55 protein-coding genes and 1 pseudogene (1 of these 56 only partly in view) are annotated in these 56,700 nt (G+C 62.5%); 33 read left to right on the top strand and 23 right to left on the bottom strand.

The features are described from left to right. The 5 genes and pseudogenes from H597_RS36170 to H597_RS35900 form a co-directional block, all read left to right on the top strand. A partial coding sequence (locus H597_RS36170) for a transposase (protein ID WP_035374017.1) occupies positions 1-181 on the top strand: 181 nt, incomplete at its 5' end. 360 nt (positions 182-541) lie between these two features. Then, on the top strand, positions 542-1,012 hold the full coding sequence (locus H597_RS34085) for an SUKH-3 domain-containing protein (protein WP_083941063.1): 471 nt from the start codon (positions 542-544) through the stop codon (positions 1,010-1,012). 370 nt (positions 1,013-1,382) lie between these two features. Further along, a complete protein-coding gene (locus H597_RS34810; protein WP_154668077.1) occupies positions 1,383-1,754 on the top strand; it encodes a hypothetical protein in 372 nt (123 codons plus the stop codon). Between the two features lie 189 nt (positions 1,755-1,943). Next, positions 1,944-2,075: pseudogene (locus H597_RS35895) on the top strand (hypothetical protein); the annotation flags it as partial. An 86-nt stretch (positions 2,076-2,161) separates the two neighbouring features. After that, positions 2,162-2,380 carry an IS66 family transposase zinc-finger binding domain-containing protein gene (locus H597_RS35900; protein WP_229632157.1) on the top strand — a complete coding sequence of 73 codons (219 nt, stop codon included), beginning with the start codon at positions 2,162-2,164 and terminating at the stop codon, positions 2,378-2,380. A 44-nt stretch (positions 2,381-2,424) separates the two neighbouring features. Here H597_RS35900 and H597_RS0112190 read toward each other — a convergent pair whose 3' ends face one another. After that, positions 2,425-3,012, bottom strand: a complete 588-nt coding sequence (locus H597_RS0112190; RefSeq protein ID WP_028102398.1) for a hypothetical protein — start codon at positions 3,010-3,012, stop codon at positions 2,425-2,427. A 970-nt stretch (positions 3,013-3,982) separates the two neighbouring features. Then, positions 3,983-4,834, bottom strand: coding sequence for an archaetidylserine decarboxylase (gene asd, locus H597_RS0112195; protein WP_028102399.1), 852 nt, complete (start codon positions 4,832-4,834; stop codon positions 3,983-3,985). Between the two features lie 93 nt (positions 4,835-4,927). Between asd and H597_RS0112200 the strand changes: the two genes are divergently transcribed. The 4 genes from H597_RS0112200 (at position 4,928) to H597_RS0112215 (ending at position 9,077) form a co-directional block, all read left to right on the top strand. After that, positions 4,928-7,066 (top strand): TonB-dependent receptor plug domain-containing protein, encoded by a 2,139-nt coding sequence (locus H597_RS0112200; protein ID WP_028102400.1) that lies wholly within the window; start codon positions 4,928-4,930, stop codon positions 7,064-7,066. 268 nt (positions 7,067-7,334) lie between these two features. Next, positions 7,335-7,553 carry an H-NS histone family protein gene (locus tag H597_RS0112205; RefSeq protein ID WP_229632158.1) on the top strand — a complete coding sequence of 73 codons (219 nt, stop codon included), beginning with the start codon at positions 7,335-7,337 and terminating at the stop codon, positions 7,551-7,553. A gap of 208 nt (positions 7,554-7,761) precedes the next feature. Continuing rightward, a complete protein-coding gene (locus H597_RS0112210; protein ID WP_028102402.1) occupies positions 7,762-8,376 on the top strand; it encodes an LON peptidase substrate-binding domain-containing protein in 615 nt (204 codons plus the stop codon). Between the two features lie 50 nt (positions 8,377-8,426). Continuing rightward, positions 8,427-9,077, top strand: coding sequence for an FMN-binding negative transcriptional regulator (locus H597_RS0112215; RefSeq protein ID WP_028102403.1), 651 nt, complete (start codon positions 8,427-8,429; stop codon positions 9,075-9,077). Here the strand turns inward: H597_RS0112215 and H597_RS0112220 are convergent. Continuing rightward, the gene (locus H597_RS0112220) at positions 9,064-10,017 is read right to left on the bottom strand and encodes a DMT family transporter (RefSeq protein WP_028102404.1); all 954 of its coding nucleotides are present in this window, start codon (positions 10,015-10,017) and stop codon (positions 9,064-9,066) included. The genes H597_RS0112215 and H597_RS0112220 overlap by 14 nt on opposite strands. 61 nt (positions 10,018-10,078) lie before the next feature. Between H597_RS0112220 and H597_RS0112225 the strand changes: the two genes are divergently transcribed. After that, a complete protein-coding gene (locus H597_RS0112225; RefSeq protein WP_035374022.1) occupies positions 10,079-11,410 on the top strand; it encodes an erythromycin esterase family protein in 1,332 nt (443 codons plus the stop codon). Here the strand turns inward: H597_RS0112225 and H597_RS30645 are convergent. The 3 genes from H597_RS30645 to H597_RS0112240 all read right to left on the bottom strand — a co-directional run bounded on the left by H597_RS30645 (position 11,357) and on the right by H597_RS0112240 (position 13,340). Further along, positions 11,357-11,665, bottom strand: a complete 309-nt coding sequence (locus H597_RS30645) for a DUF1294 domain-containing protein (protein ID WP_051293729.1) — start codon at positions 11,663-11,665, stop codon at positions 11,357-11,359. The genes H597_RS0112225 and H597_RS30645 overlap by 54 nt on opposite strands. After that, positions 11,665-12,684, bottom strand: a complete 1,020-nt coding sequence (gene trpS / locus H597_RS0112235) for a tryptophan--tRNA ligase (protein ID WP_028102406.1) — start codon at positions 12,682-12,684, stop codon at positions 11,665-11,667. Before trpS ends, H597_RS30645 begins: the two co-directional genes overlap by 1 nt. Positions 12,685-12,965: 281 nt before the next feature. Then, positions 12,966-13,340, bottom strand: coding sequence for a YXWGXW repeat-containing protein (locus H597_RS0112240; RefSeq protein ID WP_028102407.1), 375 nt, complete (start codon positions 13,338-13,340; stop codon positions 12,966-12,968). Between the two features lie 133 nt (positions 13,341-13,473). On the opposite strand from H597_RS0112240, the gene H597_RS0112245 reads away from it, so the two are divergent. From H597_RS0112245 to H597_RS0112275, 6 genes are all read left to right on the top strand, one after another. Then, the gene (locus tag H597_RS0112245; protein WP_028102408.1) at positions 13,474-15,360 is read left to right on the top strand and encodes a CocE/NonD family hydrolase; all 1,887 of its coding nucleotides are present in this window, start codon (positions 13,474-13,476) and stop codon (positions 15,358-15,360) included. 30 nt (positions 15,361-15,390) lie between these two features. After that, positions 15,391-15,951 carry a DUF4337 domain-containing protein gene (locus tag H597_RS0112250; protein ID WP_028102409.1) on the top strand — a complete coding sequence of 187 codons (561 nt, stop codon included), beginning with the start codon at positions 15,391-15,393 and terminating at the stop codon, positions 15,949-15,951. A gap of 216 nt (positions 15,952-16,167) precedes the next feature. Further along, a complete protein-coding gene (locus H597_RS0112255) occupies positions 16,168-16,752 on the top strand; it encodes a PH domain-containing protein (protein ID WP_161630603.1) in 585 nt (194 codons plus the stop codon). 460 nt (positions 16,753-17,212) lie between these two features. After that, positions 17,213-18,391 (top strand): hypothetical protein, encoded by a 1,179-nt coding sequence (locus H597_RS0112265; RefSeq protein WP_028102411.1) that lies wholly within the window; start codon positions 17,213-17,215, stop codon positions 18,389-18,391. Between the two features lie 212 nt (positions 18,392-18,603). After that, positions 18,604-20,130 carry an FAD-dependent monooxygenase gene (locus H597_RS0112270; RefSeq protein WP_028102412.1) on the top strand — a complete coding sequence of 509 codons (1,527 nt, stop codon included), beginning with the start codon at positions 18,604-18,606 and terminating at the stop codon, positions 20,128-20,130. Positions 20,131-20,217: 87 nt separating this feature from the next. After that, positions 20,218-20,574 (top strand): hypothetical protein, encoded by a 357-nt coding sequence (locus H597_RS0112275; protein WP_028102413.1) that lies wholly within the window; start codon positions 20,218-20,220, stop codon positions 20,572-20,574. Here H597_RS0112275 and H597_RS30650 read toward each other — a convergent pair. The 5 genes from H597_RS30650 to H597_RS0112300 are packed head-to-tail and all read right to left on the bottom strand — an operon-like array spanning position 20,569 to position 24,815. Further along, positions 20,569-21,222 (bottom strand): nucleotidyltransferase domain-containing protein, encoded by a 654-nt coding sequence (locus H597_RS30650; RefSeq protein WP_051293730.1) that lies wholly within the window; start codon positions 21,220-21,222, stop codon positions 20,569-20,571. The two genes, H597_RS0112275 and H597_RS30650, sit on opposite strands and share 6 nt — an antisense overlap. A 15-nt stretch (positions 21,223-21,237) precedes the next feature. Next, on the bottom strand, positions 21,238-22,092 hold the full coding sequence (locus H597_RS0112285) for an EamA family transporter (RefSeq protein WP_028102414.1): 855 nt from the start codon (positions 22,090-22,092) through the stop codon (positions 21,238-21,240). After that, entirely contained in the window at positions 22,092-22,916 is an 825-nt protein-coding gene (locus tag H597_RS0112290; RefSeq protein WP_028102415.1) for a substrate-binding periplasmic protein, read from the bottom strand. The genes H597_RS0112285 and H597_RS0112290 overlap by 1 nt, the downstream gene beginning before the upstream one ends. A 7-nt stretch (positions 22,917-22,923) precedes the next feature. Next, a complete protein-coding gene (locus H597_RS0112295; RefSeq protein ID WP_028102416.1) occupies positions 22,924-24,168 on the bottom strand; it encodes a TCR/Tet family MFS transporter in 1,245 nt (414 codons plus the stop codon). Then, positions 24,165-24,815: an HD domain-containing protein gene (locus H597_RS0112300; RefSeq protein ID WP_028102417.1), complete on the bottom strand. Its 651-nt coding sequence runs from the start codon at positions 24,813-24,815 to the stop codon at positions 24,165-24,167. Before H597_RS0112300 ends, H597_RS0112295 begins: the two co-directional genes overlap by 4 nt. A 148-nt stretch (positions 24,816-24,963) precedes the next feature. Here H597_RS0112300 and H597_RS0112305 point away from each other — a divergent pair, with 148 nt between their 5' ends. Further along, positions 24,964-25,434: a chemotaxis protein CheW gene (locus H597_RS0112305; RefSeq protein WP_051293732.1), complete on the top strand. Its 471-nt coding sequence runs from the start codon at positions 24,964-24,966 to the stop codon at positions 25,432-25,434. After that, positions 25,431-26,978, top strand: coding sequence for a methyl-accepting chemotaxis protein (locus tag H597_RS30655; protein ID WP_035374069.1), 1,548 nt, complete (start codon positions 25,431-25,433; stop codon positions 26,976-26,978). The genes H597_RS0112305 and H597_RS30655 overlap by 4 nt, the downstream gene beginning before the upstream one ends. Here H597_RS30655 and H597_RS30660 read toward each other — a convergent pair. The 3 genes from H597_RS30660 to H597_RS0112325 form a co-directional block, all read right to left on the bottom strand. Further along, a complete protein-coding gene (locus tag H597_RS30660) occupies positions 26,975-27,442 on the bottom strand; it encodes a ribonuclease HI family protein (protein ID WP_051293733.1) in 468 nt (155 codons plus the stop codon). The genes H597_RS30655 and H597_RS30660 overlap by 4 nt on opposite strands. A 145-nt stretch (positions 27,443-27,587) precedes the next feature. Next, entirely contained in the window at positions 27,588-28,136 is a 549-nt protein-coding gene (locus H597_RS0112320; protein WP_035374027.1) for a YXWGXW repeat-containing protein, read from the bottom strand. A gap of 107 nt (positions 28,137-28,243) precedes the next feature. Continuing rightward, on the bottom strand, positions 28,244-28,489 hold the full coding sequence (locus H597_RS0112325) for a hypothetical protein (RefSeq protein WP_028102420.1): 246 nt from the start codon (positions 28,487-28,489) through the stop codon (positions 28,244-28,246). A 256-nt stretch (positions 28,490-28,745) separates the two neighbouring features. Here H597_RS0112325 and H597_RS0112330 point away from each other — a divergent pair, with 256 nt between their 5' ends. From H597_RS0112330 to H597_RS0112345, 4 genes are read left to right on the top strand one after another with little or no spacing between them, the layout of a single operon-like run. Next, the gene (locus H597_RS0112330; protein ID WP_028102421.1) at positions 28,746-30,935 is read left to right on the top strand and encodes an SPFH domain-containing protein; all 2,190 of its coding nucleotides are present in this window, start codon (positions 28,746-28,748) and stop codon (positions 30,933-30,935) included. Between the two features lie 13 nt (positions 30,936-30,948). Further along, positions 30,949-33,264, top strand: coding sequence for an SUMF1/EgtB/PvdO family nonheme iron enzyme (locus H597_RS0112335; RefSeq protein WP_028102422.1), 2,316 nt, complete (start codon positions 30,949-30,951; stop codon positions 33,262-33,264). A 32-nt stretch (positions 33,265-33,296) separates the two neighbouring features. Then, positions 33,297-33,704: an OsmC family protein gene (locus H597_RS0112340; protein WP_028102423.1), complete on the top strand. Its 408-nt coding sequence runs from the start codon at positions 33,297-33,299 to the stop codon at positions 33,702-33,704. After that, positions 33,701-34,582: a pirin family protein gene (locus H597_RS0112345; RefSeq protein WP_028102424.1), complete on the top strand. Its 882-nt coding sequence runs from the start codon at positions 33,701-33,703 to the stop codon at positions 34,580-34,582. Before H597_RS0112340 ends, H597_RS0112345 begins: the two co-directional genes overlap by 4 nt. Here the strand turns inward: H597_RS0112345 and H597_RS0112350 are convergent. Together H597_RS0112350 and H597_RS0112355 are read right to left on the bottom strand one after the other, a co-directional pair. Then, positions 34,579-35,928 (bottom strand): FHA domain-containing protein, encoded by a 1,350-nt coding sequence (locus H597_RS0112350; protein WP_307579631.1) that lies wholly within the window; start codon positions 35,926-35,928, stop codon positions 34,579-34,581. The genes H597_RS0112345 and H597_RS0112350 overlap by 4 nt on opposite strands. 331 nt (positions 35,929-36,259) lie before the next feature. Further along, positions 36,260-36,676, bottom strand: a complete 417-nt coding sequence (locus H597_RS0112355) for a glycine zipper 2TM domain-containing protein (protein WP_028102426.1) — start codon at positions 36,674-36,676, stop codon at positions 36,260-36,262. A 194-nt stretch (positions 36,677-36,870) separates the two neighbouring features. Between H597_RS0112355 and H597_RS0112360 the strand changes: the two genes are divergently transcribed. After that, a complete protein-coding gene (locus H597_RS0112360; RefSeq protein ID WP_028102427.1) occupies positions 36,871-38,307 on the top strand; it encodes a M20/M25/M40 family metallo-hydrolase in 1,437 nt (478 codons plus the stop codon). 92 nt (positions 38,308-38,399) lie between these two features. Here H597_RS0112360 and H597_RS0112365 read toward each other — a convergent pair whose 3' ends face one another. Beyond that, positions 38,400-39,257 carry an MBL fold metallo-hydrolase gene (locus H597_RS0112365; RefSeq protein WP_028102428.1) on the bottom strand — a complete coding sequence of 286 codons (858 nt, stop codon included), beginning with the start codon at positions 39,255-39,257 and terminating at the stop codon, positions 38,400-38,402. Positions 39,258-39,413: 156 nt separating this feature from the next. Between H597_RS0112365 and H597_RS0112370 the strand changes: the two genes are divergently transcribed. The 5 genes from H597_RS0112370 to H597_RS0112390 all read left to right on the top strand — a co-directional run bounded on the left by H597_RS0112370 (position 39,414) and on the right by H597_RS0112390 (position 45,741). Beyond that, on the top strand, positions 39,414-41,339 hold the full coding sequence (locus tag H597_RS0112370) for a TOL_0244 family TonB-dependent receptor (RefSeq protein ID WP_051293734.1): 1,926 nt from the start codon (positions 39,414-39,416) through the stop codon (positions 41,337-41,339). Between the two features lie 25 nt (positions 41,340-41,364). After that, positions 41,365-41,727, top strand: a complete 363-nt coding sequence (locus tag H597_RS0112375; RefSeq protein WP_154668080.1) for a hypothetical protein — start codon at positions 41,365-41,367, stop codon at positions 41,725-41,727. 72 nt (positions 41,728-41,799) lie between these two features. Further along, entirely contained in the window at positions 41,800-43,155 is a 1,356-nt protein-coding gene (locus tag H597_RS30665) for a TolC family protein (RefSeq protein ID WP_051293735.1), read from the top strand. Continuing rightward, complete coding sequence (locus H597_RS0112385; RefSeq protein WP_028102431.1) at positions 43,152-44,528, top strand: multicopper oxidase family protein; 1,377 nt, start codon at positions 43,152-43,154, stop codon at positions 44,526-44,528. Before H597_RS30665 ends, H597_RS0112385 begins: the two co-directional genes overlap by 4 nt. A gap of 28 nt (positions 44,529-44,556) precedes the next feature. Beyond that, positions 44,557-45,741 carry a voltage-gated chloride channel family protein gene (locus tag H597_RS0112390; protein ID WP_229632159.1) on the top strand — a complete coding sequence of 395 codons (1,185 nt, stop codon included), beginning with the start codon at positions 44,557-44,559 and terminating at the stop codon, positions 45,739-45,741. On the opposite strand, the gene H597_RS30670 is transcribed toward H597_RS0112390, so the two are convergent. From H597_RS30670 to H597_RS0112420, 6 genes are all read right to left on the bottom strand, one after another. Then, positions 45,730-46,593, bottom strand: coding sequence for a DUF72 domain-containing protein (locus tag H597_RS30670; protein ID WP_035374031.1), 864 nt, complete (start codon positions 46,591-46,593; stop codon positions 45,730-45,732). The genes H597_RS0112390 and H597_RS30670 overlap by 12 nt on opposite strands. Further along, the gene (locus tag H597_RS0112400; protein ID WP_028102433.1) at positions 46,590-47,366 is read right to left on the bottom strand and encodes an NF038132 family protein; all 777 of its coding nucleotides are present in this window, start codon (positions 47,364-47,366) and stop codon (positions 46,590-46,592) included. The genes H597_RS30670 and H597_RS0112400 overlap by 4 nt, the downstream gene beginning before the upstream one ends. Before the next feature lie 161 nt (positions 47,367-47,527). Continuing rightward, positions 47,528-48,064: a hypothetical protein gene (locus H597_RS0112405; protein ID WP_028102434.1), complete on the bottom strand. Its 537-nt coding sequence runs from the start codon at positions 48,062-48,064 to the stop codon at positions 47,528-47,530. 4 nt (positions 48,065-48,068) lie between these two features. After that, on the bottom strand, positions 48,069-48,743 hold the full coding sequence (locus tag H597_RS30675) for a PA4824 family protein (protein ID WP_051293737.1): 675 nt from the start codon (positions 48,741-48,743) through the stop codon (positions 48,069-48,071). Next, positions 48,703-49,983: an ABC transporter ATP-binding protein gene (locus tag H597_RS0112415; RefSeq protein ID WP_028102435.1), complete on the bottom strand. Its 1,281-nt coding sequence runs from the start codon at positions 49,981-49,983 to the stop codon at positions 48,703-48,705. The genes H597_RS30675 and H597_RS0112415 overlap by 41 nt, the downstream gene beginning before the upstream one ends. Beyond that, complete coding sequence (locus H597_RS0112420; RefSeq protein WP_035374033.1) at positions 49,980-51,671, bottom strand: ABC transporter permease; 1,692 nt, start codon at positions 51,669-51,671, stop codon at positions 49,980-49,982. The genes H597_RS0112415 and H597_RS0112420 overlap by 4 nt, the downstream gene beginning before the upstream one ends. Before the next feature lie 369 nt (positions 51,672-52,040). Here H597_RS0112420 and H597_RS0112425 point away from each other — a divergent pair, with 369 nt between their 5' ends. The 5 genes in view from H597_RS0112425 to H597_RS0112445 are tightly spaced (at most 4 nt apart) and all read left to right on the top strand, a layout consistent with a single transcriptional unit that may run on beyond the window. Further along, entirely contained in the window at positions 52,041-52,964 is a 924-nt protein-coding gene (locus tag H597_RS0112425) for an STM4015 family protein (protein ID WP_229632160.1), read from the top strand. Positions 52,965-52,968: 4 nt separating this feature from the next. Continuing rightward, entirely contained in the window at positions 52,969-54,063 is a 1,095-nt protein-coding gene (locus H597_RS30680; protein WP_154668081.1) for an STM4014 family protein, read from the top strand. Further along, the gene (locus tag H597_RS0112435; RefSeq protein WP_035374036.1) at positions 54,060-54,896 is read left to right on the top strand and encodes an STM4013/SEN3800 family hydrolase; all 837 of its coding nucleotides are present in this window, start codon (positions 54,060-54,062) and stop codon (positions 54,894-54,896) included. Before H597_RS30680 ends, H597_RS0112435 begins: the two co-directional genes overlap by 4 nt. Then, entirely contained in the window at positions 54,893-56,272 is a 1,380-nt protein-coding gene (locus tag H597_RS0112440; protein WP_229632161.1) for an STM4012 family radical SAM protein, read from the top strand. Before H597_RS0112435 ends, H597_RS0112440 begins: the two co-directional genes overlap by 4 nt. Then, on the top strand, positions 56,266-56,700 hold the beginning of the coding sequence (locus H597_RS0112445; protein WP_028102440.1) for an STM4011 family radical SAM protein. 453 nt of this gene lie beyond the right edge of the window; 435 of the gene's 888 nt are visible here — the first part of the coding sequence; it begins with the start codon at positions 56,266-56,268; its stop codon lies beyond the right edge, outside the window. Before H597_RS0112440 ends, H597_RS0112445 begins: the two co-directional genes overlap by 7 nt.

A 56,700-nucleotide genomic window follows, 5' to 3' on the forward strand; every position in this document is an offset into this window, starting at 1 on the left:
CCGCATCGCCAAACCACGCGCCCGCGTCGAGCATGTTTTCGCTAGCCTGGCGCAACTCGGCGGAAAGACGCTACGCTCCATCGGCTTGGCGCGCGCTACGCTGAATTTGAACTGGAAAGTGGCTGCCTACAACTTGCGCCGCCTTTCCTATCTCCGGGAGGCAAACGCCGTGGCGTTCTAACGCCCGAAGTCCGCCCACATCACTGAAAACGGTGGTGACGGACGGGAAATAGCACCGAGCTGGGAGCGAGCACGGGGGATTTTCCCACTTACGCCACCTTTTGCACGGCACCCAAGTCCGAATTGTCGGTTAATCGAGGGTCCCCTGAGTTAGCGGCGCGGATGCCAGCGGCAAGTCTTGAGAGATGGCGGATAGAAAATTGCGCGGAATTCAATTCATTAAATAATGCGCTTCACGCGGGTGCCGAGTATGGGGCAATTGAATTGCATACGGTCATCACTAAAACGGGGCAGGCGTTCACCCGCTGTCAAAACTGCAAAATCACTACTCACGGCACGAACGTAACAAGCGACCATTGACATGAAATTTCAAAAGACAACGATTGATTTTTTAAAGAGTATGGGTTGGTCAGAGGACCGTCGCGTTGATGCATGCATTTTTATAACATCGCTCATTGATGACGGCTATGAACCTTTCCCTATGGCGGTATCATTCTTGGAAAATTTTGGCGGCTTGGATGGTTCCATGCCGGCATATCGAGTAAAGGGCGAGTTGGAGAGAATTCATTTCAATCCGAAAGAAGCAATTGATGAGATATACCGCGAAAAAGTTGTTACATACGAAGCTCGTATTGGTGAGCGCTTGGTCGTCGTCGGAAGCGCCAATAATGGTCATTTGACTTTGGTTCTTTCTCCCCAAGGTCGCATGTTTGGGGCGAATGATGACTACCTTTGCTTACTTGGTAACAGTGTGGAAGAAGGGATAACCGCTCTATTTGAAAATGTCGATGCTGAAGAAGTGCCGCAGGGGCAAATGGGGCAAATAGATTAGGACCGGATCGACTGTTGGCGTGCTGGAAGATGGAGCCTTTGCGCAAGTACCCGCAAAATCCCCCCGCCGCTCTCACCACGCGCCCGCCCGAAAGACGAGAGTAAACGCGATTTGGCGGAAGTTTACAAGGCCAGTGCGTAAGTCATTGAACGTAAACGACTTTCGGAGATGTGTATGAAGCTATGGGGTTAACCCGTCAAGTCAAAGATAGACAGGACCCATCGGTAAATCCGAGTGGTAAAGTATGCATAGGTCTTGCGTGCGGCAAGGACGGATTCTCGATTCACGCGAAGAGGTCTGTTGAGAAGGCTGGAGGCCTTGCACCGCATAAGATGCAGGATGTAATTGACGTGATCGCTGATTAAATTTTATGAATGATGTATTCTATTTTCCCGCTTCGGATATTTTTTTGCCTAAAGTAAGCAAAGTACTTGGTGAGGAATTTCCCTATAAGCTCTACTTGATACCTAAACAAGATGCTCTGCAAATAGACTTGAACGATTCAACGCGTTTTCAGGTACAGGAGATGGATATTGATAACGATTTCGGTGATCCAAAGGATTTGGCCGTGATTTCTAGAATTAATGCAAGACGCTGTTTGTGTTTTTCGTATCACAACGCAAACTTGCCCGAATTGAAGGACGTTTTGAACACTCTTCTGCAACGTTTTGGCGGCTGGGTGGGAAGTGATGCAGAGGCTTTTGCGCCGCTCTATTCTTTAGAAAATATTGATTCAATGTAGATTTAATGTTGATTGCCTGCCTGCCCCGTCCAAACGTCCAGAAAGGATAGGGTGGTTGTCGGGGGGGGGGCGCGGCTTGCCGAGAAGGATGTCCAGTTGCAGGCCTTGCAGGTTCAACAAAGCGAAATGCAGGCGGCGGGGAAGTGCAAGGATGTGAAGATCCAGGCGCAGACGCTGGAACTGGCGCACATGAAGTGGATCAAATTCGGCAAGGCCAGCGAAGCATACAGCGGCGAGCAGCTGGAGTTGTTTAGCGAGGCTCTGGCCAGCGACCTGGCCGTACTCGAGGCGGATCTGGAGGAACTGCAGGGCAAGCGCGAGTCCAAGCCGCGTAGCCGCGCCGGTCGACAGCCATTGCCGGCCGAATTGCCACGCATTGAGCATTGCCACGAACCAGCGTCCTGCCAATGCGAGGCCTGCGGCCGCGACCTGGTAAAGTCGGCGAGGACCTTCGCGAGCAGCTCGATGTGGAACCCGTTCGCTTCGTCGTGCACTGCCATATCCGCGCGCAATTGCGCTGCATTGGCTGGCCAGCGTATTGGAACGTCTCCCGACGTGCCCTAACAGCCAGATCGATTCGTTGCTGCCTTTTACGAACTCTACGCAGTCCTGAGCTGATTACATAGGTGGGAGGGCTGGCCGCTTATTTAGGACGAGGGAATGGCTGTAGTTAAGCGCGGCGTTTGCGTACCAGGGCCAGAGTGGCGAGGGCGGCGGCAAACAGAAGCGGCGTAGCCGGTTCCGTTACAGTGCCTGGCTCGCTGTCCTTTGGCGTAACGTTGATGTCATCGACCAAGAACAGGTCATGGCTGGAGAAACTCAGCATGTCAATACTGCCGAAATCAAGTGCGATGGCCTCCCATGTATCACCAAAGGTGAAATTGACCGTTTGAACTGCGATGCCATTCCGGTAGCCTTCGATCACAACCTCCCCCGCAGCGCCAAGCCAACCATGAATCCACAAGTTTTCGACCGACATCAAACCGCCGCCGATCCGGAACATCTCCATGCTGCTGCCGATATCGGTGTTGTTAAGGGCTGCGTACATACCACTGTGCCCACCGTTGGTCGCTTCGCTGAACGGGCTGCCAGGCGAAACGTCGACCACGTATGAATTGTCGTTGAACTGATAGCCTTCGGTGCTGAAGCCAGGTTGGCTGACATCTCCGGGCACACCAACGTTCTCAAGCGTGAGGACGGATGCATGCGCGCATGTGGTTGAAAGGAGAAAGGCGGCAGCCAGGGTCTTGAACTTCATGATATTTTGCTACGGAGGTTAAATGAACGGCAATCAACCTATCATTTTAACAGCAACTTAAGTGAACTTGTGGAAATAAATATTGCACTTGGGTAAATATTGTCTGGGCGACAGCACTGACCGTATAGCGTTTTCTGCTATCGGATTAACTCCTCGATGATGTAGAGTCGCCAGAGGATTTGGCTACTTCGCAATCACATATATTTAGGCTCGGACCCGCCATCTACGCGTGCCGTCACCTCCAGTGGATGGTTTATAGGGGCGGGGAGATGCGTCAATTCATCGAGGGTTAAGAGGAAAGAGGCGTCCCTCGCACCAGAAGTCCATTCGGCTTTTGGAGTTCAGGCAAATGAGCCCAGGATGAATTTCCTGCTGTGTAAATAGCCTGCTTGGATCATCGATCCCGTGCCCTCAAAAGTCCTTCGAGTTGCAAGGACCAATACATAACGGTCAAGCAACAGCTTGGGCAGCAAGCGCCAATCTGTCGTAGCTAAAAGCCGCGATCGCGCGAACATGTGGCATCGTGAGCTGCATCGACTGCTGTTTGCACCAAATGTGGCGAGAGGCATTCGTGGATGAAAAGGCGAAAGCTCATTTACTGTCGGCCGGGATGACCTCGCAGCTGATTCGTTGCCAGTGAAGGTTCAGTTCGCCGAGATTACGGTTTGGATGCCGTTCATGGAAGCGGACATAATTTGTTTCCGCAGCGATCAGATTTTCGGAGACAGGAGGGGAAAGGTCTTCGATTTGCTTAGTTGGCAGACCAGTGTCAGGGGAGCCATGGGTGGCATCAATTGGAAGCTCGTTCCACGAAATACGGATTGCTCACCAAGAACGTCGTCAGATTCCGTAATTGCCAGGAGGGCCACCGCCGCACTAGCTTTGCAACGGCGATCGATAAGGCCTCCTTTGGCCTGCTTGGACCATCGGGAGGCTTTTTGAGTTTGCGGCGCGTCAAGCGCCATAAGGCTTACTTCAGATTGGCCATCAGCTCGCCCAGGCGGACTGGGCCAGCAGGCTGCCACTGGTCGTTGAAGTGCAGGGTGTCTTTCGGGAACAGCATGACGACGGTGGAGCCGAGCAGGAAGCGGCCCATTTCCTCGCCCTTTTTGAACACGTACTCATTCTTTTTGTAGGTCCACTCGGTCACGGCTGGCAGGCGCGGTGGGTTGACCAGGCCATGCCATACGGTGGCCATGCTGCCGACAATCGTGGCGCCAACCAGCACCATCACGAACGGGCCGAAAGACGTGTCGAACTCGCAGACGACGCGCTCATTGCGTGCGAACAGGCCGGGTACGCCGCGTGCGGTGGTCGGATTGACGGAGAACAGTTCGCCCGGCACATAGATCATGCGCTTCAGCGTGGCCGCGCATGGCATGTGGATGCGGTGGTAGTCGCGCGGGCTCAGGTACAGGTTGGCGAAGCTGCCGTGTTCGAATTTCTTGGCGAGGGTGTCGTCGCCGCCAACCAGTGCCGTGGTGGAGAACTTGTGGCCCTTGGCCTGGAAGATCTGGTCGCCCTCAATCGCGCCGAACTGGGAAATGCGGCCGTCGACCGGGCAGACGAAATCGGCTTTGGCCAGCGGGCGGGCGCCTGGCTTCAGTGCGCGGGTGAAGAACTCGTTGAAGCTTTGGTAGCTGGCGATGTCGGAATTCGCCGCTTCGTCCATATTGACGTCGTATTTGCCGACAAACCAGCGGATCAGGCGGGTCGTCATTTCCCCGCCTTTGGCGCCTGCCACACGGCCGGCGAAGTTGGTCAGGGCTCCTTTAGGGAGCAGGTATTGCGGCAGTACGGCAAGTCGGGACACGGTGGGCATTCCAAAATTTTTAAGATCCCGAATTATATCCTTGCTACCGTTCGCGCCATAGAGTACAGTCGCGGCCAAGCATTATTTACTATTTTTGCAATAATGATCCGCCTGACTCTCGTCGCAGCTGCCATTCTCTCCGCCACGCAAGCCATGGCCGAGGAAAAGAAAGAAGAACCTGTCCAGAAAGTCGAAATCAAGGGGGCGGCGCAAGCTTATAACCCGCGCAAGGACGATACGGCCAGCAAGATCATCGTCAGCAGCGAGGAGCTGAAGCGCTACGGCGACGCCTCGATCGGCGATGCGCTGAAGCGTGTTCCTGGTGTGACGGTTGGCGCAGGCGGGCGCGATATCCGCATGCGGGGGCTCGGCAGCGGTTATACCCAGATCCTGCTGAATGGCGAGCGTGTGCCGGCGGGCTTTAATATCGAGACCCTGGCACCCGACAGCATCGAGCGCATCGAGGTAATCCGCGCCGCCAGCGCGGAATTCAGTACGCAATCGATCGCCGGCACCATCAATATCGTATTGAAAAAGGCAGTGCAGACGGCGCAGCGCGAAGTGAATTTCGGCGTCACCCATAGCCGCGAAGCGAATAACCCGAGGGGCAACCTGATCCTGTCCGATAAGGACGGCAATTTCTCCTACTCGGTCAACGTGGGTGGTGGCCGCTATTTTTTCGAGCGTGATTCATTCACCGACGACGAGCTGATCGACCTGACGGGGCAGCCTCGGATGGCGCGCCGTTACCTGGTGCATGACCATGGGTATGCGCGCGGCATCGAGCTGTCGCCGCGTCTGAACTGGACCCTGGAAAACGGCGATACAGTGACGTCCCAGTCGTTCATCAACAAGAACACCTTCGTCAGTAACAGCGATCGCGCATACCGGGTCGCGGTCGGGGACGCGCCATTCTATGACAGCGATCGTCTCGAGAGTGCGAACAGAAACCTGTTTGGGCGCTCGGACCTGAACTGGGTCCACAAGTTTGGCGAAGGCGCCAAGCTGGATGCCAAGATTGGCGGGAAGCGCATGCGCTCGAAATCCCAATGGTTCGAAACCGATGCCCATGCTGGCGAAGCCGCCTTGCAGCACAATGTGTTCAGCGGAATACGTGAATGGGGCGTGAGCAGTACGGGCAAATATTCCTCGCCGATCGGCTCCGACCATTCCCTGGCGGCGGGCTGGGAGGCGGGCTACACCAGCCGTGACGATTGGCGCAACCAACGCGACTTGTTCAGTGTCAGCGGTGTGCGGAGCGACAAGGACGAGGGATATCTTGCCTCCGTGAGGAATCTTGCCGCGTATGTGCAGGATGAATGGAGCATCAGCAAAGCATGGTCTGTCTACGGCGGCTTGCGTTGGGAAGGGCTGTTGACCCGGAGCTCCGGCGCCGGCTTCGATCCGGTCAACAATCGCAGTGCGGTGTGGAGCCCGCTGATGCAGACCCTGTACAAACTCCCTAACGGGAAGGACCAGCTGCGCGCGGCGCTGACCCGCACCTACAAGGCGCCGCAGGCCAGCGTCCTGTCCGGCCGCCGCTTCACGTCCACCAACAATAGCCAGACCGACACGGACTTTGTCGGCAACCCGGGACTGAAACCGGAGCTTGCCACTGGCATCGATACCTCGTACGAGCACTATTGGAATGAAGGCGCGATGTTCAGCGTGGCCGCCGCATCGCGGCGCATTAACAATTTCACGCGCCGCAATACCTTCCTCGACAGCGGTGGCCGCTGGGTGACGACCACGATGAACAATGGCCGTGCCGACGTGCGCAGCCTGGACGTGGAATTGAAGTTCCCGATGAAGGCAGTGATGGACAATGCGCCGGCACTTGACGTGCGCACCAGCGTAAGCCGCAACTGGTCGCGCGTCGAATCGGTGCCGGGCCCGGATAACACGCTGGACCAGCAAGTACCGCTGAGTGCCACTTTCGGCCTCGATTACAAAACGCCGGACGGCAAATGGAGTATGGGGGGCAGCTTTAATTACCGGGGTAATGGTTTAGTGCGTATGGATGTGAACCGATATAGCTGGGCGACCCCGGCGCGCCAGATGGACGCTTATATCGCATGGAAGGTGGATGGCAAAACCACGGTACGCTTCTCTGGCTGGAATTTACTGAAACAGGATTACCGCGCCAGGACCACGTTCATTAGGGATAACGGCCAACTGGCGTCCGAGTCGACCAGTACGGGCGTGTGCAATATTCGCTTGCAGGTGGAGAGCCGCTTCTGAGAGTAAATAGGCGGCGCCGCCTACTAATTAATTCACGATCAAATAAAACGCGCCACATGTCAAATGTGTGGCGCTTTTTTTTTAATATGGTTAAATTATGTAGATAAAATCGCCGCAACTATGATACATTGCGGCTTGGAAATATCACACATTGTCACTTCTTTGATTTTTCATACACTTAGGGTAAAGAAAGATGACCACTTATCAAGAGTACCAAGCAAAAATTGCAGAACTGCAGAACCTGGCCGCTGATGCGCGTAAGGCTGAAATGCAAAAAGCAAAAGAACAGATTTGGTCCATCATGCGCGAATTCGACTTGTCGCCGGCAGACCTGGGCCCAGCAGCCAAGAGCAATAAGCCAGTCAAGCCACGCGCCCGTGTGCCGATGAAATACCAGGATCCGGTGTCGGGTTCCCAATGGACTGGCCGCGGCCGTGCACCGAAATGGCTGGAAGGCAAGAAGAAGGAAGACTTCCTGATTAAATAAGCCGATCACGGCGCGAGAGGGGCGGATTAATATCCGCCCCTTTTCATTTATACGTAAAAAATATGTCGAGTGTTCCATTCCGCCTTAGCCGGCGGCTCTCTTCTTTAGCTATAACGTTTCCGCACTGGCGGTGCAGTCTTTTTGCCCGTCCAAGTGCGAAGTCGCCATGAAAGGCGTCGTTGTCGATCGAAACGTGCGATGATGAAGTATGTCCGCAATCCCCATCTTCCCCTTACATACGGTGCTGTATCCGGATGGGTACCTGCCGTTGCAGATCTTCGAGGTGCGCTACCTCGATATGGTGAAGCGCTGCATCGAGCATCAGGAGGATTTCGGCGTTGTCGCCCTGGTGCAGGGTGACGAAGTGCGCAAGCCGGAACAGCATGAAACCCTGTGCGCGGTGGGCACCATGGCGCATATCGGCGAGTGGAAGGCCGTGATTCCGGGCTTGATGCAGGTGCGCTGCACCGGGCGCCAGCGCTTTCGTATCGTCTCCGCCGAACAGCTGAAACACGGCTTGTGGGTGGCCGACGTTGCGCTGATCGAAGACGATTTGACGGTACCGATTCCCACCGACCAGCAGGACGTCGCCGACAGCCTGGGCGTCCTGATCCAGACCTTGCAGGAGCGCGGCATTCCGTCCGTGCAGATGCCGATGCAGGCGCCCTACAGGCTACAGGATGCAGGCTGGGTGGCCAACCGCTGGTGCGAGTTGCTGCGCCTGCCCCTGGCACAGAAGCAGCTGCTGCTGGCACAGGAAAATCCGGTGCTGCGCCTAGAGCTGGTGCAGGATGTCATGGTCGAACATGGCCTGCTGAATTAGGACATCGCTGGCTCTATGCCCTTGCCCGGGCTCCGGGCTAGACTGGGCGCATGTACCTTCCTACCGCATTTGCTGAAGACCGATTAGAGGTCAAACATGGGCTGATCCGGGCGTATCCGCTCGGGATGCTGATCATCCAGGGCGCCGAGCCTACTGCAGACCTGGTGCCATTCTCGCTTCACCCGGACGAGGGAGAAGCGGGGCTTGGCGTCCTGAGGGCCCATCTCGCGCGCGGCAATCCGGCCTGGCGGGCATTGGCCGCTGGCGATGCCGCATGCCTGGTGGTGTTCCAGGGGCCCGAGTCCTATGTCAGCCCATCCTGGTATCCCAGCAAGGAAATCTCGCACAAGGTTGTGCCGACCTGGAACTACGCCATGGTGCAGGTGCGCGGCAAGGCGCGCGTCATCGAGGACGCGGCATGGCTGCAGCGCCAATTGCGCGGCATGACTGCACATCATGAGGCGGGCCTGTCGCGGTCCTGGGAAGTGGACGATGCGCCGGTCGAGTTCATCGACGGGCTGCTGCGGGCCATCGTCGGAATCGAGATTCCGATCGACTCCATCGCCGGCAAATGGAAAGTGAGCCAGAACCGCAGCGATGCCGATATGGCGGGCGTTGCGGCGGGCTTGCGCAAGGAAGGCGGCGGCGCAGGCGCGGGCCCGATGGCGGGGCTGGTAGCCGAAAGGATTAAGCCGGGCTGAGTTCCTCGTCCTGGGCGTGCACGTGCATCGACCATGTCACGCCCGCGATCAGCAGCACGATGGCGGCGATTTCCAGCGGGCGCGGGAACTGCTGTTTGTAGATAAAGCCGTAGGCCAGCGCGAACAGGGTCTCGAACAGGATTAACTGGCCGGACAGGGTAATCGGCACGCGCCGGCTGGCGATATTCCATAGATGGTTGCCGATCACCGACGCGCCCAGGGCCAGCAGGCTGTTACAGATCCAGAACAGCGTCCAGTCGCGTCCGGACGCGGCTCCGGCGGCACCCGTCACATCGCCATGGAATATGGCAAACGCAATCCCACCCACCAGCAAGGCAATCAAGCCGGACGAAAGGCCATACAGCGCCGACCATTCGGCGCTGCTGTAGTGCGGGTTGCGCTTCAGATAGCGCGCGTTATCGAGGGTGTACCAGCTCCAGCAAAGCAGGGCGCCGGTGGCGCAAACCACGCCGATCACGGTGTTGGTCATCGAAGCGCCCGCCGCCGCGGCATGTTGGAATACGTCGACATTGATGCAGGCGATGCCGGCCGCCGTCACCAGCAAGGGCATGGCCAGCTGGCGCAGCGGCATGGCGCCGTGGTCGTTGCGGCCCATCAGCGTGACGGCAATCGGCAGCACGCCAATGATCAGGGAGGTAGGCGCCACGCCCGCCAGCTTCACGCCCAAAGCCAGGAACATGTAGTAGACGATATTGCCGGCCAGGGCGTGCCTAAGCAGCGCGAAGTAGTCGCTGCGTTCAAGGCGGTCCAGCAGGTTGCGCAGGCGCGGCAGCATCAGCACGAAGGCGATCGCGCCGTAGGCGACGTAGCGGCCGACCGCCATCTCCAGCGGCGAAAAGGCCGACAACAGCTCCGGCACGATGAATACCATGCCCCACATCGCGCCTGCCAGCAGGCCGCATACCACGCCAGTCCACATGCAATATTTCCCCATTTAAACCTGCGACAGTTTCGCACAGCTTGCGATATCTTGCTGAATCATGGACAAGACGCTGACCGCCGCGCTGCAGCGCGAAGCGCGGCCACTGGAAACTGCGGAGGACTTCGACTTCCTGCTGAACTGCATCGGCGATGCGTCGCTGGTCTTGCTGGGCGAAGCCACCCATGGCAGCCGCGAGTTCTACCGCCTGCGCGCCGACATCAGCAAGCGGCTGATCGTCGACAAGGGCTTCGACGCCATCGCGGTCGAAGCCGACTGGCCCGACGCGCTGCGCGTCAGCCGCTATGTGCAGCACAGCGGCGACGACATGACTGCCGAGCAGGCGCTGACCGGATTCAAGCGCTTCCCGCAATGGATGTGGCGCAACCATGAAATCGTCGACCTGGTGAACTGGCTGCGCGTGCACAACCACCGTGTCGCGAGCCCGGCGCGCCGCTGCGGCTTCTACGGCCTGGACTTGTACAGCCTGCAGCAGTCGATGCATGCGGTGATCGCATACCTTGACCGGGCCGATCCTGAAGCGGCTGCCCGCGCGCGTGAACGCTACGCCTGCATCGACCACTTTGCGGAGGACCCGCAACGCTACGGCTACGCCACCCGCTTCGGCATGAAGCCGGATTGCGAGGTGGAGGTGCTGCGCCAGCTGGTCGACATGAGCCGCCTGGCCAACGAGCACCTGCGCACCGGCATGGTGCCGGACGAGTTCTTCTACGCCCAGCAGAATGCGCGCGTCACCCGCAATGCGGAGGTGTATTACCGTGCCATGTTCCAGGGGCGCGACGAGTCATGGAATGTGCGCGATTCGCATATGGCGGAAACGCTGCAGTCCTTGCGCGAACATCTCGGCCAAAGCATCGGGCGGCCGGCACGCATTGTCGTGTGGGCGCACAATTCGCACCTGGGCGATGCCCGGGCGACGGAAATGGCTGCACTCGGCCAATTGAACCTGGGCCAACTGGTGCGTGAACGCTACCGGCCGCACGACAGCTTCCTGCTGGGTTTTACGACGCACACGGGAACCGTCACGGCGGCCAGCGCGTGGGATGGCCCGGCGGAGTTGAAGCATATCGTGCCATCGCGGACCGATAGCGTCGAGCATCTGCTGCACGGAGTGGGAATGCCGTCTTTCCTGCTGCGCCTGCGCGGGCAGGATACTGCGCTGGCGCGCGCCGACGGGCGTTTGCTGGAAAGGGCGATTGGGGTGATTTACCGGCCCGATTCCGAGCGTATGAGCCATTATTTCTATGCGGATGCCGAGCGCCAGTTCGATGCATTGGTCCATGTGGACCGCACGACGGCGCTCGCGCCGTTGGAACGCTCAGCCCTGTGGCACTTGAATGAACCCGCCGAGACTTATCCATCCGGCCTGTAGCGCCATGAGCGCCGCGATATTCAGCGCCACGGTGAGCCAGAACTTGACGAGGAAGGGCACTTTGGACGACTTGTGGCGCAACAGCTGTTGCGCCGCCAGGCCGCCGGGCCAGCCGCAGGCCAGGCCAAGCAGGAGCAGGGTACGCTCAGGAGTGCGGCGGCGGCCTCCGCGGGCTGCCGATTTGTCGATCGCGTAGGCGATGAAGCAGGCTACGCTGGCCACGGCATACAGCGCGGCCAGCGCGATTGCCATCATCAGAAGTAGCTCAGGCCCAGGGCGGCCTTGACTTCATCGGTGGTGCGGGCTGCCACTTCGCGCGCACGCATGGTGCCTTCCTTCAGCACCTGCATGACATAGCCCTTGTCCTTGGCCAGTTCTTCGCGGCGGGCGCGGATCGGGGCCAGCATGTCCTGCAGCACGGCTTCCAGGCGCTTCTTGACGACGGAGTCGCCCAGGCCGCCGCGCACGTAGTGGTCCTTCATTTCCTGCACGCCGGCTTTGTCGGTGTCGAAGGCGTCCAGGTAGATGAAGGCGACGTTGCCTTCCAAGTGGCCTGGATCGGAGACTTTCAGGTGCAGCGGGTCGGTGTAGACCATCTTCACGGCGGCCTTGATCTCGTCGGCGCTGGCACCCAGGTTGATCACATTGCCCAGCGACTTGGACATTTTCGCCTTGCCGTCGATGCCTGGCAGACGGCCCACTTCAGGCACCACAGCCTTGCACTCGACCAGGATTTCCTTGTTCACCAGGCGGTTGAACTTGCGCACGATCTCGTTGGTCTGCTCGATCATCGGGATCTGGTCTTCACCGACCGGCACGATGGACGCCTTGAAAGCCGAAATATCGGCTGCCTGCGAGGCAGGGTAGGTCAGGAAGCCGGCCGGAATGTCGCGCTCGAAGCCGCGCAGGACGATTTCCTGCTTCACGGTCGGGTTGCGCTCCAGGCGGGCCACGGTGACCATGTTCAGGTAATAGAAGGTCAGCTCGGCCAGCTCCGGGATCTGGGACTGGATCAGGATGGTCGATTTGGCCGGATCGATACCGCAAGCCATATAGTCCAGCGCCACTTCCACCACATTACGGTGCACCTTGTTGGTGTCGTCCATATTGTCGGTCAGCGCCTGCGAGTCGGCCAGCATGATGAACTGGTTATAGTCGTCCTGGTAGGAGACACGGTTGCGCAAGCTGCCGACGAAGTGGCCGAGATGCAGCGGGCCGGTCGGGCGGTCGCCGGTCAGGATAATCGGTTTGGCAGGGGATGCGGGCTGGCTCATAGGGTTCCTTCTGCTTGCCCCTATCGATTGCGCCATGAAAAACGCCACCTGATAGAGGCGGCGTTGATATTAAAATCACATCACTTTTCAGTGGCCGCGCATTGTCAGCGGCGCCACCATTTGCGGGAGAATGGATGTGATTGGATACATTTCATCCCGCCATGGTTACAGTTCAGCCGTCCGATGTCAAGATGTCCCTCCTGGGGGCAGGAAGAAAAGTGGACATTCCGCCAAGAATGTCCACTTTTCTTCCTGACCCCAGCTGGGACAGTTCCGCTAAATCAATAGCGATTAGGGTTGTTGGGGTGCTCGTCCAGGCGGTTGGGGACGCCGTCGTGGTCGCGGTCGCCGCGTTCCCAGCGGCCGCGTTCCATGCGCCAGCGGCCATTGTCCATCTGGGCCCAGGCCGGTTCGCGCCAGTGGTAGCCGTGGCGGGCGCGGATATATTGGCCGTTCACCCAGATGTGGCGATGGCCGTTCCAGCGCCAGTAGCCGGGCGCCCAGACGAAACCGTGCCGTGCTGGCGGAATGACTTCTTCACGGGCCGGAGGTGGGGCGGTTCGGATGACGACAACGTCCGCTAGGGCCGCTGGTGCAATGGCCAAGCCGCCACCCAGGGACCCTGCCAACAGGGTGGCAATGATCAGTTTTTTCATGATGGACTCCTTCGATATCATGGCAGGAGTTATTGTTGCTGAGGCCGCCGCGGCCGTATGTGCGGGGACTCGCTTACGTATATTCATTTGTTTTCTAGTAATATTGCGCAACTTTCTGCCCATCGGAGTAACCATGCGTCGTTATCTCACCCTGATTCCTTTCCTGCTGGCGACCCAGGCCGGCGCGCAAACCTCGCCGATGGCGCCCGATATCGTGTCCGGTTTCGAGGCCCCGCTGGACCAGGCGGATTATGTGAAGCGCGTGGTGATGATCCCCATGCGCGACGGCGTGCGCCTGCACACGGTGATTGTGGTGCCCAAGGGCGCGAGCAAGGCGCCGATCATCCTGACCCGCACGCCGTACAACGCGGATGGCCGCGCGCGGCGCAATGTGAGCCCGTCGATGCAGTCTTCGCTGCCGCAAGGCGATGAAGTGTTCGGCCGCGATTTCATCCGCGTGTTCCAGGACGTGCGCGGCAAGTACGGTTCGGAGGGGGAATACGTGATGACCCGCCCGGCGCGCGGCCCGCTGAATTCGGGCCAGACCGATAACGGTACCGACGCCTGGGATACCATCGATTGGCTGGTGAAGAATGTGCCCGAGACGAACGGCAAGGTGGGCATGATCGGCTCTTCGTATGAGGGCTTTACCGTGCTGATGGCGCTGACCGATCCGCATCCGGCGCTGAAAGCGGCCGTGCCCATGAGCGCGATGGTGGACGGCTGGCGCGGCGACGACTGGTTCCATAACGGCGCCTTCCGCGTGAACACGCTCGATTACATCGCCAGCCAGAATACCGCCAGGGGACGTGGCGAGCCGCTGGCGACCGGCGTCTATGACGATTATGAGTCGGTGCTGCGCGCCGGTTCCGTGGCTGAGCTGGCGCGCCGCCATGGCCTGGATAAGCTGAACTTCACCAAGAAATTGTTCGAGCATCCTGCATACGACAGCTTCTGGCAGGAGCAGGCGATGGACCGCATCCTGGCCAAGCGCCCATTGTCGGTCCCGACCATGCATGTGGTGGGACAGTGGGACCAGGAGGACATCTACGGCACCTACGCCACCTATGCGGCGTTGGAGAAGCTGGATAAGGACAATAAGCTGAACTACCTGGCCATCGGTCCATGGCGCCACAGCGGCGTGAATTACGACGGCTCGTCCCTGGGCCCGCTGTATTTCAGCGGCGACACCGCGCTGGAGTTCCGGCGCGACGTGATGGTGCCGTTCCTGAAACAGTACCTGGTGGATGGGGCAGCGGAGGCGAATACGCCACCGGTGCTGTCATACCAGTCAGGCAGCAATCGGTGGCAGCGCCTTGGCCAGTGGCCAGTATCCTGCGCAGCGGGCTGCCAATCGGCGGCGAAGCCGGTGTATCTGCAGGGTGGCTTCAAGCTGTCGTTCGCCAAGCCGGCGGGCGGCGCATCATATGACGAATATGTGGCCGATCCGGCCAAGCCGGTGCCGTTCGTGCCGCGTCCCGTGCGCATGGGCGACGAGAATGTCTGGAAGCCGTGGCTGGTGAGCGACCAGCGCTTTGTCAGCGACCGCACCGATGTGCTGAGCTATGTTTCTGAGCCACTGAAGGAGCCGTTGGTGCTGACAGGTGCCCCCGTGGTGCATTTGAACGCGTCGACATCAGGCAGCGATGCGGACTGGGTGGTGAAAGTGATCGACGTCTATCCGGATGAAGTGCCGTCGCAGCCGAAACTGGGCGGCTACCAGCTGCCGCTGTCGATGGACATCCTGCGTGGGCGTTATCGCGACAGCTTTGAGAAGCCGTCGGCAATTCCGTCGAATAAGCCGGTGCAGTACAACTTCTCGCTGCCGCCAGTGAACCATGTAGTGCTGCCGGGGCATCGCTTGATGATTCAAGTGCAGTCAAGCTGGTTCCCACTGTACGACCGCAATCCGCAGACCTACGTGCCGAATATCTTCCTGGCGGCGCCGGGCGATTACAAGAAAGCGACACAGCGCGTGTTCCATGGCAGTTCTATCGACTTGCCTGTCGTCGAGAAGTAAAGAATTTCCAATCAAAACAAACGAATTAGTATGGACGAGAAAGACGATAACAATCCCCTCAGTATGCGCGTGGCGGTGGTCGTGGCCATCCTCGCAACCTTCATGGGGATCTGCAAGGTCAAGGACGACAACATCAACCAGGCCATGCAGCAGGCGCAGGCCAACAAGGTCGATCACTGGTCCTTCTACCAGGCACGCAATATTCGCGAGGAAGTCGCCAATGCGACGATTGTGCAGCTCAAGCTGGCCAAGGCGGGGCGCCCTGCGAGCGAGCAGTCTTCATATGATGAGGCGATTGACAGCTACATCAAGCTGGCGGCCGACCAGAAGCGCAAGAAGGAAGAACTCAAGGCGCAGGCCGAACAGGACGACAAGACTTACGATGCGCTGAACTTCAAGGACGACCAGTTCGACCTGTCCGATGCGATGCTGGCGATCGCCATCGCCTTGTTCGCGATCACGGCGCTCACCAAGCAGCGCTGGCTGTTCATGCTGTCGATGGTACCTACTGGGTTCGGAGTCTTTATGGGCTTGTGCGGCTTGCTGGGGTTGTCATTCCATCCGACTGCGCTGGTCGCGATGCTGTCGTGAGCAATGCTATGCGGGTATTTTTCGACGATGAACGTGCGACACCCGAAGGTTGGGTGAGGGGCTATTGCAGCCAGGGATAAGATGGTCGCTGGAATGCAGTCTATCGAACGCATGGTAATGAAAAGATGATCTTCGCGTAGCCAAATACCGGGAGCGTGGTTGGCGGCTCTTTCGACTGCGTTAATGTTGATTCAACGGCACGCATGGGAGAATAAAATGAAACAGGACATGTGGATACAGCTGGTGAAATGGGTTTTGTGGGGATTGACGATGGCCGTCATGATCGGTTGGGTTGCCAAGTCACGTCTACGTAAACGCCCCGAGTCGGAACGCAATTTACTGCGCCACCCTGTCAGCACCCTCGTGATCGGCATTGTTGGCGTTGCGTTCTTTTTCGGAATCGTCATCGGCTCAAACACTGTCTGGAAAAATCAGACAAGCACTATCTGGACGACAGTGATGTTCATCGCATTTGGACTGCTGCCGGCCCCGTTGATTGCCGACTACTTGTTTGCCCGTCATCGCGTGTCCGATACCGGCATTGAATACGGACGCATGCTGGGGCAGCGGGGCAGCCTGAATTGGCTGGACGTGCGAAAACTCAGGTATGCACCGGTGCTCAAGTGGTTTGAATTGGATGGGCCCTCGGGGGAGAAGGTTCGTGTCTCCGCCATGCTGCTTGGACTTCCTGAATTCGCGCATTTCGTCCTGCTACATGTGCCGGGCCAGGCGATTGACGAGAAGACGCTTGCCATTCTCCGCGAAACCGAGCAAGGGAGACCGCCGAGTGTTTGGAAGTAAGCGAACTGCACGTAAAGAGATATCCGTATCAAGTATGCATCAATATAAAAATTCTCGATTTCAAGCGGCGGTTTCATTCGTATGGGCCGCCATCTTTTGCTCAGGGCTATTGATCATTCTTCACAGCGAGGGCGCCTTGTTCTCCGAACTGCTCTCCCCCGATTCGCCGGCAAGGGCGGGATTGATATGGATCTGCGCAGTGATCGCCCAGGCCATCGGCCTATCGGCTTTCCTGTTTTCCTCGATCCCATTGTCGCGGCGCGGCCGTCGCTTCTTGCTTCTCCTATGTTTGGTCGTGGCAGCCGTGTCTCTCAAGCTTGCGCAGGTGATCTTGCTTGTTTGGGCAATTCCGCTTTGGTATGTATTCAGGTTTTATCGTGACGAGACAGTGTAGTCCAGGCATGGCGTTTTCCCAGCCCGCACTCATTCGCGCGGGCCGCTCTGCTCAGAAGACTTAAAAATGGAAAAGAAGTCTGTATATACGGCCTACCGCGCCTTGCAGGAGGAGTTTGCTCAATCTGTAGGCTACCCGGGAAAACGGGAAATTCCCGAAGCATTGGTGCGGAAGCTTGCTGATTTAGTCAACGGTTACCCCGACGATAGTATGACGAGCTACTTTGCTTCGTCGCTGATTGACCAATTTTACCGAAAGAGAACGACTGAACGGTCGTTACGGCTCTTTGGTTTGTTGAATTCGTTCTTAATCAATAAAGCCCCCTTCATTGACTTGATTGAGCGATGCACAGGCCGAAGGCCAAATCCCGTCCACGTCGAGAATTACGATATTTCAGTCATCTGGTTTGCCATTAACGATATTGAGGATGGCTATGGGAAAGCAAATTGCATCAACAGGTACGCACATTTGTTTACCGCTGAAGTTGCCCAGCTGGCGTATCAAGCTAGTCTGGGCATGCCTGAACCGTACAAAACGCGAGCGCTCGCTAGCCTCTATCCATTTATGGGGATGAAGCAACAGGAGGAGATTTTCAACGAAATCGTCCAAGAGTTCTTCGATGGGGCAATGGAGGCGAGCTATCAGCTTAAGTTGATGTTCCGCTACTTGAAAAAGGAGTCCCAAACCGCGGTGGTTAACGCCCATCTCGACTTGCCGGATGTTTCGGATACAGAGATAACTAATCTAGTCGTCCGCAATGCGGCATACCTTGAGCACGACGATGCGGTCAGGCTCGCGGCTCGCGCCAGGAAATTCAAGTCGGGTTACCTAAGGAATCGTTGCCTGCTCAAACTTGCTCCTCATTTGCAGGAAGGTGAGATCGAAAGTCTGTATGAGCAGTTTATGGTCGACTTCAACACTTTGCCTGCGAGCTTGGAGCTGCTGCATAACCTGTATCACTTTAGCGCCGTGCGAAAAGACATGGATGTGAACGGGGTAATCAGTCAGGCCTTGAAAATGATCGCTGCCCTTGACGACTCCCAGAATGAATACTTCGACCAGCAGAAATTTGGCCAAATGATGTTCATCATGCCCCACTTGACAGACCAGCACAGGGAACAGGCATTCAACATTGCGAACACTGTCTTGCGCGGTTACAAGAAGACTCTTCTGGCAAGGCTGAAAGCTCATTTCATAAGTCCCAGAAGGACTCGTGATGACATGCATGCCCACATACGTTATTGACCGCATTTTTCAACTGATGCTATAGTCCGCCTGTCGGAAAAGGCAGACTTGGTTTGGTAAGCCCAAGTCCTTTCGGTAACGAAAGCTCTGGTCTTTGGCTCATAGCCGGATCTCCACGACGAATATTTGACGCCTTCTGGCGTTCAATTGTTCGTCCGTGAGGGTTCTGGTCTTGAGAACGCTTCGGTCGAACATCGACTATGGAGCTAGACATGCATACACCTCGTACCAATTCCCATGACGTCCTGATCGCCGGCGCCGGCCCGGTGGGACTGTTTCTCGCCTGTGAGCTGCGGCTTGCCGGTTGTTCCGTGCTTATCCTTGAACAGGCACAGAATCCCAATACTCCGTTGAAGGAGCTTCCGTTCGGACTTCGGGGCCTTTCCGTACCGACCATTGAAAGCCTTGATCGCCGCGATTTGCTGCGCCCGCTCCAGGAACGCGCCGCAAGCCGCAACACGTCTGCGGCAGCACACTGGATGCAACAGCAACGCCGCCCGGCGGGTCATTTCGCGGGTATCCAATTTTTCCACGACCAGATCGACAGCACGCAGTGGCCATACCGCCTGCCTACGCCGATCAGCAACGTCGCAGCGGATATGGCAAGCATCGAAGCTGTACTGGCGGCCCGTGCGGTGAAACTGGGCGTGAAGATCCTGCGCGGATACGGCGTTGAAGACTTGAAGCAATCGGAGAGCGGCGTCACCGTCTTCGCAGCAGGCGAAGAGTTCAGGGGACAGTGGCTGGTCGGTTGCGATGGCGGGCGCAGTGCGGTGCGTAAGCTGGCGGGGATTGCATTCACGGGTACCGATCCCGAGTTCACCGGCTATTCGGCCCAGGTGAAGCTGGCGGATGGATGTACGCTCAAACCCGGCCGCCATTACACTGCGACCGGGATGTATAACTATGCGGAACCGGGCACAATAGGGATGGTCGATTTTGATGGCGGCGCCTTTCACCGCCGCGATCCGATTACGCGAGAACATATCGAAACGGTGCTGCGCAAAATTTCCGGTACAGACGTCAGGGTGTCCGCGCTGGAACTCGCCACGACCTGGACCGACCGCGCATTTCAGGCGAAAGAGTACCGAAAGGGGCTGGTGCTTCTGGCCGGCGACGCAGCGCACGTCCATTCTCCGCTGGGCGGCCAGGGGCTGAATCTTGGCCTTGGCGATGCCATGAACCTGGGCTGGAAGCTTGCGGCAACGATACGTGGAGATGCCCCGGCGAATCTGCTCGATAGCTACGAACGCGAACGGCATCCGGTCGGTGCGCAGGTTCTCGATTGGTCGCGTGCGCAGGTGGCGTTGATGCGGCCAGACCGGAGTTCTCGTGCGCTTGAGGCGATCATTCGCGACCTTATTCAGACAGACGATGGCGCCACTTATTTCGCGGGGCGCGTCTGGGGAGTCGAAGTTCGCTACGATCTCGGGGGCGTTCATCCACTGGTGGGCCGCAGCGCCCCGGATTTCGAATTGGCCGACGGGAGCAGGCTGAATCAACACCTGCGGAACGGTGATGGATTATTTCTCGACTTCGATGGGAGCTTTAGGTCGTTCGCTGCTTGCTGGGAGGAGCGTATCCGTTATGTCGCAAGCGACGCGAAGAATCGGCTTGGATTGAGCGCATTGTTGATTCGACCCGACGGGATCGTTGCTTGGGCCTTCGACGGCAGTGGCAGCGACTCGGAGGTGGTTGACCGCGCATCGACCTGGTTTGGCAATCCTGATTGCCTTTGAATGCGTCCCAGAAAAAATCGATCGCGAATATACTGTTGGCATATCAAAGGCAAAGAAGCCAAAGTTTGTCATATATCTGCTATCCCTGTGTTTAAAGTGAATCCTCGAAAACTGAAGACCTTTGCCCTTCCGCTGGGTTTTTTGCTGTTGTTTGCGATTGCCGCTGCCGTGTCGCTCCTGATCTCGTTCAAGGCAGGTTGTGCAGGAGATACCAAGGGGGGCTCGTACGGTGATCCGGTTCGAGCAATCGCACTTGAAGATTTTGCGTTCTTCTCGATGATTCTCAGCTCAATCTTTGGCGGTGCAGCAGTGGCCTGCATGAGCCGACCAAGCTATCGGGGCGGGGCTGCAGTGGGCTTTGCGCTGCTTGTACTGATGGTCTTGTGGCTGGCAGGACTCCAGGTGGAGGATTGGGCTGTGCACTCCTGCTTTGTCGGACTATGACGCTGAACGAGCGGAAACGTACGCATCACCTTCTCCGAACACGCAGGTCACCAGCATTTCAATCTGATTGAGCGAGGCATCGGGCCTCAGTGCCTGGTCGAATCGGGTGAAGTCCGCGGGCCGATGTTCCTTCATCCAGGCGAAGGACTTCTTCGGGCCTTGGTACCACCTGTTCTGAAGCTCGAAGTAGTCTTCCAGCAGCAGCATCAATAACCATACCCTGCGGTAGTTTCCTTCGATGTCATTGCGGCGGATCCTGGCCAGCATTTTGAGTGCCCAGTTCTGCCTGACCGACCTATCCTCACGCGAAATGTTCCCTGGGCCTTCCGCATGAATTGCGTCCAGCTGCGACAGGAATGGCGCGCCAAGCGCGCGCCGGTCCAGGATTATGCGGCTACCGCGCAGTTTCAGCAGCTCGCTGGTCGGATGTTGCAGCATCGATTCCGGGTAGATGAACAAGTCCCACCGTCCGTCGCAGTCGCCTTTGGAATTGTCCTGGCGCTCTTCCGCGACAGCTGCGAACGCCGCTACATCGTAGTCGCTTTCCGGCGTGTGGCTCCCGTCCGCACGCGATCCGTATAGCAGAATCGTGTGTGCCCCATAAGTGCGTTGGGCTTCTTCAACGATGGCAGAAAGTGTAGGGTCCATAGTTTCCAATTCAAGTCAGGCCAGGCGCATCAGCACCGCGCCCGCAGCGATCGCCGAAATTGCCATCGCGCGCTTGTGGCTAATGCGTTCGGACAGGAAGAACCTGGCGATCAGGGCGGCGAACAGGATGGATGTTTCGCGCAGGGCCGCCACTGCCGCCACCGGGGCCAGGGTCATGGCCCAGAGCGCAAGGCCATAGGCGCCAAGCTTGCCTGCGCCCCCAAGGATCCCGGCGCGCCAATATTGTTTTGCGTAGTCTTTGAATTCGCGCGGGCAGCGGACCACGCACCAGGCGAGCAGCCCGGTACCTGAGAGTACATGCAGCCACATGACGTAGGCGGCCGGTGCGCCGGACGCCCTGGCGCCAACGCCATCCACCAGCGTGTAGGCAGCGATCAGCAGGGCGTTCAGCAGCGCGTAACCGGTGGAGCGGCGGCGGGAGGTGGGGGCGGTGCCTCCGGCGGCAGATACTGCCCTGGTGGCGCCGAAGATGCCGCCGCAGATGCAGGCCACAGCGGCGTACTGCGTAAGCGAGAGATGCTCGCCCAGCAGCGGCACGCTCGAGGCGGCGACCAGCAAAGGCGCGCTGCCGCGCATCAGCGGATAGGCGTGGCTCATGTCGCCGTGGCGGTAGGCGGCGGCGAGCAGTCCGTAATACGCGTAGTGGATGACGGTGGATGCGACCACGAAGGGCCAGCTGGCGGCAGCAGGCTGGGTGAGGAACGGCAGGGTGGCCAGGGAGAGCAGGGCTGCGCCGCTGGTGAGCAGCACAGTGCTGAAGAAGGGATCGCGGCCCGCCTTGACCAATGCATTCCAGCTTGCGTGCAGCAGCGCGCCGCATAAGACGACGGCAACAACGGTAGGAGACATCAGCGGGGGCGTACGCTTTCGTTAAGGATCTCGGGTTTGTGATAGCGCTGGAAGCCTTCCAGCACCACGTTCGACTTTGCCGCGCGTTCCAGCAGCTCGAGCAGGGCCGCGCGGTCGTCCGGCGTCAGGGAACGGCGCGAGACATAGACGCCGGTTTGCTGCCATGGCAGTTCCGGGATCGGCTCCAGGCGCAGCTTCTCCAGCATGCCGTTCACGCGCGTTTCGCGGTTGATCGCGCCTGCCAGGATGGTCGGTCCCATGATGGTGATATCCACCGCACCGGCATACAGCAGGCGTGCGATCGCCGTGGCATCGACTTCGGTGAACAAGCGTCCCTGGCGTCCCAGCTCTCTCACCAATGCCTGGTAGGCTTCGCCGTAGTCATAGCCGCGCACCACGGCCACGCGCAGGTCGCGGCGGTCCAGCAGGTCCTGGGCGTTGGCGATCTGGGGACGGGGGCTGCGCAGCGAGATCAATACGGCGCGGTGGCCGACCATCGGCACGAATATTCCATGTGCGTCGCGTGCCGGGGTTCGGGTTGCCGGCAGCAGCAGGTCGGCCTTGCCCGATTCGAACAGGAGTTCCTGGCGTGCTCGGGGGACGGCGCTGAAGGTGAAATGGCAGCCCGCGCGCGGCCCAAGGCTGCGGAACAGGTCCGGATAAATGCCGCTGATCGTGCCGTTGCCCACGATGACGCTGACGCCGGTAGTCGATACCGGCACCGTGATGTCGCGCGAGCAGTCGGCATGCGCGGGCATGGCCGCCGCCGCAAACGGCAGGGCGGCGAGCAGTTGGCGGAAGAAGCTGTGCACGCGACCGGTCATGGGGCGATTATGCACCCGTTTCCGTCGCTGCCGCCGCGGCCATATGGTGCTGGCGGAAGTAGCGCCGCGCTACGAAGATGCCGACCGCTTGCATCGCCGCGCAGACGAAGAAGGTGCTGCCGATGCGCCAGTCGCTTGGCGGCAGGTGGCTGACCGCGCCCAGGATGGCGCCCCCCAGCAAAGGCATGACGAAGGTGCCGATGCTGCTGATCGACTGCAGGGATCCCATTAATTCCCCTTGCTCGTTGGCCGGGGTGGCCTTGGAGACTATGCCCTGCAGTGCGGGGCCGGCGGCAAAGGCCAGCAGGTTGCACAGGATGAAGACGTACATCATCCAGCCCTGCGTCGCCAGGCCGTACATCAAATAAGTGATGGCGCCCGACGTCAGGCCGATCAGCGACAACCGTACTTCGCCGAATTTACGAATCAGTATTCCCAGCAGGCCGGCCTGCACCACGGCCGCCGATAAGCCCACGCAGAACAGCGCTGCGCCGTTTTCGCCCGGGCCCCAGCCGAAGCGGAAGTGGGTGAACAGCACCCAGGTGGCCTGCAGCATCATTTGCGCGGCTGTGACCAGGGCGAAGGTAATGACCAGGCCGCGGATGTCCTGGCGCCGGGCCAGCTTGGCCAGCGAGCTGAATGGATTGACCGAGACCAGCTGGAACTTGCCGCGCTGCGCTTCCGGCAGCGATTCGGGCACGAAGAAGTAGCCGTAGGCGAGGTTGGTGAAGGACAGCGCCGCCGCCACATAGAAGGGCAGGTGCAGGTCGTACTTGCCCAGCAGGCCGCCCAGCATCGGGCCGCAGATGAAGCCCAGGCCGAAGGTGGCGCCGATCTTGCCGAAGCTCTTGGCGCGGTCTTCGTGGCTCGAAATGTCGGAGGCGTAGGCGGACGCCACGGACATGCTGGCCGAGGACATGCCGCCGATCACGCGGCCGATGAAAAGGCAGGCCAGGTTGGGCGCCCAGGCGGTGGTGAGGAAGTTGATACCCATGCCCGCCATGGAGTACAGCAGCACGGGCCGGCGTCCGACGCGGTCGCTGATCGCGCCCAGCATCGGCATGAAGATGAACTGCAGCAGGCCGAAGGTGGCGCCCATGATGCCGTACCACAGCGCGTGCAGCTCGCGGTCCTGCACGTATTGGCCAACCAGGATCGGCAGCACGGGCACGATGATGCCGATCCCCAGCATGTCGATGAAGATACTGATCAGGACGAAGTTCAGGTTGCCTTTTGACTTGGTTTCGCTCATGCTGCCACCGCCCATTCTGCGACGAAGCTGTCGCGGAAGGCCAGCAATTGCTGCAAGCGCTGTTGGCCCAGGGCGCGGCCGGCGGCGGTCTGCATGGTGCCGGGCAGGGTGGCCAGCTTGACTTCGATGTGGTCGAGCGAATAGGTTTTGTCGTCGCGTTCGCGCTGGTTCGCCAGCGGATCATCCGGATGCGCCAGCGCGGTGCCCATGCGTCCGGCGATATAGAACATGCGGGCCAGGCCGACGGCACCCAGGGCGTCGAGGCGGTCGGCATCTTGCACGATGCGCGCTTCCAATGTCTTGGGTTCCAGCGCGGCGGAGAAGCTGTGGGTCTCGATAGCGTGGGCCACGGCGTCCAGGCGCCCGGCCGGGAATCCGGCCTCGGCAAGCTGGGCGCGCGCCAGCACGGCGGCCTGGCGCGACGCCAGGTGGCGCTCGGGGTGGTTTTTCGGCAGGTTGACCAGGTCGTGCAGGTAGCAGGCGGCCATCACGACCAGGCGGTCGGCTTCCGGGTGCTGCTCCAGCAGAAGGGTGGCGTTGCGCCACACGCGATGCAAATGGTTGGTGTCGTGGGCGCCATCGTCGCCCGCTGCGGCGCTGGCCAGCGCCACCAGGCGCGGCTGCCAACTGCTCAGCGAAATATCCATAGAAATGCCATGTCTTTGTTAATAGCTGCGCAATTGTGCCATGTATTTCGCGCAAGTTTGTATGTTTCTCCATGGCAAAATTGTTGGTGATTATTTTATTGGTCTACGGTAACATAGTACTGTCATCCTTCATAAGTGAAAAATTATCATGACTACAACTGCCAACCAGCCGGCCGAATTCCTGGCATTCACCCTGGGCAAGGAAGAATACGGCATCGATATCCAGAAGGTCAGCGAGATCCGTAGCTACGAGAACCCGACCCGCATTGCCAGCGCACCGGACTATATGAAGGGCGTGATGAACCTGCGCGGCCTGATCGTGCCGATCATCGATATGCGCGTGCGCTTCCAGCTGGGCGAGCCGACCTACGGCCCGTTCACGGTCGTCATCATCCTGCACATCGGGACCCGCACCGTCGGCATCGTGGTCGATGCCGTGTCGGATGTGACAACCCTGCAGCCGGAGCAGATCAAGGCGGCGCCGGACATCGGCGGTTCCATGGATACCGAATACATCACCGGCCTGGGCACCATCGATGACCGCATGCTGATCCTGGTTGACATCGAACGCCTGATGTCGTCGGCCGAGATGGGCCTGATCGAAAAGATGGCCGCGTGAAGATGTTGAACAACCTGAGCATCGGCAAACGCCTGGCCTTCGGCTTTGCCGTCACGCTGGCACTCTCGATCGTGATCGCCGCCATCGGCGTTTGGCGCTTGCAGCAGGTTGCCGGCGCCACGCGCCATATGATGGAAACGCCGCTGGCGAAGGAACGCATGATCTCGGACTGGTATTCGAAGATCGACAGCGCGATCCGCCGCACCACGGCGATCGCCCGCAGCAGCGATGCCTCGCTGGGCGCTTTCTTTGCCGAGGAATCGAAGGCTTCCACGGCCGCTTCGGCCGAACTGCAGAAGAGCATTGAACCGCTGATCAGCGATGCCGACGAAAAGGCCCAGTGGGACCGCGTCATGGAGCAGCGCAAGGTCTATATCGGTTCGCGCGACAAGGTCGCCAAGCTGAAGACCGACGGCGAGCTGGAGCAGGCGAACGACGTGTTCGAGAAAACCTACCGCCCGGCGGCTGCCGAGTACCAGAAGCTGGTGCAGGACCTGTTGTCCATGCAGCGCGGGAAAATCGACGCCATCGGCAAGGAAATCGACGGCATTTCGGCCCACAGCCGCAGCTTGCTGACGGTGCTGGCAGTGCTGGCCGTGGCCTTCGGCGCGGTGTGCGCCTATGTGCTGACCAAGGGCATCACCACGCCGCTGTCGCGTGCGGTGGATGCCGCGCGCCGTGTGGCGGCGGGCGACCTGACCGGCCATATCCTTGTGCACGGCGCCGACGAGACGGGCCAGTTGCTGGGCGCCCTGAAGGACATGAACCAGTCCTTGCTGAATATCGTCAGCGAAGTGCGCAACGGTACGCATTCGATCACCATCGCGTCCAGCGAGATCGCCGCGGGCAACCAGGACCTGTCGGCCCGCACCGAGCAGCAGGCGGCGTCGCTGGAGGAAACCGCGTCCTCGATGGAAGAACTGACGTCGACCGTCAAACAGAACGCCGACAACGCCCGCCAGGCCAACCAGCTGGCCGGCGCGGCCGCTTCGGTGGCGCGCAAGGGCGGCAACGTGGTGGCCGAAGTAGTGGGCACCATGGAGTCGATCGATGCCTCGTCGCGCAAGATCGTGGACATCATCTCGGTGATCGACAGCATTGCGTTCCAGACCAATATCCTGGCGCTGAATGCCGCTGTGGAGGCCGCCCGCGCAGGCGAGCAGGGGCGCGGTTTCGCTGTTGTCGCCGCCGAAGTGCGCAACCTGGCGCAACGCTCGGCTGCGGCGGCGAAAGAGATCAAGCAGTTGATCGGCGACTCGGTCGAAAAGGTCAACGCCGGCACACGCTTGGTGTCGGACGCCGGCAATACGATGGAGGAAATCGTCTCCAGCGTGCAGCGCGTATCGGACATCATCAGCGAGATCACCGCCGCCAGCGCCGAACAAAGCAGCGGCATCGACGAAGTCTACAAGGCGGTCGGCCAGATGGACCAGGTCACGCAGCAGAATGCCGCCCTGGTGGAAGAAGCGGCAGCCGCCGCCGAATCCATGCAAAACCAGGCCAGCAACCTGGCCGAGGTGGTCAGCGTCTTCAAAGTGCGCTAGGCACTGCCTTCGCGGATCGCCTGCTGCGACAGGCGGTCCGCGTCGCCATTCCGGTGGCGCGGCACCCAGCGCACATGCACCTGGGCCAGCGCCGCCATCAATTGCCCCACGCGGGCGCGGTGTTCTTCCAGCGCCTTTGCGCCTGCGGCGGGCGACACCAGCACATCCTGCACCACCACCTGGCTGTCGCCGTAGACCAGCAGCTCGGGCACTTTCAGCTCCACCGCTTTTTCCAATGCCGCGATCAAGGCGAGGTATTCGGCGTCGCCGCTGGTGCCGCTGCCTGCGCGGCGGCTGATCTCAACACGCTCGCCGCCGGGCCCGGACAGCAGCACGCCGATCCCGATGCGGCCGGGGTTGGGATGGGCGGAGCCGTCGAACCATGCATGCCATGCGGCGGGTGATGCGGGGGCAAGCTGGCGCGCGAGTTTTTCGGCGCGGGCCTTTTCTTGTTTTGTTGACATGAATGAATATGGCCGCAACAGGTGCCGGATTGGTTTTCCTCTACTTTAACAGGTGACTGTGACCCTCGCTGCGCGCGTAGGGCGCAGTGCCGCCTGGGCCGCGCAGCGGGCGAACGCTGCCGCAGGCCAGGCGGCCATGACGCCGTCAGCGGCGGTGGGGATTGTCCGGGCGGCGGTCGTAGCGGTTCGGAACGCCGTCGCCGTCGCGGTCCCTGTCATAGCGGTTCGGGATGCCGTCGTTGTCGCGGTCGCGGTCATAGCGGTCCGGGATGCCGTCATGGTCGCGGTCCCGGTGGCGGCCGCGGTCGTGGTAATAATATTCGCGGCTTGGCTCGCGGTAGATGTAGTTCGGGCCCTGGACGTAGTGGGAGCGGTTGTCGTAGACGGCCCAGCCGCCTTCGCGCCACCCCCAGCCGTTCCCGGTATGCACCCATTCGGACGGCGTGTAGCGGTAGCCCGGACGTTCCTGCAGCCAGTGGCCGCCCACCCAGACGTGGCGGTAGCCATCCCAGCGCCAGACACCCGGCGCCCACACATAGCCGTAGCGCGGCGGCGGTACGCTTTCAAAACGCAGTGGTGGAGGAGCATTGCCGATGACGACGCTGAAGTCCACCTGGGCCATTGCGGCGCTTGGCGCGAATGCAGCCATGCCAATGGCCAGGGCGGCTGCAGCGATGAGTTTCGATTTGATCATGGCTAATCTCCGGTTGGTATTGCGCTGAGTTCAATATAGCAAGCGCACGGCTGGGAATAAAAGCCTGATTCAGTTTCTTACAAATCCCGCAGGGACGTAACAATTGCTCAAATATTGCCGGGAATTGAGGCCTTGCGTTCCGCTGCCAGCGATGCCTGTTTTTCCTCCTGGCTCATGCGTTGGGCGGCGACCACCACCAGCGGCACTGCCTGCGCGGCGGGGGCTGCAACGGCAACGGCAACGGCAGGGCGGGCCGGCGTTTCGGACGTGCTGCGGTCATAGACGAAATTGGCGGCGCAGGCCAGGCCGATGGCGGCGATGAAAATGGCTTCGAAATTACGCAGTGCTTGCATGATGTGCTCCGGTTGATGACTTCCCATGGGCACACTGTAGCCCTGGCGGCGGCCGGCAGCTATCGCCATGCGATGAGGGGTCGAATTCGCGGCACGAAATGCAAAAACGACAGCGCTGAAGGGTGAAAAGAGGGCTAATCCGCCTTCAGTCGTGACGAATGGATGGGCAGCTCCTGTGCCAAGATAAGGAGGCGTGTATTGGGTGCATGATGCCCCTGTTACAATCTAAGGCGCTGGCTCAGACGAGGAGTGGGAAATGTTCAAGATGTTTGGTTTTGGCGGCGTGAAGTGTCCGCGATGCGAGCACCGCAACGGCGACAGTTCCGGCTACTGCAACCAGTGCGGCTTGAGCCTGGGCGCCCCGCACAGTGAACCGGTGCTGCGCGAGAACCGCTGGATTCCCGCCAACGATGAGCTGGCGGTGTATTTTGGCATGCGCCAGCTGTCGGGCATCTTCACCAAGACTTTGCGCGTCCCGGCCTCCACCCGCGCTTACATTCTGCAGGGCGACAGCGCCACCGAAGTGCCGCCGGGCGACTACGAACTGGAAGGCTTCTTTACGCGGCTGGCCAATCTGTTGCGGGACCAGCAGGGCGAAATCCTGATCACCCGCACTACGCCGCTGCCGGTGGAGTTCAATTTCACCGACCTGCATAGCGCCGAATCGCTCAAGCTGGCGGCACGCTTCACCGTCGCGCTGCAAGTGGAGGATGTGCCAGCCTTTGCCCGGCATTTCATGACGGTGCCCGGTAGCGTTACCACACTCCAGCTGCATGAGCTGCTGGCGCCCTCCGTGCGCCAGGTCGCCGCCGAATTCCTGGGCAGCCGCCCGATTCGCGACATGGCCAGTTCCACGGTATTGCGCGAACAGCTGAATGAACGCCTGCATAACGCCTTGCGCCAGCGCCTGGCCGAATTCGGGCTGGCCGTGGAGCGGGTGGAGGTGCTGGCCCTGCGCCATGACAAATACGACGACAACCGGGAGCGCGTGGGCAGCCTGTTCCTGATCGCCGATGAACGCCAGGCGCAGCTGGAGCACGTCAAGCAGATCGACAAGCTGTATGACGAGGAGGAATGGCAGGCCATCTGGCGCCAGGAGCAGAAAATGCGCACTGATTACCGCAAGGCGGAACTGAAGGCGGAGGCGGAAGAGCAGATGCAGGGGATCCGCGGGCGCGAGATCGACCTGTACGGCCGCATCGCCGAGGCCAAGTCGCGCAAGCAGGCGTTCGATTTTGGTGCGGGGATGGCCCTGGCCGACCTGGAGCACGAACTGGCGCGCCACAAAACCTTGCATACCGGCGAAGCGGCCCAATGGGAGCAGGTGCGCCGTCTGGCACAGATCCGGATGCGCACCGAAATGGAGCTGGCGCAGCAAGCCGGCCTGGAAGAAAAAGCACTGGCCAAGCAGCGCTTCTCGCACCAGATCTACCAGCAGCAGCTGCGGTACCGGATCGAGCAGGCGCTGGCCATCGAAGACGAGGAATACCGCCGCAATCAGCTGCAGTTCCTGCGCCGGGCCGAAACCGACGCCAAGCAGCGCGAGGCTGAGATCGAAGCCGAGCATCACCGCGCGAAATTCCAGGGCATCGCCCTGGCCAACGCGGCGCGGCACCGCGAGGCGGAACGCATCGCCGAGTGGGAAGAAGGGCTGCACCTGGCCCGCAAGCGCGAGATGGCGCGCGGCGAAGAGGCGAAAGACGCCGGCGCGCGCGTCCAGGTTGCCGAGATCAGCGCCAAGATGGATGAGCTCAAGCGCAGCGGCGCCAGTGCCGAATCCATCGACCAGTATGAAAAACTGCTGCGCACCATTGAATCGGACGGCGTGCAGCAGCGCCAGACGCAAGGCCTGGCGCGCCAGGCCATGCTGGACCAGGTGGCGGTGGAAGAGCAGCGCCTGGAGCTGAAATTGCGCGACCAGGAGGCGCAGTGGCAGCAAGCGCTGAAGAAAATGGAAGTGGAGCGCGACGAGCGTTTCCAGCGCTGGAAGGTCGAATACGGCAGCATGGTGGCGCAGCAGCAGCATACCGCCAACATGGCGCGCATCGATATCGAGCGGCTCGAATCGATCGGCCGCATGAGCGATACTGCGAAAATCGCCCTGGCGGCGACGCCCAATGCCGAAGCGCTGTCGCGGCTGATGCGCCAGCAGGCGCAGTCCGCGATGTCGCCCGAGCAGCTGCAGGCGCTGGCCGCCGTGGTGGCGGCCGAAAACAGCATTACTCCCGCCGAGGCGTTGCGGCTGGCGCGCGAGGAAGTGCGCGATGAACGGTCATACCGCGACAGCGCGGGCGACAAGGAAAGGCAGCACCAGCTTGACCTGCTGCGGGCGCAAGCCAGCGTGGGAGCGGTGACGGCGCAGCGCTGCCCGAACGGCCATAGCGTGCCGACCGATTGCGGCGACGCCAAATTCTGTCCGGAATGCGGGGCGCCGTTAGCGAGGTAAAGCACAAGAAGAGATGCAGACAGCCCGAGACAAGATCCGCGAACTGCGTGCCCTGCACGACGATGGCCTGTTAAGCCTGCAAGAGTTCGACCGCCGCAAGAATGCCATCCTGGATGCGGAATATGCGCCGCCGGGAGGAGCGCCGGCGCCCATCGCCATCCCGCGCAAGGGCACCGAACTTGGCCTGATGGCCGGGCAGGAGATCGGTCCGCACAACCGCCGCTACCGCCTGGAACGCCTGATCGGCATGGGCGGCATGGGCCAGGTGTGGCAGGCCACCGACCTGGCGACCCATGCGGAGCTGGGACACAGTGCCGTGGTGGCGTTGAAGATCCTGCCGCCGCAATTGACGCAAAGCCCGGTGCACGCCAAGCTGCTGATCGAGGAGGCCACCCAGGCACGCCGCCTGGCGCACGACAATATCGTGCGGGTCTACGAGTGGGCGCAGGATCCGGCCACGTCCAGTTATTTCATCATCATGGAATGCCTGGAAGGACAGGACCTGGACGCCTGGCTGGAGGAGCACGGCAAGGCCACCCCGGCCCAGGTTGAGCGCATGCTGCGGCCGGTGGCGGCGGCGCTGCAATACGCCTGGGACAAGCACGGCCTGGTACACCGCGACCTCAAGCCCGGCAATGTATTCCTGACCAAGGCCGGCGAGATCAAGCTGCTGGACTTCGGCATCGCCTCGCGCGTACGCAGCACCGGCACCGACCTCGGTCTGGCAACCCCGAATGCCGGTACCGCCGGCTACCGCGCACCGGAAGCGGGTACCGGCCAGTCCGTGCCTCGTCCGCAGGTCGATGTCTATGCGGTGGCGGTCATGATTTACCAAATGCTGGAGGGGCGCCTGCCGTTCGATGGGCAGGCCACCGCGCAGCTTGAGCCGTCCCGGCCCGCATCGCTCAACGCGCAGCAATGGGAAGTATTGAAGGGCGGCTTTGCCAACCGGGCCGCCGAACGGCCCGAGTCGGTGGACGCCCTGCTGGATGCCTTGAAGCAGGCTGCCGAGCCGAACGCCGAGGAGGCCGCGCAGCGCGAGGCGTCCCGCCAGGCCGAACGCGCGGCGCTGGCGGGGCAGGAGCGCGAGTCGCGCGCCGCACGGGAAGCGCGCAGCCGGGCCGAGGCCATATCGCGCGCCGAGGAAGAAGAACAGCGCCGGCGCAAGGAAGCGGAGCTGGCCGCCCGCCTGAAGGCCGAAACCCTGGCCGCCGCCCAGGAAAAGGCCCGGCAGGAGCAGTTGCGCCGGGAACAGGAGAAGCAGCGCAAGCAGCAGGCGGAGCAAGAGGCGCGCGAGCGCAAGGAGAGCCTGCGCCAGCAATTGATCGCCCGGCGCGACGCGGACGCGCTGAAGGCGCGCCAGGCCGAGGAAGAACACCAGCGCAAGCTGGCGCAATACAAGGCGGAAGCCGCCTACCGCGCCGAACAGGAGCGCCACCGCAAGGAACAGGCCGCGCGCAAGGCGGCCGAACTGGCGGCCCTGCTGCCGTCATCGCAAAGCCCGGTGGCCGATGCCGAGGGGGTGCTGCGCGATAAATTTGTCGACGGCAGCGGCGTGGGCCCCGACCTGGTCCTGATCCCCACCGGCCGCTTCCAGATGGGGTCAAACGATCATGAGCACAAGCTGGCCGAGAAAGCGGGCGCCCAGAAGACCTGGCTGGACCGCGAACTGCCGGCGCACTGGGTCGGCATCGAACAATCGTTCGCGCTGGGCCGCTACCCTGTGACGGTGGGCGAGTGGCGCGCTTTCGTCAAGGCGACCGGCTGGGAATCGAAGCTGGATGTGGACTGGCAGCAGCCGGGCTTTGTCCAGGACGAGCGTCACCCCGTGGTGTGCGTGAGCTGGCATGACGTCCAGCTTTACCTGCAGTGGCTGAGCGAAAAGACCGGCCAGGAGTACCGCCTGCCCAGCGAAGCGGAATGGGAATACGCCTGCCGGGCCGGCAGCCGCGCCGCGTTCAGTTTCGGCGACGAGATCACGCCGGAACACGCCAACTACGACGGTCAATTCACTTACAACAATGGGCCCAAAGGCCGCAGCCGCGGCGGCACCACGCGCGTCGGCAGCTACCAGCCCAATGCCTGGGGACTGTTCGACATGCATGGCAATGTGTGGGAATGGACGCAGGATCCGGTGCATGACAACTACCTTGGCGCACCGATCGACGGCAGCGCCTGGGAACAGGGGGGCGACCAGGCGCGCCGCGTGCTGCGCGGCGGCGCATGGCTCTATCAGCCGCGCTATCTGCGCGCCGCGCTGCGTAACGGCTACTCGGCCCTGCTGGCAAACGACGTGGTGGGCTTCCGCGTCGCGCGCAAGTTGGTGTAAATTGCGGTATCGTCAATCAGCAGGGAATCAACATGACCGTAAAAGTAGTCCGCGACCAGTCGCTCCCGATGCGCAGCGTCCTGCACGTGCGCAATCATATCGTCTCCGTCGACGGCACCATTGAAGAAGGCGGCAACGATGCCGGCCCTTCGCCGCACGACCTGTACGACGCCGCCATCAGCGCCTGCAAGGCCTTGACCGTGATCTGGTACGCCCGCCGCAAGGGTATTCCCGTCGAAGACGTGCAGGTAAGCACTGAACGCGATGCCAGCGAAGAGCGCAAGGGCGTCTACCGCCTGGCCGCCACGCTGCACCTGACCGGCGAGCTGAGCGAAGAGCAGCGCGAAGAATTGCTGGCTGTCTCGCAGAAGTGCCCGGTGCACAAGCTGATGACGGCCGTGACCACCGAAATCACCACCGTACTGGGGCAATCGGCATGAGCATTGCGCAATCCCTGAAAGGCCATGAAAAAGACCTGGGCGGCGGACTTGTCGTGCGCCGCTACCTGCCGGCCGCCGCCAAACAGGCCGTGGGCCCGTTCATTTTCTTCGACCATTTCGGCCCGGTCGAGGTACCGGCAAACGCCAACCACGACGTGCGGCCGCATCCGCATATCGGCCTGGCCACCGTGACCTACCTGTTCGAAGGTGCGATGGAGCACCGCGACAGCCTGGGCACGCTGCAGCGTATCGAACCTGGCGCCATCAACTGGATGACGGCGGGCCGCGGCATCGTGCACTCCGAGCGCACCCCGAAGGACCTGGCCGGCGTGCAGCACCGCAAGCACGGCCTGCAGCTGTGGGCCGCGCTGCCCAAGGCGCATGAGGAAGACGCGCCTTCGTTCTCGCACACGCCTGCCGCCGAGATTCCTGAAACGGAAGTCGACGGCGCCAAGGTGCGCGTGCTGATTGGCTCGGCCTTCGGCAAGACCTCGCCGGTGAAGACCTTCAGCCGCACACTGTACCTGGATGTCATCCTGAAGGCAGGGCAGCATCTGCCCCTGACTGGTCTTCCGCCGGAAGCGGCCGTGTATCCGGTCAGCGGCGTGCTGGAGATCGACGGTGAGGCGGTCGCGCCGAACACCATGTCCCTGCTCGATACCTCGGCGGCGCAGCGCGTGAGCGCGCTGGAAGACGCGCAGTTCGTCATCATCGGCGGTGAGCCGCTGGACGGCCATCGTTTCCTGTTCTGGAATTTCGTCTCGTCCAGCAAGGAGCGCCTGATGCAGGCGGCCGACGACTGGGAAGCTCAGCGTTTCGACATGGTACCCGGCGAGACGGAATTCATTCCGCTGCCGAAAAGGCCGGTTTCCACTTAAGCGGGGGCTTCGGCCGGCGGCAGGTGCGCGGCGCCGCTGCGCACGATCCAGTGTTCCGGGTAAGGATCGCTGGCGAAGCGGGTGTGGGCCGGAACACGGCTCAGCTTCTCCTGCTTGGGCGTCGGCGCCAGCGCGGTTTCCTTGCCGGTCAGCTGGTCGATATGCCAGAAGCCGCCCTGGTGGTGCATCAGCAGCGGCAGGCTGGTCGCTTTCGGCAGGGCATTGTGGCGCGGTAGCGGATAGCCGGGATGGGTGTCCGCCGCCAGCAGCACAAAGCATTCCGCGCGCGCGCCCTCATCGATGCGATGGAGGATCACGCCATGCGGCATGACGGCGCTGACTTCCAGCAGCACGATGCCCTTGATGCTGGCGCTCATCTCGATTTTCATGCCGGTGCGCAGCGGCGCCGGCTTGTTCTTGCCCGGCCAGGCGCCGTCCAGCAGCAGGCCGTAGCGCGACACATCCTCGATTTCGAAACCGTTGCGGGTGCGCCGGATCACCGCATGGCGGCCGGACAGGCGACGCGTCAGTCCCGCGGCGTCGGGACCCTCGGCGCTGAAATGGTGCAGCAGCACGTCGGCTTCCGGCTCGGCCTGTTCAAACCGGCCGAACGATACTTCCTCCATCGCGAACAGGCGGATATGGCGGCAAGCGCCGTTTTCCGGGGCGGCGTTGATGAAGCTGGCCGCCAGGGTAGGGTGGGGGTGAGACGGGCCGCCGCGCGGCTGCTCGATTTCGATCAGGTCTTCGTCCCAGGCGATGGTCGAATAGCCGACATCGACCTTGCCGGGCGGCGCGCCCAGGTCGAGGTGGGCGATGCCGGCATTGCGCGCCGTGACGTCGATGTCCATCGTGTGGCCGCCCTGGCCCGATACCCGCGCGATGGCGGCATCGTCGGCCATCACGCGCACATTTTTGTGGGTGCTGAGGAAGGTGCGGTGGATTTCGCTCAGGCTGGCGTCGACCCGCGGCACCAGGATGACAAACGTGCACTCCCACTGGCGCTGCCCAGCGTCGGCCTTGCTGACGATTTCGGCATGGATCTGGTATTGGCCGTGCTCCTTGCCGCGCGACGAGAATTCCACGAACACGGGGCGCCAGTCGCCATGCACGGAGCGGATGAACTGCTGTCGCAGCGAGCCATGCGGGATCAGTTCCGCGCGCAGCTGGACCGACAGCTGCGGCGCGCAATCCTGCGGCATGCCGCGCAGCTCCATTTTCAGGGATTGGCGGCCGCCGGCCGCGCGCGGATCGAAACCGCTGATGTGCAATTGAGGATGAACCCGTGCTGGGGCCGAATAGCCGGCGAGGGGGGCGGCAGGCGGGCCGCTGCGGGCATCGCGCATGGCGCTCAGCAGGCCGAAACTGTTGTTTTCAGCCTCAGCAGCTGGTTGGGAGTGTCCGCCCGCGCACGCGCTTTCCCCTGGCATGACCCAGTAGGTGCAATGCGGATGGTCTGGGTTACAGCACTTGTTCATGGGAAAACAGTTCTAGGGATAACGCAACTTTACGCGTTTTTCACCGGCCTTGGCAACCTGGCCTTCCCTTGATCAGCGCTGTTTTTACCCCTGTATTCCCAGTGCGCCAAAAGCGCAACATTTTGATATCGAAATTGCAATGATCAAAACAAAAAAAGGGACATGGCCAAGGCCTGTCCCTTTTTTCGCCGGCCCTGGCTTACCAGCGGCCGTGGTGGTGATGGTGGTGGCGTTCACCGTAGTAGTACACCGGGCGCGGCTCGACGTAGACCGGGGCCGGTTCATAGTAGACACGCGGGGCCGGCTCGTAATAGACGCGTGGCGGCGGCGTGTAGTAGACCGGGGCCGGTTCGTAGTAGACCGGTGCCGGCTGCGAGTAGACGCGGGTTTCCGTATAGCCGCGGCTGCGGCCCGACGGCAGGGAATTACCAACCGCGGCGCCCACCAGCCCGCCGACCACGGCACCGCCGGTGCCGCCATTGTGGCTGCCGATCGCGGCGCCGATCACTGCGCCAGCTGCGGTGTTGAAGTCACGGTCGCCTGCTGCGAAAGCGGCGGAGGAAGCGCTCAGGGCTGCGCCCATCAGCATCAGCCCGGCAAAACGTTTGTTGAACATGGTAAGTCCCCTTTCAATCTTTGTTAGAGCGTAGATTATCCAAGCGCAAAACATTGCGCCAGTGCATATACACATTCTTACAAACTCCCCGGGCGCGCAGATTTGTATCGTTAAGTTGCCCTTCCTGCAGAAAAATATTAAATACGCTATTGTTTCAAGTTCAGAGCGAAACTTAACCTTCTCACAGGAAACGCATGAACCTCCGCAAGCCCGCATTGTCCGCCCTGTTTGTCTGCCTGCTGGGCGCAGGCTTCTCCGGCATCGCCAGCGCTGCCAGCCCGAACGACGCCGCCACGCTTGGCAAGATCCGCGACGCCGCCATGCAAAGCGACTACGCCTACCAGCGCCTGGAAGACTTGACCGACCTGGTCGGCCCGCGCCTGTCCGGTTCGGAAGGCGGCGCCGCCGCCGTTGAGCAGGTCGCCGCCGCCATGCGCGCCCTGGGCGCCAAAGTGACGCTGCAGCCGGTCAAGGTGCCGCACTGGGTGCGCGGCGAAGAGAAGGGCGAACTGGTCGAATACATAGGCCGTCCGGGCAATATCACCCAGAAAGTGGTGCTGACGGCCCTGGGCGGATCCGGCGCCACCCCGGCCGCGGGCCTGACCGCGCCGATCGTGGTCGTACGCGACTTCGATGAACTGAAAGCCCGCGCCGCCGAAGTGAAGGGCGCCATCGTGCTGTTCGACGTCGCCTTCGACCAGGAAATGGCCGACCGCGGCCTGGCCGGCAACGCCTATGGCCAGGGTTCGCGCTACCGCAGCAACGGCCCGCGCATGGCGGCGGAACTGGGCGCCGTGGCGGCCCTGGTGCGCTCCGTGGGCGGCGCCGACTACCGCCTGCCGCACACCGGCGCCACCAATTTGAAGGATGAACAGCGCATTCCGGCCGCTGCGGTGACGGCCGAAGACTCCATGCTGATCGTGCGCCTGATGAAGCGCGGCCCGGTCAGGATGAAGCTGACCCTGACCCCGCAAATCCTGCCGGACGCCGACACCTTCAACGTGATCGCCGACCTGCCGGGCAGCGACAAAACCGACGAAGTGGTGATCGTATCGGGCCACCTGGATTCCTGGGACCTGGCCACCGGCGCGCACGACGACGGCACCGGCGTCACCACCTCGATGGGCGTGCTGCAGACGCTGAAACAACTGGGCCTGCAGCCGCGCCGCACCATTCGCATGGTGGCGTGGGCGAACGAGGAAAACGGCCTGCGCGGCGGTACCGCCTACTTCGAGGCCAACAAAGGCAAGCTGGAAAAGCAGTTCGCGGCGATTGAGACCGATGGCGGCGTGGGCCGCACCTTCGGCATCATGGGCAGCGTGCGGCGCGAAGCCGAGAAGTACTTCTCGCCCTTGACCAATGCACTGCTGCCGATCGGCGCGGGCGTATTCAACCGCCGCGATTCGGCATCCGGCTCGGACGTGCACCAGCTGGAGGCGGGCGGTGTGCCGTCCTTCATGCCGTACGTCGATACCAGCGCCTACTTCAATTACCACCACACGCCGGCCGACACCTTCGACAAGGTTGACCCGGTGAATATGAGGAAGCACGTGGCTGTGATGTCGGCCCTGGCCTGGTACCTGGCCAACACCGACGACCCGATCGGCCGCTCCCCGGAACCGCTGAAATAAGCAGAGTCCGTGGCAACCTTGGGGTCAGGCTCTTGGGTTGCCACGCGTGGCAACCCAAGAGCCTGACCCCAAGGTTGCCACGGACTGGGCTGTCAGAGTGCGTTGAGGGGGATCTTGAGGTAGCGCACGCCGTTCTCTTCGGCTTCCGGCAGGTGGCCAGCGCTGAGGTTGACCTGGATCGCCGGCAGGATCAGCACCGGCATCTGCAGCGTGGCATCGCGCTTGGTGCGCATGGCCACGAATTCTTCTTCGCTGACGCCGTCGCGCAGATGGATGTTGGCGGCGCGCTGCTCGGCTACCGTCACTTCCCAGCGCGGCTCGCGCCCGGCCGGCGGGTAGTCGTGGCACATGAACAGGCGCGTCTCATCCGGTAGCGACAGCAGCCGGTGCACGGACTGGAACAAATCGCTGGCGCAGCCGCCGGGGAAATCGCAGCGCGCGCTGCCCACATCCGGCATGAACATCGTGTCGCCCACAAACACGGCGTCGCCCACCTGGTAGGCCATGTCGGCCGGCGTGTGGCCCGGCACGTGCATGGCGCGCGCTTCGAGCTTTCCGATCATGAAGACTTCGTCCGCTTCGAACAGGTGACCGAATTGGGAGCCGTCTTCTTTTTCGCCTTTGCGGTTGAAAATCGCGGAGAAGGAGTGCTGCACCTTGCAGATCCCGGCGCCGATGCCGATGCGGCCGCCCAGCTTTTCCTGCAGATAGGGCGCGGCCGACAGGTGGTCGGCGTGGGCATGGGTTTCCAGCAGCCAGCTGACGTCCAGACGGTGTTCGCGCACGAAGGCGATGATCTTGTCGGCGGCGGCCGTGGAGGTGCGGCCGGATTTCGGATCGTAATCCAGCACCGAGTCGACGATGGCGCAAGCGCTGCCGTCCGCTTCATAAACCACATAGCTGACGGTGGACGTAATGGGGTCGTAAAAACCGTGGATCTGAGGCTTCATAGCAAGATAGTAGGATGAATCAAGCCCCATCATTATAAAGAATCCCGCTATGGCGGGCGAGTCTTATGCGTTTTGCGATGCAAGCAACACGTGTGGCGGGAAAAACTATCGCCATGCTAAGATCGTTCCACAGTGCTTCCTAAAAGAGAGGCAGCCATGCGCAAGGCAGGCTATTCACTGATGTGGGGACTGGCCACGGGCTGCATCGGCAGTCATGGATTGTCGGCACGCGCCGCGGCCGAGGGCACGGCTGTGCCGGAAAATTTCGCCAACCTGTCGCTGGAAGAATTGAGCGATGTGCGCGTGGTGTCCGTTTCGAAACGCGAGGAGAGGCTGGGCGATGCGCCGGCTTCCGTGTTCGTCATCAGCGCTGACGATATCCGGCGCAGCGGCGCGCGCAGCCTGGCTGAGGCGCTGCGCCTTGCACCCAATCTGCACGTGGCGCAGGCGCCGGTCGGCGGCTACACCATCACCGCACGCGGTTTCTCCGGCAATAGCGCCAACAAGCAGCTTGTCATGATCGATGGACGCTCTGTCTATACGCCCTTGTTTGCCGGCGTGTTCTGGGATGTGCAGCAGCTGCCGATGGATAGTATCGAACGCATCGAGGTGGTCAGCGGTCCTGGCGGCACCCTGTGGGGCACCAATGCCGTGAATGGTGTCATCAATGTGATCACCAAGAGCGCAGAGGCGACGGCGGGCGCGATGGCCGACCTGCGCTGGGGCCAGGACCAGTCCGGCGCGGCCTTCCGCTACGGCGGGGCGATGGCCGATGGGGCATGGCGCGCCTACGGCATGGATTACGCCATGCCGCACGGCGAAACGCTGAACGGCGCGGCGCTGGGCGATGCCTGGCACACGGCGCAGGCGGGCTTCCGTGCCGACTGGCTGCGTGGCAGCGATGCATTCACGTTGCAAGGCGACGCTTACCGTACCGGCGAGGGGCAGATCCCGACGCAGACCATCGCCTGGCCGCTGGCCGCGTCCATGCGCGGCGCTAATCTCATGGGGCATTGGACCCGCCAATTCGAGCATGATGCGAGCCTTGCCCTGCAGGCCTACTACGACCGCACAGAGCGCGACCTGACTGGCATGTTCCAGGAAACCCTGGATATCGTCGACGTGCAGGGCCTTTACAACTTCTCGCCGCTGGGCCGGCATACCTTGGCGCTGGGCGCGGAATACCGCGCCGGGCGCGATCAGGTGACGAATGTCAGCGGCACCGGTTTCCGTCCAGACCGCGCGAACATGCATTGGGCCAGCCTGTTCGGGCAGGATACGATCGCGCTGGGCGATAAGGTGAACCTGACGGGCGGCCTGCGGGTCGAACGCAATATGTACACGGGCACCGAGCTGCTGCCCAACTTGCGCCTGGCCTGGAAAGCGACGCCATCGACCTTCTGGTGGGCCGCCTTGTCGCGCACGGTGCGCGCGCCGTCGCGCGTTGACCGCGAGATCTATATCAATGCCGGTTCCCGCGGCGCGCTGGCCGGCGGGCCGGATTTCGAATCGGAGACGGCCCGGGTGCTTGAACTGGGCCTGCGCCAGCAGTTCGGCAGCCGCGCCAGCTATTCCGTCACCCTGTACCGGGCGCTGTACGACCACCTGCGCACCATCAAGCCGGTGCGGCCCTTGCTATACCAGATCGGCAACGGCATGGTGGGCGAGACGCGCGGGCTGGAAGCCTGGGGCAGCTACCAGGCGACGCCGGCGTGGCGGCTGGGCGCGGGGCTGACGGTGATGCACGAGGAATTTTCCATCAAGGCGGGCGAGACCGACTTCCTGAACCTGTCCGTGCGTGGCAATACCGACCCGCGCCGAATGGCGAAGCTGCGTTCCTCGCTGACGCTGGGGGAAGGCCGCGACCTGGATGTGACCCTGCGCTATGTCGGGCCGCTGCGCTTCTCCACGGTGGCCGGCTATACGGCGCTAGACGTGAATTTCAACTGGCAGCTGAAGCCGGGCCTGGAACTGGCGCTGGGCGCCAGCAATGCCTTGGACCGCGTGCACGAGGAATTCGGCGGGACGGCGCGGCTGGCGCTGGGACGGGGCGCCTACCTGCGCCTGGTAAGCTATTTCTAAGCAGGGCATGATAAGATCGCTGCCCATGAAATCCATGATCCGTGTCATTGTGCTGTGGCTGATGCTGGTGGCTTTGCCCTTCCAGGGCTTTGCTGCGGCCAGCATGCTGCTGTGCGGCGCCGCCAAGCCGGTGGCGCAGGCCGCAGGGCACGATCATGCGGCCATGCAGGCTTCGGCCCAGCACGACGACGGCGGCGCGCACTGCGCCGGCGGTTCCCACGGCAACGCCATGGGACATTGCTGCGTCGGCGCCGCACTGGCCTATGCCTTGCCGCAGGCGGCTGCTCAGCCGCAGCGCGCCGAGCGCCTGCGCCTGCCGGAGGCCATGCCGCCGCCGCCGGTCGATCTCGCCCTCCCCAAACGCCCGCCGCGGGCAATCCTCGCCTGATCCATGCCGGCCCTGGCGGCTGGCCCCTTCCTGCGCGCCCGCGCAGGACGACTAAGCAAGGATAAGACAAACATGAACCAAGCATTCAAGCTGGCGGCCTTGGCCGCCGGAGCTGCGCTGCTGTCCGGTTGCGCCACGTTTTCGAACCATGGCGGTTTCGGCGCGGTAGCGCAAGCCACCAGGAGCCGCAGCGGCGCCGAGACGCGCATGCTGCGCAACGATGAGGACCGGCGCGCGCTGGACGAGCAGCTGAAAACGCTGCTGGCCGAACCGCTCGGCGCCGATGCGGCCGTCCAGGTCGCGCTGTTGAACAACCGCAGCCTGCAGGCGCGCTACTGGGATCTCGGCGTCGCCGAGGCGGAACTGGTGCAGGCCGGCCGCCTGGCCAATCCCGGTTTCAGTTTCAAACGCACCCACGGCGGCGGAGAAGTCGCCATCGAGCGCACGCTGAGCATGAACTTTGTCCAGCTGTTGACTCTGCCGCTCGCCAATCGTTTGGAACGGCGGCGCTTCGAACAAGTCAAGCTGGCGCTGGCCGGCGACGCGCTCGCCATGGCCCACCAGGCCCGCCTGGCCTGGATCGAAGCGGTTGCGGCGCAGCAGGGCGTGGAATACGCGCAGCAGATCAGCGATGCCGCCGAAGCCAGCGGCGAGCTGGCCAAGCGCATGCAGGCGGCCGGCAACTGGAGCAGATACGACGCCGCGCGCGAGCAGGCTTTCCACGCCGATGCCATGGCCGACGTCGCGCGCGCCCGCAAGGCTGCCACGGCAAGCCGCGAAAAGCTGACGCGTCTCCTCGGCCTGTCCGGTCCGGAGGCCGGGACTTACCGTCTGCCGGCGCGTTTGCCCGAATTGCCCGCCAGTCCGCGCACCGTGGCCGATGCGGAAGCCGCCGCCATGCGCGACCGGCTGGACGTGCAGGCAGCCCGCCTGTCCGCGCAGCACACCGCCGATGCACTGGGCCTGACCCGGACCACGCGCTTCATCAATGTGCTGGAATTGAGCGGCATCAGCGAAAAAGAAGGCGAGCGCCGTTCGCATGGCTATGAAATTTCGCTGGAAGTACCGCTGTTCGATTGGGGCGGCGCCCGCGTGGCGCGTGCCGAGGCTACCTATATGCAGTCGCTCAACCTGCTGGCGGCGGCCGCCGTCAACGCCCGCAGCGAGGCGCGCGAGCGCTACCAGGATTACCAGGCTTCCTACCAGTTGGCCACGCATTACCGCGATGTGGTGATTCCGCTGCGCCAGAAGATCTCGGAGGAGACCCTGCTGCGCTACAACGGCATGCTGCTGTCCGTGTTCGAGCTGCTGGCCGATGCCCGCGAACAGACCGCCGCCGTCAACAACTACATCACCGCGCTCAAGGAATACTGGATCGCGGACGCCAATCTGGACGCCGCGATTGGCGGTAAAGGAGTACAGCAATGAGCAACCGTCGTTCTTTCCTTGCCAACGGCGCTGCCGCACTGATCGGCGCTGGACTGGTGAGCCGTGCCGGCGCCGCCGGTTTGCCGGAGGCTCCGGTGCAGTCGGGCGCTGCCACCACGCCGCCGCTGATGCCGCCCAACGGCCGCCCATACAACCCGGTGGTCACGCTGAACGGCTGGAGCCTGCCGTGGCGCATGAAGGACGGCGTCAAGGAGTTCCACCTGGTGGCCGAACCGGTGCTGCGCGAAATCGCGCCCGGCATGGTTGCCCGGATGTGGGGCTACAACGGCCAGAGTCCGGGCCCGACCATCGAAGTGGTGGAGGGCGACCGGGTGCGCATCTTCGTCACCAACAAGCTGCCCGAGCATACCAGCGTGCACTGGCACGGCCAGATCCTGCCGAGCGGGATGGACGGCGTGTCCGGCGTGAGCCAGCCCGCGATCAAACCCGGCAAGACCTTTGTCTATGAATTTGTAGCCAAACATGCGGGCACTTTCATGTACCATCCCCATGCTGACGAGATGACGCAGATGGCGATGGGCATGATGGGCTTCTGGGTGACGCACCCGAAAGACCCGCGCCAGCATGCGGTGGACCGCGATTTCGTCTTCCTTCTCAGCGCTTACGATATCGAACCGGGCAGCATGGTCCCCAAGGTCAACACGATGACGGACTTTAATATCTGGACCTTCAACAGCCGCGTATTCCCCGCCATCGACCCGCTGGTCGTGCGGCAGGGCGACCGTGTGCGCATCCGCGCCGGCAACCTGACCATGACCAACCATCCGATCCATATCCACGGCCACCGGTTCGCGGTCACCGGCACCGATGGCGGCTGGATTCCGCCGACCGCGCGCTGGCCCGAAGTGACCACGGATGTCGCGGTGGGACAGATGCGGGCGATTGAATTCATCGCCGACAATCCGGGCGACTGGGCCTTCCATTGCCACAAGTCGCACCACACCATGAACGCCATGGGCCACAATGTGCCGACCATGATCGGCGTGGACCACAGCGGCATCGCCGAAAAGATCGGCAAGCTGGTGCCCGGCTATATGGCCATGGGCGACAAGGGCGGGGCAATGGGCGGCATGGAGATGGAAATCCCGGAAAACACGCTGCCGATGATGACCGGCACGGGTCCGTACGGCGAAATCGAGATGGGCGGCATGTTCACCCTGATGAAGGTGCGTCCGGACCAGAAGCGGGGCGACTACAGCGATCCTGGCTGGTACAAAGCGCCCCAAGGCAGCACCGCCTACGAATGGACTGGCGAACTGCCGCCCGCCGTGTCGGCGCCGAGCGCTCCCGCGCCGGCTGGCGTCACGCCGCTGGAGGTGACGCGCGACAAGAAGGGGCACGATCATCATTAAGCAATTACGCTACCTCGGAAAATGGAGCTTGCTGGCCGGCATCGTCGCCGCGCTGGCGGGCAGCGCGTCCGCCTTTTTCCTGGTGGCCCTTGACGTCGCCACCGCCTGGCGCGAGGCCTATCGCTGGGTGGTCTGGCTGCTGCCGCTGGCCGGCTTTGCCGTCGGCTGGATTTACCTGCACGTCGGCAGCCGGGTGGAGGCAGGCAACAACCTGCTGATCGACGAGATCCACGATCCGAAGAATGTGGTGCCGCTGCGCCTGGCGCCGCTGATCCTGTGCAGCACCGTGGTGTCGCATCTGTTCGGCGCATCGGTTGGCCGCGAAGGCACGGCGGTGCAGATGGGCGGCGCGTTGGCCGACCAATTGACGCATGTCTTCCGGCTGCAGCGCGAGGACCGCAGCACGGTGCTGATGGCCGGTATCAGCGCCGGATTCGCGTCCGTCTTCGGCACGCCGCTTGCCGGGGCGGTCTTCGGGCTGGAAGTGCTGGTGGTAGGGCGGATGCGCCTGGCCGCGATATATCCCTGCATGCTGGCGGCCCTCTTGGCCGACCAGGTGACCTGGGCATGGGGCGTCGGCCATACGCATTATCCTGCGGGTGCGCTGGGCGCGCCGGATGGGCCGCTGCTGCTGTCGCTGGCGGCCATTGTGGCGGCGGGCGTGGTGTTCGGCTTGGTCGGGCGGGCATTCGCTACCGCCACGCATGCGCTGTCGGCGTGGTTCAAGGAGCGGATTGCCTACGCCCCATTGCGGCCCCTGATGGGCGGCGCCGTCATCGCCGTCGTGGTTGGCGTCGCCAGCGCGTGCGGCATCGACCTGCACCGCTATCTGGGGCTGGGCATCGGCCCGATGGTCGAGGCTTTCCGGATTCCGCTGGATTGGTGGGATTGGCTGGGCAAGTTCGTGTTCACCGTGGGTTCGCTGGGCGCCGGTTTCAAGGGCGGCGAGGTGACGCCGCTGTTCAATATCGGGGCGACGCTGGGCAATGTGCTGGCGCCAATCCTGCACCTGCCATTCCCGTTGCTGGCCGCGATCGGCTTCGTGGCGGTCTTCGCCGGCGCGGCGAATACGCCCCTGGCCTGTACCGTGATGGCGATGGAACTTTTCGGTCCAGCCATCGGCCCATATGCCGCGCTGGCCTGCGCCGTGGCCTTCATGTTCTCCGGCCAGTCAGGCATCTACCGCGCCCAGCGCCGGCCGCTAGCCGAGTAGGCGTTGCGCCAGGCTGCGCGCATCGTAGGGTGCGTGCACTTTCACGTCGTTGTCGAAGTAGCAGTAGATGTCCCGCTTGGCGCGCGCTGGCGGCGCCGCGCCAGCGATCAATTTCGCGTCGGCAGGCTGCGCACCGCTTGCCCATGCCCGGATGCGTTCGGCCCAGCGATCCAACGATGGCGGCGTGTAGCCGCTGGCGTACAGCTCCTTTTCCCCGTGCAGGCGCAGGTACATGAAGTTGGCCGTCACATCCTCATAGTCCGGCCATTTGCCGGCCGTGTCGGCGACCACCAGGGCGGCCTTGTACTTGCGCAGCAGCCGTATAAAGCTGGGGTCGGCGAAGGAATCGTGGCGGATCTCGACCGCATGCAGCAGTTTGCGGCGCGCGTCCGTTTCCGTCGCCGCACGGCCATCCATGCGCGGCTCATAGTTACGGGCGAGGGCGGAAGCCTGTTCCGTGTCCTGCGGCAGCAGGCTGAGAAAGTGCTCGAACAGCGCGGCGTCGAACTTGAAATTGGGCGGGAACTGCCACAGGAATGGACCGAGTTTTTCGCGCAGCAGCAGGACACCGCTGGCGAACACATTGGCCAGCGGCTTTTCAGGATCGCGCAGGCGGCGGATGTGCGTGATGTAGCGGTTGCCCTTGTGGGCGAACACGAATCCCGCAGGTGTGGCCTGATACCAGGCCTGGTAGCTTTCCGGTCGCTGCAGGGAATAGAAGGAACCGTTGATTTCGATGGTGGGCACGGCGCGCGACGCGAATTCGAGTTCGCGTGACTGCGTCAGATCCGGCGGATAGAACACACCGCGCCAGGGCGCGTAGCGCCAGCCGGAGATGCCGATACGGATCACTGCGGCCGGCCCTTCAGCCTGCCTAGCAGGGCGAGACCGGCCAGCAGCATCGCGTATTGGGCCGGTTGCGGGACCGGCAAAGGGGCCCCGTCCACAGTGATGGCGTCGAAAGCCAGGCCGGAATCGAAGTTATGGTCGTTCCAGTTGGTGACGCCGAATTCCAGCCGGTAGGTGCCGGCGTCGGCGATTTCATACTGCGCCCGCACCCAGCCGGTGGCGCCGCAGGCGCCGCTGCCGTAGCACCTGTCGGACGATGTGCCGAGTGGTGACCATAACGTCTGTCCGTGCGCCACCTCGACCGGGAAGGGCGTCAGCGTTGCCTCGGGAGCAGGCATGTCGAAGCCGGGAATGGTATTGCCGTTTGCGTTGGACCGGGCGGTGACCAGCAGCGCCACCGGCGTGTTGTCCGCGTCGAGCAGTCGCGTCCAAGCGTAGTCCCCAAAATCCGCGCCATCCGAGGTCACATAATCGAAATGGAAGTCCAGCGCGGAACCTGCTGCGGCATTGAAGGAAACGGAACGCAGGCTCGAACCGTTCGACGGACCGCCGGTGCCGCCGACGCCAGGCAGTGCGGCCTGGCCCGTGCTGCCGGCGCTGGATACCCAGGCATACGCACTGCCGCCGCCCGGCGCCAGTGGCACAACGCCATCGGCGGGCGATGTGCCGCACCTGCCATGGCATCGCCATGCGGCCGGAATGCCGCCGTCAAACGTGCCGGCGAACGCCGGTGCAGCCGCCACGGCGGCAAGCAGAAGAAAGTGTCTGGTTTTCATTTCGCAGCCCCTCGAAGAGAACCCCATCATTCTCCGCGTACAGCGCGCACATGGCGAAAGCCTGCACCTATCGTGCAGGCGAGCGCCATTGCCAGTTTCTGGCGTGTACGGGGATATTGCGGAAGAGCTGCTGCGCTTGGGGGGCGGCTCGGCGAAAAACTCTACCTGAAGGGGACGCCAAGGCCCGGCCACATGGTATCGACCATGGGTTTGCCGTCGCAAAACGAGGGATCGGCGGGAAGGCCGGTCTGGATGCCCCGGCAGGTCCAGATTGCACTGCCGTTCTGCCCAGTATATTGGTCCCAGGCCCAGGCGCTGTCGCTCACAGGAACGACGACCGGCTGGGGCGATGGCTCGCTGGCGCCGTACACGCCGACGCTGCCGCCAACTCCGACGCCGACGTCGCTATGCCTGCTCGCGGCGGCGACCAGTGCCACAGCGCCAGCAACCGCGCCTACAGTCACCAGCGTTTCGCGTTGCTTGATGATGCCCGGGCAAGACGACTCGGCAACGCCGCGCCGGCCCAGTTCCATGCGCAGCGCATTGGCGAAGTCCATATCGGGCGCGCCGGTAGCGAGTGTCTTGCACATCTGGAACTGGCTGGCGGAAGACGGGTTGGCGTAAAAACTTTGCGGGCCGACTCCGGCGCAGGCGGACAGCAGGGATGCCGCGGCAACGATGGCGAATAGTTTTTTCATCACCTCAGTATAGCAAGTGCGGCAGGGACCACGTCAGGCCGAAGCCCAGCTGTGGTTCCGAACTGGGGGCTTTGGCAACGCTGGCGTCCATGTCAAGCCGGTTGTCGATCAAGGTGTAGCGCAGGCCCAGCTGCCTGGTCGGCGCGCGGTGCCGGCTGCCGTAGCTCTCCAGTGAAACGCTCCAGCGCCGGGCGAAGGCGAATTCGCCGCCGGCGCTCCAGGTCGCGCGTGGTGCCTCGGCAGGCTGGCGCATCCAGCCCGCATTCAGGTGGACCAGCAGGGCGCTGTTCATGAAGGCCATCGACAGCGGGAAGTTGACGGTATCCTGGCGCGCCGCGCCATGCTGGCTGGCGAGGGTGAGGCCGAGGGCCCAGCCGTCCCGCCCGAGCGTCCGCAGCACCGTCTTGGCCTGCAGGACGGCCGCGCGCGCCTGCCCCTTGCCGGCGCCGAGCTCCCAGTCGCCGACGCGGCAAGCCGGCATGGCCCACCATTCGCGCAGGTTGCCGGTGTGCTGATGCCAGGCCTCGACCTGGCAGTCGTGCGGATCGAGGATGGTCGCGTCGTCGGTGGCCAGCGGACGGCCGGCCCAGGCGGGGGCCGCCAGCAGCGCGCCGGCAGCCAGCAGCAAGGCCCGCAGCTCAGGCGAGGCGCAGGCGGCGCGTGTGGAAGTCGAATTCATAGATCTCCCCGTAGCGCCCCCATTCGACGGCGGTACGCATGATGCGGCGCGCTTCTTCCGGTTCGCTCGACTCCATCAGCAGCGACAGCACCTGCTCCTCGGGCAGGGCGCCGTCGGCGGACGTGCGCAGCATGCCGTAGACAAGCTGCGGCAGCGTGACTTGCGTGAGCAGCTGCCTGCCGAAGATGGCCTGGCGCGCCGCGTGGTCGGCGGCTTCGTAGCGGCGGCCGAGCGCCGTCATGGCGATGTCGCCGCCTTCGACCGTGGCAAAGCCAAGCTGCGACAGCGCTTCGCAGGCAGGGAACAGCGCCTCGTCCGGCAGTTCGCTTTCGTCGGACAGGCGCGGCAAGTCGGCGCGGCCGGCGAAAGGCGCCGATGCCAGCAGGGACAGCACGGCTTCGATGCGTTCGATGTCGGCGTCCGGCAGGCGGTAATCCGGTCCGGCTTCGCGCGCCGGACCGGCGGCAGGCACGGGGCGCATGGTCATCAGGCCGTACACTTCGTCCACCAGCTGGCGTACGGCGGGGCTGTCGGCGTTGCGCGGGCGCGGCAGGTCGATGCGGATTTCGGTGCGGATGCGGCCTGGGTCGCTGGACAGCAGGATGATGCGGTCGGACATCATCACCGCTTCCTCGATATTGTGCGAGACGACCAGGATGCCGCGCGTCGGGATGCGGCCGTGGTCCCACAGCTCCAGGATGTCGTCGCGCAGGGTTTCGCCGGTCAGTACGTCGAGCGCGGAGAAGGCCTCATCCATCAGCAGCACGTCCGGATTGGTGACCAGGGCGCGGGCAATGCCCACGCGCTGGCGCATGCCGCCGGAGAGTTCGCGCGGCAGGGCGCCTTCGAAGCCGGAAAGACCCATCAGGTCCAGCATCGCTTCGCTGCGCGCGGACCGTTCGGCCGGCGCCACGCCCTGCGCCTCCAGCCCGAGCTCCACGTTCTGCTGCACGGTGAGCCAGGGGAACAGGGCGAAGGACTGGAACACCATGGCGATGCCCGGCACCGGCTCGGTCAGCGGTGCGCCGCGGTATTTGGCCACGCCGGCATCGGCTTTCACCAGGCCGGAAATGATGCGCAGTAGCGTCGATTTGCCGGAACCGGATTTGCCGAGCAGCGCCACGATCTCGCCCGACTGCAGCGAAAAATCGACGCCGTCGAGCACCGTGCGGCTGGCGCCATCGCCAGTGCGGAAGGATTTGCCGACGCCTTGCAGGTCGACCAGGATATCTTCTTTCATACCTGCTCCTGATACAAACGGCTCCAAACGAAGCGGTTGATTGTCATTACAAAGATGCACATGACGCCGATGCCCAGCGCAATGCGCGGAAAATCGCCGGCGTCCGTCATCTGCTTCACATAGCTGCCCAGGCCATGCGCCACCAGCGTGGTCTTGCCCCAGGTGACATATTCGGCCACGATGCTGGCGTTCCACGAGCCGCCGGAAGCCGTGATGGCGCCCGTGACGTAGCTGGGAAAGACCGCCGGCAGGTAAATGCGCTTCCATTTCAGCCAGCCTTTCAAGCCCAGGTTGGCCGCCGCCAGACGCAGGTCGTTGGACAGCGTGGAGGCGCCCGCGACCACATTGAACAGGATGTACCACTGCGTGCCGAACACCATCAGTGGGCTGAGCCAGATGTCTGGATTGAGCCCCAGGTGCAGCACGGAATACACCACCACCGGGAACAGCAGGTTGACCGGGAAGGCCGCCAGGAACTGGGCCACGGCCTGGATCTTCTGGGCATAGCGCGGGCGCAGGCCGATCCAGATCGCCACCGGTACCCAGAACAGCGATGCCAGCGCGATCAGCACCGTCACGCGGGTCAGCGTCGCCAGGCCGAGGCCGAAGACGCTGGCCGCTTCGCGCCAGCCCACCTCGGTGTGAATGAAGGCGGCGACGCGGTAAGTGGCCCAGATGGCCAGCACCAGCAGCATGGTGTCGGCGGCGCGGGCCGGCAGGCGCCAGCGGCTGGCCGGCTTGTTCGCCGCGGCGATGTTGACGGGGCGAGCAGGGAACCAGGCCAAGGTGCCGCGCATCAGCGTCCAGGCCTTGTCGCTCAGGCGGCTGGCGACGCGGCTGCGGCGCACCCAGTCCAGCAGCCAGGAACGGCGGCCGACGTCGCCCTCCGATTCCTCGAAGCGGAACTTGTCGGCCCACACCAGCAGGGGGCGGAAGAACAATTGGTCGTACATGACGATGCCGACGAACATGGCGCCGATGGCGCAGGCGATGGCGCGGCCGTTTTCGGCCTCGATGGCGACGGCGATATAGGCGCCGATGCCGGGCAGCTTGACGTCCTGTCCGGCGACGGAGATCGCTTCCGCCGCGACCAGGAAGAACCAGCCGCCCGACATGGACATCATCATGTTCCACAGCAGTCCCGGCATGGCGAAAGGCAGTTCCAGGCGCCAGAAGCGCTGCCAGGACGACAGCCGGAACATGCGGCTTGCCTCATGCAGTTCGGCCGGGACGGCGCGCATCGACTGGTACAGGCTGAACGCCATATTCCAGGCCTGGGAAGTAAAGATCGCGAAAATCGCCGCGCATTCGACGCCCATCTGGCTGCCCGGGAACAGGGCGATGAAGGGCGCAATGGCGATCGCCTGGAAGCCCAGCACCGGCACCGACTGCAGCACGTCCAGCAGTGGCACCATGATCTTTTCGGCCTGGCGGTACTTGGCCGCCACCGACGCGAACACGAAGGCGAACAGCAGCGAGAACGCCATAGCGGCGAACATGCGCAGGATGGTGCGCAGGAGGTAATAGGGCAGCGCCAGGGCGTCCAGGCTGACCGGCATCGGTTGGCCAAGCACGAACGGGCGCGCCATTTGCATGGCGCCATAGGCGACCGCAATCAGTACCGCCAGTACCAGCGGCAGCAATGCCCAGTCCCAGCGGTTGGGACGTGTAGTGATAGATGCGAACATCAGGCTCTCCGCAGTGGATGCGGGCCCGCAATCGTGCGCGCTTGAATCTCAGGTTGTCTGATGGAGGTCCACCACCCGCGTGCGGCGGATGACGGTGGGGTCGGGAGCCCAGTACGTGATCGTGCCGTTATGCGATGCCGAAGTGAATTCGGGAACAACTATGACTCGAACAAGTGCCCATGAAAGGGGGCTCCAAAATATGATAACGGGCCGGAGTGTATGCTTGGGTAATACTTCGAGTCAACTTAGGGGATCACGTAATTTAAGTCGCAGCTAAGTCCTTTTGCTGGTTTTTCGCATCATTGAAATACATGGCATGTTAACATTGCAATGTTTCCCAAGCGAAAGGCGCCAGGGATCTTCTTCAGGATGCGCATTGTGACCATTTCCGAAAGCACTGAAACCTTCTTCAATAAAACCGTGACCGCGTTCGACCCGGCTAAGCCGGTCGACCTCTCCGGCAGCAAAGTCTACCGCCTCTCGCTCGACTACGACGATGAACGCAAGATGTCCGACCTGTTGGAAGAATTCCTGGGCCGCGCCGACAAGTCCAAGCTGGACGCGCTGGTAATCGGCATGTGGGGCGAGCCTTACGAATCGAGCGCCGATGACGTGATCGCGGCGCTGGTAGCCCATGCGCCGGAGTTGCCTGCGCTGCGCGCCCTGTTCATCGGCGACATGACGTATGAGGAATGCGAGATTTCCTGGATTAACCAGGGCGACTATACGCCGCTGCTGAAGGCCTACCCCAAGCTGGAAGTATTGCGTATCCGCGGCGCCCAAGAGTTGTCGCTGCAGCCGGTGACGCATGCCGCCCTGCGCAGCCTGACCATCGAATCGGGCGGCTTGCCGGCCGAAGTGGCGGAAGCATTGGCCTCCTGCTCCCTGCCCGCGCTGGAACACCTGGAATTGTGGCTGGGCTCCGAAGGCTACGGTTTCTCCGGCGACGTCGAGCTTTACCAGCGTGTGGTCAGCGCACTGGCTGTGCCTTCGCTGCGCTACCTCGGCCTGCGCGATGCGGAGATCTCCGACGAACTGGCGCAGTGGCTGGCGGGCGACGAATTGCTCGGCCGCCTGGACACACTGGACCTGTCCCTGGGCACCCTGGGCGACGCCGGCGCGCAGGCACTGCTGGACAGCGCTCACGTCCGATCGCTGCGCCGGCTGGACCTGACGCACCACTACATCTCCGAAAAATTGCAGGAGCAACTCAAAGCCCTGCCGCTCGAAGTGGTGTTGGACGATGCGCAGGAAGAGGATGACGGCGACCGCTACGTCGCCGTTGGGGAATAAGGCATTGCCTGAACGCCTTGTAGTGCTGGGCGCGGCGAGCGGCAAGCGTCTGCGCTTGACGCAGCAGGCGCGCGCCCAGGCGGGACTGGCGCCGGCCGAAGTGCTCGAATGGCGCGACTGGCTGGCCGCGCCCGAAAAACTTGACGTGCTGCTGGCCCAGCCCAGTGTATTCAAGGTGGAGCCGCCGGGCGATGACCCCACCGTCCAGGCGCGATTGCTGGCGGACGGCTGCGAAGATGGCGGCATCGCCGTGCCCGGACCGCTGGAACATGGCGAGGTCGCCGTTTCCGGCGCCTGGTACGCGGGCTTGTCGCGCGCCATGCTGCGCCTGGAGCGTCAGTTGGCGACGCTGCCTCAGGCGCGCGTGATGAACGCGCCGCGCGAAGCCCTGCTCATGACGGACAAGCTGGCATGCCAGCAGCACCTTGCCGGGCACGGCGTGCCCGTGCCGGCCATGCTGGGCAGCGTAGACGGATACCATCATTTCCATGCGCTGCTCGACCATCACGGCCTGGACCGGGCCTTCATCAAGACCCGCTACGGATCCAGCGCCTCCGGTGTCGTCGCTTACCGGCGCAACCGGCGCGGCGACGAACAAGCCACCACGTCGGCGCAGCTGGTGCGGGAAAGCGGCGGCGCGCGGCTATTCAACGCCAAGCGCATGAGCTGCTACCGCCAAGCGGCGGATCTGCACACCTTGATCGACCTGTTGGCCGGGCAGCAGGCCTATGCCGAAGCCTGGCTGCCCAAGCCGCGCGCCGGAAACGGCCATTACGACTTCCGCGTACTCACGCTCGCCGGCAAGCCGGCGCACCGCGTGGCCCGTATCGGCACGCGCATGATGACCAACCTGCATCTGGATAACCGCCGCTTCGCCGCGGATGAACTGCTCGACCTGGCGTCGGCTGCGGCCCTGGAGCGCATCGCCGGCCAAGCCGCGCAGGCCTTCCCTGGCAGCCACGTCATCGGATTCGATATCGTGGCGCAGCGCGGCCAGGCGCACGTGCTGGAGGCGAATGCTTTCGGCGACCTGCTGCCGGGCCTGATGTGGCGTGGCCAGGATACCTATACAGCCCAATGGGAAAGCTTTACGCAATGACGCTGCCAGTACACACCATCCCCGACATGAACAAGGTAGTCGGCAGCCACGACATCCTGTTCATCACGCTCGATACGCTGCGCTACGACGTCGCCCAGCAGTTGCACCAGGCGGGCGAGCTGCCCGTACTGGGCCGTTACCTGCCGCGTGGCGGCTGGGAGCGCCGCCATTCGCCAGCCAGTTTCACCTATGCGGCGCACCATGCGTTCTTTGCCGGTTTCCTGCCTACGCCGGACAGTCCCGGCCCCCATCCGCGCCTGTTCGCTACTGCCTTCGGCGGCAGCGAAACCACGTCCAAGCATACCTGCGTGTTCGAGCAGGAGAGTATTCCCGCCGGGCTGGCCGCTGCCGGCTACCATACGATCTGCATCGGCGGCGTCGGTTTTTTCAACAAGCTGACGGCCTTGGGGCGGGTGCTGCCCGCCATGTTCGCGGAAAGCCACTGGGCGCATTCGATGGGCGTGGATGCGCCGAATTCCACCGCGAACCAGACCGTGCTCGCGCAGCAATGCCTGCAGCAGGCGGGCGAACGGCGCGTCATGCTGTTCCTGAACGTGGCGGCAATCCACAAGCCAAACCGGGTCTACTTGCGCGGCAGTGAGCGCGACAGCCTGGAGAGTCACGCCGCGGCCTTACGCTATGTGGACGGCGCCCTGGCCCCGCTGCTGGAGGCCTGCGCGGCGCGTGCGCCAACCTTTGTCATCATCTGTTCCGATCATGGCAGCGCTTATGGTGAAGAGGGCTTCCATGGCCACCGCCTGGCGCACGAAACCGTCTGGAACGTCCCCTACGCGCATTTCTTCCTTAACTCGTCTGGAGCGACGCGACCTTGAACCACCCCGTCCCCGCCAGCACGCTGGCACAACGCATGCGGCAAACGCCGTACCAGGCGTATTCTTATTCGTATCCGCACAAGTCGGCCTACCGGGCGCTGGAGCAGCCAGTGCCGCTGCAGCCCTTGTGGGCGGGTGAAGACCGTTCCTCGCTGTTTGCATATATTCACGTCCCATTTTGCGAAATGCGCTGCGGCTTTTGCAACCTGTTCGCCATGGCCAATCCGGGCGAGGACCTGGTGGAACGCTATGTTTCGCAGGTGGTGCGCCAGATGCGCGTGCTGAACGATGTCTTGGGAGAGCGGCGTTTCGCCCGTTTCGCCCTTGGCGGCGGCACGCCGACCTTCCTGCAGCCGCACCAGCTGGAAACCTTGCTGCGCGCCGCCAACGATATTCTCGGCATTTCGCTGGATAGCACGTCGGCCGGCATCGAAGCCTCGCCGGAAACCGCGACCGCCGACCGGCTGCAGCTGTGCCGCAGCATGGGCATCGACCGCGTCAGCCTTGGCATCCAGAGTTTCTCTGCCCCCGAAATGAAGGCGCTGGCACGCCCGCAGCAGAACGACGCGGTGCGCGCCGCCATTGAGCGCATTCGCGCCGCCGGCTTCCCGACGCTGAACCTGGACCTGATCTACGGCATCGCCGGACAGACCATTGCCAGCCTGCTGGCATCGATCGACAGCGCACTGGAATTCATGCCGGAAGAGCTGTACCTGTACCCGCTGTACGTGCGCCAGCACACTGGCCTGGGCAAACTGGCGCAGCGGCGCGCGACGGGCTGTTTCGAAGCGATTGCGCTGGCGCCGGATGGCGACAGCCGCCTGCAGCTGTATATCGCCGCGCGCGACCATTTGCGTGCCCGCGGCTACGTGCAGGTATCCATGCGCATGTTCCGCGCGCCGCGTGCCCCGGTCCAGGGCGGACCTTCCTATTGCTGCCAGGATGATGGCATGGTCGGCATGGGCACTGGCGCCCGGTCCTATACGCGCTCGCTGCATTACTCCACCGATTACGCGGTGGGCCGCACCGGCACGATGGACATCATCAAGAACTACCTCGCCTACGACGACGAGGAATTCACGCAAGCCCGCCACGGTTTCCACCTGAGCGCGGACGAACAGCGGCGGCGCTTTGTGATCCAGTCCCTGCTCACAGAACCGGGCCTGGACCTGCAAGCCTACGCGCGCCGCTTCGGCGGCGAATGCCTGGACCACTTGCCCGGTTTGCTGGAGTTGCCAGCGCTTGGCCTGGCGGAGCAGTCGGGCCCCATCCTGCGCCTGAACGACATGGGCTACGCCTATGCCGACACCATCGGCCCGTGGCTGGCATCCGATAATGTCCAGGCCCTGATGGCCAGCGGCGGCGCCTCGTGCTGAATGCCGCAAGCGCGGCGCCGCTCTCGCTGCTGTACCGGGGTACCCTGGAGAGCTGCAACTACGATTGCGGATACTGTCCGTTCGCCAAGCGGAAAGACAGCCGCGCGAGGTTGGCAAAAGACGCGGCCGAAGTCGCGCGCTTTGTGGAGTGGGCAGGGCGGCAGGAGCGCCCTCTGCGCATTCTGTTTACGCCCTGGGGCGAAGCGCTGGTGCGGCGCCATTACCGGGAAGCGGTAGCGGCGCTGGCGGCGATGCCCCACGTGCAGCAGGTTTCGGTGCAAACCAACCTTGCCGCACCAATGTCCTGGCTGGAAGATATCGAGGCAGGCAAAGTGTCGTTATGGTGCACATACCACCCGGGACAGACCCCGCAGCGGCGCTTTCTTGAGCGCTGCACACGGCTTGACCGGATGGGAATCCGCTACTCG

This window comes from Pseudoduganella violaceinigra DSM 15887, from assembly GCF_000425385.1.
Lineage (GTDB): Bacteria > Pseudomonadota > Gammaproteobacteria > Burkholderiales > Burkholderiaceae_D > Rugamonas > Rugamonas violaceinigra.

Coding starts and splice junctions, on each gene's coding strand:
- H597_RS34085 (WP_083941063.1), top strand. CDS start 542: ATGAAATTTCAAAAGACAACGATTGATTTTTTAAAGAGTATGGGTTGG.
- H597_RS34810 (WP_154668077.1), top strand. CDS start 1,383: ATGAATGATGTATTCTATTTTCCCGCTTCGGATATTTTTTTGCCTAAA.
- H597_RS35900 (WP_229632157.1), top strand. CDS start 2,162: ATGCGAGGCCTGCGGCCGCGACCTGGTAAAGTCGGCGAGGACCTTCGC.
- H597_RS0112190 (WP_028102398.1), bottom strand. CDS start 3,012: ATGAAGTTCAAGACCCTGGCTGCCGCCTTTCTCCTTTCAACCACATGC.
- asd (WP_028102399.1), bottom strand. CDS start 4,834: ATGCCCACCGTGTCCCGACTTGCCGTACTGCCGCAATACCTGCTCCCT.
- H597_RS0112200 (WP_028102400.1), top strand. CDS start 4,928: ATGATCCGCCTGACTCTCGTCGCAGCTGCCATTCTCTCCGCCACGCAA.
- H597_RS0112205 (WP_229632158.1), top strand. CDS start 7,335: ATGCAAAAAGCAAAAGAACAGATTTGGTCCATCATGCGCGAATTCGAC.
- H597_RS0112210 (WP_028102402.1), top strand. CDS start 7,762: ATGTCCGCAATCCCCATCTTCCCCTTACATACGGTGCTGTATCCGGAT.
- H597_RS0112215 (WP_028102403.1), top strand. CDS start 8,427: ATGTACCTTCCTACCGCATTTGCTGAAGACCGATTAGAGGTCAAACAT.
- H597_RS0112220 (WP_028102404.1), bottom strand. CDS start 10,017: ATGTGGACTGGCGTGGTATGCGGCCTGCTGGCAGGCGCGATGTGGGGC.
- H597_RS0112225 (WP_035374022.1), top strand. CDS start 10,079: ATGGACAAGACGCTGACCGCCGCGCTGCAGCGCGAAGCGCGGCCACTG.
- H597_RS30645 (WP_051293729.1), bottom strand. CDS start 11,665: ATGATGGCAATCGCGCTGGCCGCGCTGTATGCCGTGGCCAGCGTAGCC.
- trpS (WP_028102406.1), bottom strand. CDS start 12,684: ATGAGCCAGCCCGCATCCCCTGCCAAACCGATTATCCTGACCGGCGAC.
- H597_RS0112240 (WP_028102407.1), bottom strand. CDS start 13,340: ATGAAAAAACTGATCATTGCCACCCTGTTGGCAGGGTCCCTGGGTGGC.
- H597_RS0112245 (WP_028102408.1), top strand. CDS start 13,474: ATGCGTCGTTATCTCACCCTGATTCCTTTCCTGCTGGCGACCCAGGCC.
- H597_RS0112250 (WP_028102409.1), top strand. CDS start 15,391: ATGGACGAGAAAGACGATAACAATCCCCTCAGTATGCGCGTGGCGGTG.
- H597_RS0112255 (WP_161630603.1), top strand. CDS start 16,168: ATGAAACAGGACATGTGGATACAGCTGGTGAAATGGGTTTTGTGGGGA.
- H597_RS0112265 (WP_028102411.1), top strand. CDS start 17,213: ATGGAAAAGAAGTCTGTATATACGGCCTACCGCGCCTTGCAGGAGGAG.
- H597_RS0112270 (WP_028102412.1), top strand. CDS start 18,604: ATGCATACACCTCGTACCAATTCCCATGACGTCCTGATCGCCGGCGCC.
- H597_RS30650 (WP_051293730.1), bottom strand. CDS start 21,222: ATGGACCCTACACTTTCTGCCATCGTTGAAGAAGCCCAACGCACTTAT.
- H597_RS0112285 (WP_028102414.1), bottom strand. CDS start 22,092: ATGTCTCCTACCGTTGTTGCCGTCGTCTTATGCGGCGCGCTGCTGCAC.
- H597_RS0112290 (WP_028102415.1), bottom strand. CDS start 22,916: ATGACCGGTCGCGTGCACAGCTTCTTCCGCCAACTGCTCGCCGCCCTG.
- H597_RS0112295 (WP_028102416.1), bottom strand. CDS start 24,168: ATGAGCGAAACCAAGTCAAAAGGCAACCTGAACTTCGTCCTGATCAGT.
- H597_RS0112300 (WP_028102417.1), bottom strand. CDS start 24,815: ATGGATATTTCGCTGAGCAGTTGGCAGCCGCGCCTGGTGGCGCTGGCC.
- H597_RS0112305 (WP_051293732.1), top strand. CDS start 24,964: ATGACTACAACTGCCAACCAGCCGGCCGAATTCCTGGCATTCACCCTG.
- H597_RS30660 (WP_051293733.1), bottom strand. CDS start 27,442: ATGTCAACAAAACAAGAAAAGGCCCGCGCCGAAAAACTCGCGCGCCAG.
- H597_RS0112320 (WP_035374027.1), bottom strand. CDS start 28,136: ATGATCAAATCGAAACTCATCGCTGCAGCCGCCCTGGCCATTGGCATG.
- H597_RS0112325 (WP_028102420.1), bottom strand. CDS start 28,489: ATGCAAGCACTGCGTAATTTCGAAGCCATTTTCATCGCCGCCATCGGC.
- H597_RS0112330 (WP_028102421.1), top strand. CDS start 28,746: ATGTTCAAGATGTTTGGTTTTGGCGGCGTGAAGTGTCCGCGATGCGAG.
- H597_RS0112335 (WP_028102422.1), top strand. CDS start 30,949: ATGCAGACAGCCCGAGACAAGATCCGCGAACTGCGTGCCCTGCACGAC.
- H597_RS0112340 (WP_028102423.1), top strand. CDS start 33,297: ATGACCGTAAAAGTAGTCCGCGACCAGTCGCTCCCGATGCGCAGCGTC.
- H597_RS0112345 (WP_028102424.1), top strand. CDS start 33,701: ATGAGCATTGCGCAATCCCTGAAAGGCCATGAAAAAGACCTGGGCGGC.
- H597_RS0112350 (WP_307579631.1), bottom strand. CDS start 35,928: ATGCGCGATGCCCGCAGCGGCCCGCCTGCCGCCCCCCTCGCCGGCTAT.
- H597_RS0112355 (WP_028102426.1), bottom strand. CDS start 36,676: ATGTTCAACAAACGTTTTGCCGGGCTGATGCTGATGGGCGCAGCCCTG.
- H597_RS0112360 (WP_028102427.1), top strand. CDS start 36,871: ATGAACCTCCGCAAGCCCGCATTGTCCGCCCTGTTTGTCTGCCTGCTG.
- H597_RS0112365 (WP_028102428.1), bottom strand. CDS start 39,257: ATGAAGCCTCAGATCCACGGTTTTTACGACCCCATTACGTCCACCGTC.
- H597_RS0112370 (WP_051293734.1), top strand. CDS start 39,414: ATGCGCAAGGCAGGCTATTCACTGATGTGGGGACTGGCCACGGGCTGC.
- H597_RS0112375 (WP_154668080.1), top strand. CDS start 41,365: ATGAAATCCATGATCCGTGTCATTGTGCTGTGGCTGATGCTGGTGGCT.
- H597_RS30665 (WP_051293735.1), top strand. CDS start 41,800: ATGAACCAAGCATTCAAGCTGGCGGCCTTGGCCGCCGGAGCTGCGCTG.
- H597_RS0112385 (WP_028102431.1), top strand. CDS start 43,152: ATGAGCAACCGTCGTTCTTTCCTTGCCAACGGCGCTGCCGCACTGATC.
- H597_RS0112400 (WP_028102433.1), bottom strand. CDS start 47,366: ATGAAAACCAGACACTTTCTTCTGCTTGCCGCCGTGGCGGCTGCACCG.
- H597_RS0112405 (WP_028102434.1), bottom strand. CDS start 48,064: ATGAAAAAACTATTCGCCATCGTTGCCGCGGCATCCCTGCTGTCCGCC.
- H597_RS30675 (WP_051293737.1), bottom strand. CDS start 48,743: ATGAATTCGACTTCCACACGCGCCGCCTGCGCCTCGCCTGAGCTGCGG.
- H597_RS0112415 (WP_028102435.1), bottom strand. CDS start 49,983: ATGAAAGAAGATATCCTGGTCGACCTGCAAGGCGTCGGCAAATCCTTC.
- H597_RS0112420 (WP_035374033.1), bottom strand. CDS start 51,671: ATGTTCGCATCTATCACTACACGTCCCAACCGCTGGGACTGGGCATTG.
- H597_RS0112425 (WP_229632160.1), top strand. CDS start 52,041: ATGCGCATTGTGACCATTTCCGAAAGCACTGAAACCTTCTTCAATAAA.
- H597_RS0112435 (WP_035374036.1), top strand. CDS start 54,060: ATGACGCTGCCAGTACACACCATCCCCGACATGAACAAGGTAGTCGGC.